The sequence below is a fragment of the uncultured Methanobrevibacter sp. genome (genome assembly GCF_902769175.1).
Classification (GTDB): Archaea; Methanobacteriota; Methanobacteria; order Methanobacteriales; family Methanobacteriaceae; genus Methanobrevibacter.
On sequence record NZ_CACXNW010000005.1, the window covers coordinates 1 to 57,671 of the forward strand.

At 31.3% G+C, this 57,671-nt stretch carries 50 protein-coding genes, 2 tRNA genes and 1 pseudogene (1 of these 53 running past the window's edge); 43 read left to right on the forward strand and 10 right to left on the reverse strand.

Annotated elements, in window-relative coordinates; translation table 11 throughout:
• The 6 genes from QZV12_RS02375 to QZV12_RS02400 all read left to right on the forward strand — a co-directional run.
• Nucleotides 1-334, forward strand: a 334-nt coding sequence (locus QZV12_RS02375; protein ID WP_295616626.1) for a TCP-1/cpn60 chaperonin family protein, incomplete at its 5' end; no start/stop codon positions are given.
• A 616-nt stretch (nucleotides 335-950) separates the two neighbouring features.
• Complete coding sequence (locus tag QZV12_RS02380) at nucleotides 951-1,997, forward strand: hypothetical protein (RefSeq protein WP_295616629.1); 1,047 nt, start codon at nucleotides 951-953, stop codon at nucleotides 1,995-1,997.
• A 771-nt stretch (nucleotides 1,998-2,768) separates the two neighbouring features.
• Nucleotides 2,769-3,368, forward strand: a complete 600-nt coding sequence (locus QZV12_RS02385) for a hypothetical protein (RefSeq protein ID WP_295616632.1) — start codon at nucleotides 2,769-2,771, stop codon at nucleotides 3,366-3,368.
• Nucleotides 3,369-3,466: 98 nt separating this feature from the next.
• Nucleotides 3,467-5,989: a right-handed parallel beta-helix repeat-containing protein gene (locus QZV12_RS02390; RefSeq protein ID WP_295616635.1), complete on the forward strand. Its 2,523-nt coding sequence runs from the start codon at nucleotides 3,467-3,469 to the stop codon at nucleotides 5,987-5,989.
• Between the two features lie 230 nt (nucleotides 5,990-6,219).
• The gene (locus QZV12_RS02395) at nucleotides 6,220-8,799 is read left to right on the forward strand and encodes a hypothetical protein (RefSeq protein WP_295616638.1); all 2,580 of its coding nucleotides are present in this window, start codon (nucleotides 6,220-6,222) and stop codon (nucleotides 8,797-8,799) included.
• A gap of 20 nt (nucleotides 8,800-8,819) precedes the next feature.
• Nucleotides 8,820-9,212 carry a hypothetical protein gene (locus QZV12_RS02400; protein ID WP_295616641.1) on the forward strand — a complete coding sequence of 131 codons (393 nt, stop codon included), beginning with the start codon at nucleotides 8,820-8,822 and terminating at the stop codon, nucleotides 9,210-9,212.
• Nucleotides 9,213-9,249: 37 nt separating this feature from the next.
• Here the strand turns inward: QZV12_RS02400 and QZV12_RS02405 are convergent, their stop codons facing one another.
• Nucleotides 9,250-9,414: a hypothetical protein gene (locus QZV12_RS02405; RefSeq protein ID WP_295616644.1), complete on the reverse strand. Its 165-nt coding sequence runs from the start codon at nucleotides 9,412-9,414 to the stop codon at nucleotides 9,250-9,252.
• Nucleotides 9,415-9,441: 27 nt separating this feature from the next.
• Here QZV12_RS02405 and QZV12_RS02410 point away from each other — a divergent pair, with 27 nt between their 5' ends.
• The 17 genes from QZV12_RS02410 (at nucleotide 9,442) to QZV12_RS02490 (ending at nucleotide 26,199) form a co-directional block, all read left to right on the forward strand.
• Entirely contained in the window at nucleotides 9,442-11,136 is a 1,695-nt protein-coding gene (locus QZV12_RS02410) for a hypothetical protein (protein WP_295616648.1), read from the forward strand.
• Nucleotides 11,137-11,165: 29 nt separating this feature from the next.
• Nucleotides 11,166-13,970, forward strand: a complete 2,805-nt coding sequence (locus QZV12_RS02415; RefSeq protein WP_295616651.1) for a hypothetical protein — start codon at nucleotides 11,166-11,168, stop codon at nucleotides 13,968-13,970.
• Nucleotides 13,970-14,662 (forward strand): hypothetical protein, encoded by a 693-nt coding sequence (locus tag QZV12_RS02420; protein WP_295616654.1) that lies wholly within the window; start codon nucleotides 13,970-13,972, stop codon nucleotides 14,660-14,662. The genes QZV12_RS02415 and QZV12_RS02420 overlap by 1 nt, the downstream gene beginning before the upstream one ends.
• Before the next feature lie 20 nt (nucleotides 14,663-14,682).
• Nucleotides 14,683-16,632 (forward strand): hypothetical protein, encoded by a 1,950-nt coding sequence (locus QZV12_RS02425; protein ID WP_295616656.1) that lies wholly within the window; start codon nucleotides 14,683-14,685, stop codon nucleotides 16,630-16,632.
• A 284-nt stretch (nucleotides 16,633-16,916) separates the two neighbouring features.
• On the forward strand, nucleotides 16,917-17,171 hold the full coding sequence (locus tag QZV12_RS02430) for a hypothetical protein (protein ID WP_295616659.1): 255 nt from the start codon (nucleotides 16,917-16,919) through the stop codon (nucleotides 17,169-17,171).
• Entirely contained in the window at nucleotides 17,143-17,754 is a 612-nt protein-coding gene (locus QZV12_RS02435; RefSeq protein WP_295616662.1) for a hypothetical protein, read from the forward strand. Before QZV12_RS02430 ends, QZV12_RS02435 begins: the two co-directional genes overlap by 29 nt.
• Nucleotides 17,755-18,285: 531 nt before the next feature.
• On the forward strand, nucleotides 18,286-18,549 hold the full coding sequence (locus tag QZV12_RS02440; RefSeq protein WP_295616665.1) for a hypothetical protein: 264 nt from the start codon (nucleotides 18,286-18,288) through the stop codon (nucleotides 18,547-18,549).
• 126 nt (nucleotides 18,550-18,675) lie between these two features.
• A complete protein-coding gene (locus QZV12_RS02445) occupies nucleotides 18,676-19,353 on the forward strand; it encodes a class I SAM-dependent methyltransferase (RefSeq protein WP_295616667.1) in 678 nt (225 codons plus the stop codon).
• Nucleotides 19,354-19,667: 314 nt separating this feature from the next.
• Entirely contained in the window at nucleotides 19,668-20,600 is a 933-nt protein-coding gene (locus QZV12_RS02450; RefSeq protein ID WP_295616670.1) for a hypothetical protein, read from the forward strand.
• The gene (locus QZV12_RS02455; protein WP_295616673.1) at nucleotides 20,563-21,477 is read left to right on the forward strand and encodes a hypothetical protein; all 915 of its coding nucleotides are present in this window, start codon (nucleotides 20,563-20,565) and stop codon (nucleotides 21,475-21,477) included. Before QZV12_RS02450 ends, QZV12_RS02455 begins: the two co-directional genes overlap by 38 nt.
• A 253-nt stretch (nucleotides 21,478-21,730) precedes the next feature.
• Nucleotides 21,731-22,042 (forward strand): hypothetical protein, encoded by a 312-nt coding sequence (locus QZV12_RS02460; RefSeq protein ID WP_295616676.1) that lies wholly within the window; start codon nucleotides 21,731-21,733, stop codon nucleotides 22,040-22,042.
• 576 nt (nucleotides 22,043-22,618) lie between these two features.
• Nucleotides 22,619-22,888, forward strand: coding sequence for a SpoIIIAC/SpoIIIAD family protein (locus QZV12_RS02465; protein ID WP_295616679.1), 270 nt, complete (start codon nucleotides 22,619-22,621; stop codon nucleotides 22,886-22,888).
• 4 nt (nucleotides 22,889-22,892) lie between these two features.
• Entirely contained in the window at nucleotides 22,893-23,168 is a 276-nt protein-coding gene (locus tag QZV12_RS02470; RefSeq protein WP_295616682.1) for a hypothetical protein, read from the forward strand.
• A gap of 105 nt (nucleotides 23,169-23,273) precedes the next feature.
• Nucleotides 23,274-23,347: transfer RNA gene (locus QZV12_RS02475), tRNA-Gly, on the forward strand.
• Nucleotides 23,348-23,359: 12 nt separating this feature from the next.
• Nucleotides 23,360-23,433, forward strand: a tRNA-Gly gene (locus QZV12_RS02480).
• A 513-nt stretch (nucleotides 23,434-23,946) separates the two neighbouring features.
• Nucleotides 23,947-24,987 carry a hydroxymethylglutaryl-CoA synthase gene (locus tag QZV12_RS02485; RefSeq protein WP_295616685.1) on the forward strand — a complete coding sequence of 347 codons (1,041 nt, stop codon included), beginning with the start codon at nucleotides 23,947-23,949 and terminating at the stop codon, nucleotides 24,985-24,987.
• A gap of 78 nt (nucleotides 24,988-25,065) precedes the next feature.
• Nucleotides 25,066-26,199: a thiolase domain-containing protein gene (locus QZV12_RS02490; RefSeq protein ID WP_295616688.1), complete on the forward strand. Its 1,134-nt coding sequence runs from the start codon at nucleotides 25,066-25,068 to the stop codon at nucleotides 26,197-26,199.
• 257 nt (nucleotides 26,200-26,456) lie between these two features.
• On the opposite strand, the gene cobQ is transcribed toward QZV12_RS02490, so the two are convergent.
• Nucleotides 26,457-28,076 carry a cobyric acid synthase CobQ gene (gene cobQ / locus QZV12_RS02495; protein WP_295616691.1) on the reverse strand — a complete coding sequence of 540 codons (1,620 nt, stop codon included), beginning with the start codon at nucleotides 28,074-28,076 and terminating at the stop codon, nucleotides 26,457-26,459.
• Between the two features lie 618 nt (nucleotides 28,077-28,694).
• Here cobQ and lonB point away from each other — a divergent pair.
• From lonB to QZV12_RS02535, 8 genes are all read left to right on the forward strand, one after another.
• On the forward strand, nucleotides 28,695-30,581 hold the full coding sequence (lonB, locus tag QZV12_RS02500) for an ATP-dependent protease LonB (protein ID WP_295616853.1): 1,887 nt from the start codon (nucleotides 28,695-28,697) through the stop codon (nucleotides 30,579-30,581).
• 382 nt (nucleotides 30,582-30,963) lie between these two features.
• The gene (locus QZV12_RS02505; protein WP_295616695.1) at nucleotides 30,964-31,446 is read left to right on the forward strand and encodes a hypothetical protein; all 483 of its coding nucleotides are present in this window, start codon (nucleotides 30,964-30,966) and stop codon (nucleotides 31,444-31,446) included.
• A gap of 460 nt (nucleotides 31,447-31,906) precedes the next feature.
• The gene (locus QZV12_RS02510; protein ID WP_295616698.1) at nucleotides 31,907-33,007 is read left to right on the forward strand and encodes a hypothetical protein; all 1,101 of its coding nucleotides are present in this window, start codon (nucleotides 31,907-31,909) and stop codon (nucleotides 33,005-33,007) included.
• Nucleotides 33,008-33,361: 354 nt separating this feature from the next.
• On the forward strand, nucleotides 33,362-34,282 hold the full coding sequence (locus QZV12_RS02515; protein WP_295616701.1) for a ribose-phosphate diphosphokinase: 921 nt from the start codon (nucleotides 33,362-33,364) through the stop codon (nucleotides 34,280-34,282).
• A gap of 286 nt (nucleotides 34,283-34,568) precedes the next feature.
• Nucleotides 34,569-34,952, forward strand: a complete 384-nt coding sequence (hypA, locus tag QZV12_RS02520) for a hydrogenase maturation nickel metallochaperone HypA (RefSeq protein ID WP_295616705.1) — start codon at nucleotides 34,569-34,571, stop codon at nucleotides 34,950-34,952.
• Between the two features lie 149 nt (nucleotides 34,953-35,101).
• Nucleotides 35,102-35,776, forward strand: a complete 675-nt coding sequence (gene hypB / locus QZV12_RS02525) for a hydrogenase nickel incorporation protein HypB (protein ID WP_295616708.1) — start codon at nucleotides 35,102-35,104, stop codon at nucleotides 35,774-35,776.
• A gap of 350 nt (nucleotides 35,777-36,126) precedes the next feature.
• A complete protein-coding gene (locus tag QZV12_RS02530; protein WP_295616711.1) occupies nucleotides 36,127-37,158 on the forward strand; it encodes a DUF354 domain-containing protein in 1,032 nt (343 codons plus the stop codon).
• A gap of 450 nt (nucleotides 37,159-37,608) precedes the next feature.
• Complete coding sequence (locus tag QZV12_RS02535) at nucleotides 37,609-38,346, forward strand: SDR family NAD(P)-dependent oxidoreductase (RefSeq protein WP_295616715.1); 738 nt, start codon at nucleotides 37,609-37,611, stop codon at nucleotides 38,344-38,346.
• Nucleotides 38,347-38,428: 82 nt separating this feature from the next.
• Here the strand turns inward: QZV12_RS02535 and QZV12_RS02540 are convergent, their stop codons facing one another.
• The 4 genes from QZV12_RS02540 to QZV12_RS02555 are packed head-to-tail and all read right to left on the reverse strand — an operon-like array spanning nucleotide 38,429 to nucleotide 42,930.
• Nucleotides 38,429-39,004 (reverse strand): MarR family winged helix-turn-helix transcriptional regulator, encoded by a 576-nt coding sequence (locus tag QZV12_RS02540; protein WP_295616717.1) that lies wholly within the window; start codon nucleotides 39,002-39,004, stop codon nucleotides 38,429-38,431.
• Entirely contained in the window at nucleotides 38,997-40,787 is a 1,791-nt protein-coding gene (locus QZV12_RS02545; protein ID WP_295616719.1) for an ABC transporter ATP-binding protein, read from the reverse strand. The genes QZV12_RS02540 and QZV12_RS02545 overlap by 8 nt, the downstream gene beginning before the upstream one ends.
• Nucleotides 40,788-42,590 (reverse strand): ABC transporter ATP-binding protein, encoded by a 1,803-nt coding sequence (locus QZV12_RS02550; protein WP_295616722.1) that lies wholly within the window; start codon nucleotides 42,588-42,590, stop codon nucleotides 40,788-40,790.
• A 40-nt stretch (nucleotides 42,591-42,630) separates the two neighbouring features.
• Nucleotides 42,631-42,930 (reverse strand): hypothetical protein, encoded by a 300-nt coding sequence (locus QZV12_RS02555; protein WP_295616725.1) that lies wholly within the window; start codon nucleotides 42,928-42,930, stop codon nucleotides 42,631-42,633.
• 150 nt (nucleotides 42,931-43,080) lie between these two features.
• Between QZV12_RS02555 and QZV12_RS02560 the strand changes: the two genes are divergently transcribed.
• From QZV12_RS02560 to QZV12_RS02575, 4 genes are all read left to right on the forward strand, one after another.
• The gene (locus QZV12_RS02560) at nucleotides 43,081-43,353 is read left to right on the forward strand and encodes a hypothetical protein (RefSeq protein ID WP_295616728.1); all 273 of its coding nucleotides are present in this window, start codon (nucleotides 43,081-43,083) and stop codon (nucleotides 43,351-43,353) included.
• An 80-nt stretch (nucleotides 43,354-43,433) separates the two neighbouring features.
• Nucleotides 43,434-43,571 (forward strand): hypothetical protein, encoded by a 138-nt coding sequence (locus tag QZV12_RS02565; protein ID WP_295616730.1) that lies wholly within the window; start codon nucleotides 43,434-43,436, stop codon nucleotides 43,569-43,571.
• A gap of 192 nt (nucleotides 43,572-43,763) precedes the next feature.
• A complete protein-coding gene (locus tag QZV12_RS02570) occupies nucleotides 43,764-43,898 on the forward strand; it encodes a hypothetical protein (protein ID WP_295616733.1) in 135 nt (44 codons plus the stop codon).
• A 19-nt stretch (nucleotides 43,899-43,917) separates the two neighbouring features.
• Entirely contained in the window at nucleotides 43,918-44,055 is a 138-nt protein-coding gene (locus QZV12_RS02575; protein WP_295616736.1) for a hypothetical protein, read from the forward strand.
• A gap of 73 nt (nucleotides 44,056-44,128) precedes the next feature.
• Here the strand turns inward: QZV12_RS02575 and QZV12_RS02580 are convergent, their stop codons facing one another.
• Nucleotides 44,129-44,695, reverse strand: a complete 567-nt coding sequence (locus QZV12_RS02580) for a metallophosphoesterase (protein WP_295616739.1) — start codon at nucleotides 44,693-44,695, stop codon at nucleotides 44,129-44,131.
• Between the two features lie 211 nt (nucleotides 44,696-44,906).
• Between QZV12_RS02580 and QZV12_RS02585 the strand changes: the two genes are divergently transcribed.
• From QZV12_RS02585 to QZV12_RS02600, 4 genes are all read left to right on the forward strand, one after another.
• Complete coding sequence (locus QZV12_RS02585; protein WP_295616742.1) at nucleotides 44,907-45,365, forward strand: DUF1890 domain-containing protein; 459 nt, start codon at nucleotides 44,907-44,909, stop codon at nucleotides 45,363-45,365.
• Nucleotides 45,366-45,398: 33 nt separating this feature from the next.
• Nucleotides 45,399-45,710: a DUF1894 domain-containing protein gene (locus tag QZV12_RS02590; RefSeq protein ID WP_295616745.1), complete on the forward strand. Its 312-nt coding sequence runs from the start codon at nucleotides 45,399-45,401 to the stop codon at nucleotides 45,708-45,710.
• Nucleotides 45,711-45,841: 131 nt separating this feature from the next.
• Nucleotides 45,842-46,798: a methionine synthase gene (locus tag QZV12_RS02595; RefSeq protein WP_295616748.1), complete on the forward strand. Its 957-nt coding sequence runs from the start codon at nucleotides 45,842-45,844 to the stop codon at nucleotides 46,796-46,798.
• Nucleotides 46,799-47,030: 232 nt separating this feature from the next.
• A complete protein-coding gene (locus tag QZV12_RS02600; RefSeq protein ID WP_295616751.1) occupies nucleotides 47,031-48,368 on the forward strand; it encodes an NCS2 family permease in 1,338 nt (445 codons plus the stop codon).
• Between the two features lie 542 nt (nucleotides 48,369-48,910).
• Here QZV12_RS02600 and QZV12_RS02605 read toward each other — a convergent pair.
• Nucleotides 48,911-50,458: a hypothetical protein gene (locus QZV12_RS02605; RefSeq protein WP_295616754.1), complete on the reverse strand. Its 1,548-nt coding sequence runs from the start codon at nucleotides 50,456-50,458 to the stop codon at nucleotides 48,911-48,913.
• Between the two features lie 384 nt (nucleotides 50,459-50,842).
• Here QZV12_RS02605 and QZV12_RS02610 point away from each other — a divergent pair.
• From QZV12_RS02610 to QZV12_RS02625, 4 genes and pseudogenes are all read left to right on the forward strand, one after another.
• Nucleotides 50,843-51,964 (forward strand): annotated as a pseudogene (locus QZV12_RS02610) (IS5/IS1182 family transposase).
• A 131-nt stretch (nucleotides 51,965-52,095) separates the two neighbouring features.
• Complete coding sequence (locus QZV12_RS02615) at nucleotides 52,096-53,973, forward strand: YhgE/Pip domain-containing protein (RefSeq protein ID WP_295616757.1); 1,878 nt, start codon at nucleotides 52,096-52,098, stop codon at nucleotides 53,971-53,973.
• 358 nt (nucleotides 53,974-54,331) lie between these two features.
• Nucleotides 54,332-54,463: a hypothetical protein gene (locus QZV12_RS02620; protein ID WP_295616761.1), complete on the forward strand. Its 132-nt coding sequence runs from the start codon at nucleotides 54,332-54,334 to the stop codon at nucleotides 54,461-54,463.
• Nucleotides 54,464-54,555: 92 nt separating this feature from the next.
• Nucleotides 54,556-54,840 carry a hypothetical protein gene (locus tag QZV12_RS02625; RefSeq protein ID WP_295616764.1) on the forward strand — a complete coding sequence of 95 codons (285 nt, stop codon included), beginning with the start codon at nucleotides 54,556-54,558 and terminating at the stop codon, nucleotides 54,838-54,840.
• Nucleotides 54,841-54,933: 93 nt separating this feature from the next.
• Here the strand turns inward: QZV12_RS02625 and QZV12_RS02630 are convergent, their stop codons facing one another.
• Together QZV12_RS02630 and mcrA are read right to left on the reverse strand one after the other, a co-directional pair.
• Nucleotides 54,934-56,256 carry an ATP-binding protein gene (locus QZV12_RS02630; protein WP_295616767.1) on the reverse strand — a complete coding sequence of 441 codons (1,323 nt, stop codon included), beginning with the start codon at nucleotides 56,254-56,256 and terminating at the stop codon, nucleotides 54,934-54,936.
• 267 nt (nucleotides 56,257-56,523) lie between these two features.
• Nucleotides 56,524-57,671, reverse strand: partial view of a coenzyme-B sulfoethylthiotransferase subunit alpha gene (gene mcrA, locus QZV12_RS02635; RefSeq protein ID WP_295616856.1) — the 3' portion only. The gene runs 511 nt beyond the window's last position; the window shows 1,148 of its 1,659 coding nt (coding positions 512-1,659); its start codon lies beyond the right edge, outside the window; its stop codon occupies nucleotides 56,524-56,526.

Below are 57,671 nucleotides of genomic sequence, written 5' to 3' on the forward strand. Positions count from 1 at the left end.
ATTAGCAGTAACTGCATTTGCAGAATCCTTAGAAATTGTTCCTAAAACCTTAGCTGAAAACGCTGGTTTAGACAGCATTGACTCTTTAGTAGACTTAAGAGCTGCTCACGAAAAATCTGCTTACATGGGATTAAACGTATTCACTGGTGATGTTACTGACATGAAAGAAGAAGGTGTAGTTGAACCTAAACGTGTCAAAAAACAAGCTATCCAATCTGCTTCTGAAGCTGCTGAAATGATTTTAAGAATCGATGACGTAATTGCTTCCAGCGGAACCGGTGGCGGCGACATGCCTATGGACCCAGGTATGGGCGGCATGCCTCCAATGATGTAAGCAAGCTTTTGACATTCAATCAAAGCTTGACCAAAATATTTTTCATTTTGGTTTTATTTATTTATTAAAGCAGACCTTTTTAGGTTTGTTTTACTTTTTCTTTTCTTTTTTTTTTAACATTTTTTCTATATTGATTTTTTATTTTTATTTTTATCATAATTTGTTTATTTATATCATTTAGGGATTTTTTGAGTTTGAAAAAAAGTTTAGTCTTAAAATCAGGATATTAATTTTTACTTTTAAAGAAATCGAAAAAATTAAATTAAGCCTATAAAAATTACAGTCTCTTTTTTTTCAAAAATTTGTTTATTTTATTATTTTTTAGGATTTTTTTTATTTTTTATCAAAATTTTTTTATTTTTATTATTTAATAAGATTTTTACTTTTTTTTCAAAAATCTGTTTATTCATATAATTTTTTAGGATTATTTTTAACAAAATCTGTTTATTTGTTCTTTTATTTGTTATAATACGAATGAGTTTTATAAAGATTTATATATTTAGTCCTGCCTAAATATCATTAGGATATGATAAATTTTTCATATCACTAATGTATGAGTGAGACATATGAAAAGAAATCAATTGTTTTTTTCTATAATGGCTATTTTTTTTTAGTCATGATATGTTTAAGCTCTGTTTCTGCTGTAGATGATAGTCAATTTGATTCTACAGTTCAAGCAGCTGATGAAAGTTCACAATTAGATAATGTTGTGATTGATGAAATTAATGACGCAAGTGATGATTTCGGTTTAGCTGATTCTACCGTTGATTCATTGGATGTCAAAGAAAATGTAAATCTTTTAAGTTCTGCAAATCCTAATTCTGAATATGAAAAAAGAACTGTTCAAGTTGTTTTAGATAACGACTATGGTGTGGAAGATTCCTATGTGAAAATCACTCCTTCCGTTTATGACTATAGAGGTAATCCCATTAAAGGTGGAATCCTAAAACTTTACAGAGATTATCATAAGCAAAACTTAATTGCTAGTGTTGATATTTCTAAAGGTTCCTCTTTTTTATACTATGTTCCTAAATATGATGAGGATCGTTCTTCAAGAAGTTTTCCTATTTTCTACACATTTGACTATATAGATGAACAAAATAAAATTAATTACTCTACTTGTGCTGATGTACGTTTCCATTCCATGAAAACAAATAGTCTTACAATAAATGCAAGGGATACCAACAATAATTACGCAAGTGATGGAGTTCTTGAAATTAATCAAGGAGATTCCATATATGTTTCAATTGAAAACTTAGCATATAAGAGGAACATTGCCAATATAAAGTTTTATGTGGCAGGAATAGACGAGCCTGTAAATATTGTGACTGATAACCTTATTTATAATAAGATAACATTTGATAAGGATAGGTTCCCTCCAGGAGAATATATTCTCTATGGTGTCTATGATGGAGATGTAGATGCATGGGATGGAGTGTATATTGCACCTGCAACCAGTAATAAAATCATTATAAAAATAAATGCTAAAGATTCTAAATCAGATGATGGAAAGACTGTCAAATCTTCAGTTAATGACACCCATGTGATAAACAGCACATTTGTAAACAATACTGATCCAGTCGAAGATAAAAATGTTACTCGTCCAGTTATGGATAACATAACTAATAATAGTACTTCTTTAGACAATAATGATAGTTCCTGAAGATCATCTTAACAGATTTGTTTTTATAATTCTTTTAATCTAAAAATCAAATTGTGATAGATGTTTTTTATATTCTATTTAATTTTTTTCTTATTTTTTTCTTTTTTTTTTATTCCTTTCCTAATTTATGGTTTAGTGAAAATAATTCTAGCTAATTTTTGTTTATTCGTTTTTATTGTTTGGTGAATTAATTTTTACTTAATTTTGTTTATTTGTTTTTGTTATTTGGTGATTTAATTCTAGCTTAATTTTGTTTATTTGTTTTTGTTATTTGGTGATTTAATTCTAGCTTAATTTTGTTTATTTGTTTTTGTTGTTTGGTGATTTAATTCTAACTAATTTTTGTTTATTCATTTTTATAGTTTAGAAAATAATCGAACTTAAAAGTTACATTCAATTTCCATATCCATTTAGATTGCTAAAAAAGAATTTTTAATTGGCTTTATTTTTTAAAGTTAATTTGTTTAATTATCAGATTGAATGAATATAAAACTTAACTTCCTTTATAATCAAATAGAAACCCTTATATAATTAATATAAAAAATAATATATTATATTTATTGAATTTGGGGATTGGTATGATTAAAAAAAAGATGGGGTATCGTCCTCGTCCTTGTAATTCTGTTTATATTAACTATTAATTCAGCATTTGCCTATGATATAAATGGGGAATATGATACTCTTAGCAAAGATTTAAATGAGGAATTAAAAATTCCTAATGAGGGAAACAATCAGGAATGGGCTGTTCCTGTTGAGGATAATGATGAAGACTTGAATGCTCTTGATGAAGTTAGTCAGTTATCACAAGATACTAAAACATTTACTAATCTAAATCAGGACATTAATAACAACCAATTTGATGAGATTAATTTAACTAGCGATTACTATTTTAATTCTACTTCTGATAAAAATTTTAAGCAAGGCATTAACATTACACGAAATCTGACCATTAACGGAAACGGTCACACACTGGATGGTAAAAATGCTTCAAGAATATTTGCCATTGCAAATAAAAACTTAAATGTAATCTTTAAGGATCTTATTTTTATTAATGCTAAAAATAGCAATGGTGGAGCAATTTCAGGTAATTCTTTTGCTTTTAACTGTACTTTCATTAACAATACTGCAACCGGGTATGGCGGTGCCATGTATGGAGGTTCAGCTATTAACTGTAGTTTTGAAGGCAATACTGCAAAGGAAGGAGCTGCAATTTACGTTAATGCTAAATATGTCACTATTGCAAATTCCACCTTTAAAAATAATATTGCAAGCGAATATGGTGGAGCTGTGTCAGTTGAATCATCTAACACCACTATAGCAAACTGTACTTTCAATGGGAATCGTGCAAAAAACGGTGGTGCACTAATGTAGCTTACTCTACAAACACTACTATTTCAGATTCTAACTTCACTGACAATAATGCAACACAAAGCGGAGGAGCCATTTATCTTGATTTTGCACTTGGAACCTTGATTGACAATTGCTATTTTGAAAATAACATAGCATTGATCAATGGTGGAGCATTTGCTTGGGTTTACACCACTGGAAATATTACTTACATTCGATTTAAAAGCAATATTGCAGGTGAAAACGGTGGAGCAGTATATATTGACATATCCAATACCTCTTCTATGATTAATGAACAAAAACTTTCAGATTGCTATTTCATAGATAATCATGCAAAGAACGGTGGAGGAATATATAACAATAATTTTTACCGATTTTCTGAAGCACCTCTTTATTTCCGTAACAATTCAGCAGAGGAAAACGGTGGTGCAATATACTGTAAGGATTTCTGTGATTTGTCAAGTATAATGTTCATAAGCAATTCTGCAGGAGGAAATAGTGGTGCGGTATTCTGTAATGATAACTGTTTCTTCAGAAAGGATGAATTTATCAATAATACTGCTGAGGGAATTGGTAGTGCCATATTCAGTAATGATTACTGTACTTTTTATACAAGTAATTTCACTGGCAATTCTGCTTACGATGCAGGTGCCATCAGATGTAATGACTTCAATGATTTTTATAATTTAAGGTTCTACAATAACACTGTCTTAAACTATGGTGGTGCTGTTGTTTGTCATAGTTACTGTAATTTTTCCAATACCGATTTCAGGGACAATCATGCTTTTAGCGGATCTGCTATTTATATAAATGGAAATTTCATTATCATTGAAGATTCCACCTTATTGTCAAATAAGGCAGACCCTAAATTTGAAGTAAGTGATGAACATTTAACATTGACTATTGAATTGTCAGGTCAAAACACTTTTTTAAATGCTATTTACTCATGGTTTGACCCGGAATTCGATAATGTTGTCTATTGGAACGGCAGTGTTGTAAATACAAATGTTGCATATCCAGTTTCTCGAAGCTGTCCTGGACAAAATGTCACAATTGAAATATATGATTCAAATGGCAATCTGGTTGATAGATTAAATAAACAGACTAATAGGGAAGGAAAGATTATTTGGGACTATACATATCTGGATGTTGGTGAATACACATGTAAGATTTACCATGAAGATGATGAGTACTTAACCCCTTTCAATCTAAGCCAAAATCTAAAAGTTGGAGAGTTTGGCAAGTTAGAGAGCAAACTCTATTATGCACATGACAATGGCATAGTTAACCTTACACAAAATTACACTTATTCCATTGGAATCGATACAATTGAAAGTATTGGCATTATATATTCTAATTTGGAAATCAATGGTAATGGATATACAATCAATGCATTAAACCAATCATTCCCAATATATGTTACTTACTTGGATGATTTCACTGTTTCAGACTGCAATTTTGTAGGTAACCTATCATTCAGCAGTGTGGGTATGACTCATTTCAATTTCATCAATTGTAATTTCACCAATTCATTTGGTTCCATTAAATCTGTAGATACCAGTACTGTTCATCTGATTGATTGCAATTTTGAAAATTCCAATCCTGAAGATTATGGACTTAATGGGGCATGTGAGTTTATGCAATGTGGAAATGTAATTATAGAATACTGTAATTTCACAAACCTCCATAATCATTATGGGGCAATTTATTTAGAGGATGATAATAAAAATTTAATTTCCAACTGTATTTTCACTAATAATACTGCTGCATTTGGTGCAGCAGTGAATGCAGGCTATCTTAATGAGCTTGTTATAGACAATTGTAGTTTTTTCAATAATTCTGTTAACAATTCCGGAGGAGCAATTTTTAGCAGTGCAGCTAATTTAATTGTAAACAATTCCCTATTCATGTATAATTCCGCTATTCGTGGAGCGGCAATCAGATCTGATGGATCAAAAAATATTTTTAGTAATTCAGTATTTTTAAATAATAAAGCAACATATTATCAGTTTACTGTTGATGTGAATGATAATCTCCAGGCTGTAATTGTTTTTGCAGGGGAAAACGATTATATCAATGCAATCCAATCAAGGTCTAATGCAGTATTTGAAAATGTTACCTATTGGAATGGAACAATCACAAATACTGATATAAAACCTCCTAAATATATTTCCACTCCTGGACAGAATATCACCATTAAAATATATGATAGACAGGATAATCTGATTGAAACAGTTATTGAAAAGACAAATGAAAGCAATCGTTTAGCATGCAGTCTCTTGAATTCACCTTCTGGAGCATATAGATTTGTCTTCTCTCATGAAGATGATGATTATTATACAAATTCCACTCTTTTCGAGTTTAATCTTACAAGGATTGGACCTTATGAAACAGTTGGAGACTTTACTATATTGCAATTGTTAATAGATAATGCAAATGACAATGATGTTATCAACTTGACTAGAAATTACACATATTCCCCAGAATTCGATACCATTGATTTTGTCCTAATCAATAAGAATAATTTGACAATAAATGGAAATGGCCATACAATCAATGGATTGAACCAATCAAGAATATTTGAAATAGATGCCGAGAATGTAACTTTAGACAGTCTTAATTTTATTAATGGAACTTCTAAGTAAACTCTTATTTATATTTGGGAGGATTCCTTAAATTGCCTAATAAATAATTGTAATTTTATAGATAACAATCCTGACTCTAATTTTGAGGATATATTTGTACGATCTCAGAATTTCGAAATAAGGAATTCCAATTTCATAAATACCATAGGTATTGCCATAAGCAGGAGGTACAATATCATCATTATTCACCACAACCTTATTTCATAAATACCATAGGTATTGCCATAAGATTGACTTACGATGTAGAGAATGTAACAATTGACAATTGCAGTTTTGTAAACAATACCTTTGGCCTCCGTTCAAGTGGAAATAAAAATAGTCTAATCAACAAATCCAGTTTTATAAATAACGCTGCAATCGAGCTTTCAAGTGATTCAATTATTATTGAAGGTTCAAACTTCACAAACAATTATGGCTATTACTCTGGAGGAGCAATTGATTTAAAGGCAAATGTTTCAAACATTTCAAATTCTATCTTTATAGCTAATGTAGCCAGTTATGATGGAGGAGCCATAGTCCTACGTGCTGATGAATTTAACATGTTTAATTGTAGATTTGAGGATAATGTTGCTAATGGTACTAGTGGATATGGAGGAGCAATGCGTGTAACAGCCAATAAAACCAATATAAGCTCTTGCGATTTCTTCAATAACTCTGTAAAATCAAGTGGAGGGGCTCTTTATTTGGATATTATGGAAAGCGCCATTATTGAAAATTCCACTTTCAGATTTAACTCTGCAGATGAGGGATCTGCTATATATTGGGCTGGCGTAGAAAATCTTATGAAAAATTCAACATTATTGGATAATCAAGCCAGTTCTAAATCATTATCCTTAGATGGTGATATTGATGATATCATAGCCATCAGATTCACAGGAGGAAACAATTATATCAATGCTATTTATGCCCCTGGCGGTTGTGAAATGAAAGATGTCGTTTATTGGAATGGTGAAATTATAAGTAGCGACATTGAAAAACCTGCCAGAAATCAGTATCCTGGCATAAATATCACTTTGGAAATCTATGATGATCAGGATAATCTTGTCGAAAACATCACATTAGTAACTGATGAAGAGAGTAAGGTTTATTATAACATAAATTATTTGCCTATTGGAAGCTATTATTTTAATGCTTACCATTTAAATGATACTTATTATAATTATATTGGCGATTTATCTGGAACTTTTGTTGTTAACCGTTCTTATAGTTCTGTAAATATCAATATTGAAAATGGGGCTGAATTCTATTATTCAGATTGCAATATCTCATTTTATATCATTAATAGAACCACTGTAAGGGTTGTCATAACAAATAATGATGGAAGTGAAGTTTACCTCAATCAAACAACTGATGATGATTATGTTATTGTGGATTTGGATCCAAATGAAGGGTATTATAATATAACCGTTTATAATGAACCTTCTTCAGAGTATTATGGAAGTCAGGATTCCAAATTATTCAAAATATTAAAGGCAAACTCCTCAATTGTCATTAATCAAATTCCAGATATAACATATGATAATGTCTTTAACATTTCCTTTGATGGAGAATACTTGACAACAGCTAAAGTAACAATAGTTGATGCCAACAACAACACAGTATTCAATGAAATTACATCAGAAAAATCCATTGCTGTTCCAGTCTTGCCTGTAGGCACATATAACGTTACAGTAATCAATATGGAAGATAAGTATCACAGAGAAAGCAGAAATTCAACAGTTTTCAATATTATTAAAGCTTCCAATTATGTGAATCTTACTGTTGAGGATGTTGTTTATGGTGAAGAAGCGGTTATTGTTGTTTCTGCTGATATTGATGGCGCTTATCTTGTTTGTGTAAATGGAACTGAAGTGACTGTTGATGTAGTTGATGGCAGAGGCAATGCCAGCTTGTCTTTAAATGCAGGCAGCTATTATGCAAATGCATCATTTGATCATCCTAATTACGATTCAATAATAAGAAATGTTACTTTTAATGTTGCCAAGGCTATTAATTATGCGAATGTAACTGCTGAGGATGTTGTTTATGGTGAAGATACAGTGATTGTTGTTTCTGCTGATGTAGATGGTCTTTATGCTCTTGATATTAATGGAACTGTTCTTGGCGTTAAAGTTGTGGATGGTGTAGGCAATATTAGCCTGTCATTTGTTGTTGGAAGCTATTATGCTAATCTGACATTCAATAATCCTAATTATGATTCAGTTGTAAGGAACGCTGTATTTAATGTTGGAAAGGCTGTAAACAATATTGTTGGCAGTGTTGAGGATGTTGTTTATGGTGAGATGTCAGTGATTGTTGTTTCTGCTGATGCTGAACTTGTTTATATTGTTGATGTCAACGGAACATATGTTAATGTTGACGTAATGAATGGTCAAGGCAGTACTCGTGTGTCTTTAGATGCTGGCAGCTATTATGCTAATGTGACATTTGATAATCCTAATTATGATATATCTATTACTAATGCTACTTTTAATGTTAATAAGGCTGTAAATAACGTGAATGTAACTGTTGAGGATGTTGTATACGGCAATGACGCTATGATTGTCATCTCTGCTGATGCTGACGGCACTTATGTTCTTGATGTAAACGGTACAAATATGACTGTAGATGTAGTTAATGGCAAAGGCAATGCCAGCTTATCCTTAGATGCAGGCAGCTATTATGCTAATGTGACATTTGATAATCCTAATTATGATTCACATATAACCAATGCCACATTTAATGTTAATAAGGTTATAAATAATGTGAATGTAACTGTTGAAGATGTTGTTTATGGTGAAGATTCAGTTATCCTTGTTCTGCTGATGTAGACGGCACTTATGTTCTTGATGTGAATGGCACAATCAGGAATGTAGATGTAGCAAATGGCCATGGTAATTTCAGCCTGTCATTAAATGCAGGAAGCTATTATGCTAATGCTACATTCGATAATACAAATTATGATTCACATATGACAAATGCAGTCTTCAAGGTTAATAAGGCTATAAATAATGTGAATATAACTGTTGAGGATGTTGTTTATGGTGAGATGTCAGTGATTGTTGTTTCTGCTGATCTTGACCGTATTTACATTGTTGATGTAAACGGAACTGATGTTTATGTTGAGGTAAGAAACGGCAAGGGTAATTCTAGCATATCTTTACCTGTAGGTCGCTATTATGCTAATATAACATTCAATCATCCTAATAACAATTATCCAAAAGAGGTGATGAATAAAAGATAAGTATGCTAATATAACATTCAATCATCCTAATTATGATTCATATATAACAAATGCTACATTCAAGGTCAATGAAGCTCAAAATGATGTAGTTGTCACTGTTGAGGATGTTGTTTATGGTTTGATTGCGGCGTCTGTTGCTGGTTCTGGTATTGGTTTGGCTGCGGGTGTTACTTATGGTATGCTTGAGGGTAAGGATTATCATGATTATGGTAATTTGTGGAGTAATGTTTTGTCTTTTACTGTGGTAGGTTTCACTATGGGTCAGGCTGGTTTTGGTGTTGGCAGTTTGGAAGTTGCTAGGATTAATCATGAGCTTAATGGTATGCCTGCTGTTGGTCCTGGTTCTGAAGGTGCTGCTGGTGGTGCTGGTTCTCAGGGTTCTGGTGGTTTGGATCCTCAGGCTCCTCAAAATCCTCAAGGTGGCGCGGGTTCTGGTTCTCAGGGTTCTGGTGGTGTTATTGGCGGTTCTGATAGCAATCCGATGAATGTTTTGTATCATAATTCTGATTTTCAGAGTGCTATGGATCCTGTTATTGAGGAAAATATGATGGGGCTTAGTTCTCTTAAGAAGTTTTTCCCTCAGCTTTTCACTTATTACAGTAATACTTATAGTGCTTTGATTTCCAATCCTAAGGTTACTGTTTTGGATATTATGAGTTTTTATGCTGCTCTTTATCAGGCTGTTAATGTTCAGCTTATTCGTTTGTATCAGGGTAATGGTTTGGCTGGTGGTCAGTCTGGTTCTCAGGTTGTTAGTCCTGTTAGTATTGTTAATAGGGTGTCTGGTGCTGATGGTGGCAGTTCTGTTATTGTTGATGGTGAGCATTTTTCCAATCCTTTTGTTGGTTTGAATAATGGTGATTTTGGTGCTTTGGTGGATAATTTTATTCAGCAGACTAATGGTTTCTTGTTGAGTGTTATTCGGGCGGATGGTAATTTGTCTTATTTGTTGGATAGGCTTAGTGTTCAGTCTCATATTTTTGGGGATACTAATAGGTCTCATGCTGTTAGGGCTTTGACTTTGCTTCATAATGTTAATGTTTTGTATGATCGGGTTATGAGTTTTGGTTCTTTTATTATGTCTTCTGAGCTTCATGCTAATTTGCGTCTTTTGAGGGAGAGTATTGGTTTTCTTGGTACTTTTAATGGTGTTAATCGTTTGTTTAATCCTGGTAGTGTGAGATATCTTGATGGTTGGGAGCGTATTTATAATATTACTTTGGATATGTTTAATGAGCGTTTGAGGTTGGTTGGTCTTGATCATGATTCTGGTGCTGGTTCTGTTGATGTTCTTAATAGTGGTATTCTTTCTTTATTTGATAGTTTGAATGGTCGTTTGGTTGCCAACAGTCCTCAGTATGCTGAGTTTGTTTCTTTGAGGAATTTTTATAATGAGAATCAAAATGGTCCTAATCGTAATAATTTGGATTTCTTATGGCATGTCTTTAATTTGCTTAAGGAGATGAATAACACTGAGGTTTTTATTGATATGGATGATTATAATGGTATGGTGTCCTTTGATTATGCTAATATAGTTAGGCAGAATGTTTATAATGGTCTTTTTGTTAATAGGGGTTTTATTAATCGGAACAAAGTGGAAAGGGTTGTATTAGAGGAATTTGTCCGTCAAATGTCTTTGTTAAGGTCTGTTAATTCTACTTTATATGATGAAATTTCAGCTCGATTTTTCGGTAAAGAGTGGTTTGATAAACTAAGTGTTCTGAATGCTACTGCATATGTTGAAATCATGGGGTATTATGATAGCCAACCAACAATCTTTGATGCATGGCAAGCAGGAATCCGTCGGCTTATTGCTCTTGGCCTTATTGAGGAATTTGATTTTATTTCCGTTTCAAGTACAATGTATAGGGAAATTTATAATAGTTTGTCATCCTATAGGGATACTAACATAAGGACAACGTAAGTGATTAGACGACCACTATTACGGCTAGTTTGTCATCCTATAGGGATACTAACATAAGTGAACGGAATATGACCTTTTATCAGATTAGATACTCATTAGGAAGTGAAGCGGAAATTTATGAATTATATGAGGGCCTTAGTCATTATGATAAGTTAATTGTTAACAGATTTTTATATAGTCAATGCCTTGAAATGAATAAAACATTTAATGGCCTATTTTATATGCACGGAAATGTGGATTTGACTGAAGATCTAACTAAATTAAGGAATGTGGCTGATGTCTCTGACGGCTATTTCCGTGAATTATTTAAGGTATATCAGATATTAGCATCTTCAAAAGGTGTCAATAATCTTTTCAATAGGAATATCTCTCTTTTAAATGCAGCTCAAATTGCAGATATTATCCTAAATGATTTTCCTAATTTTTATTTGGTAAATTCATATTTCAATTCTATAACTAAGCCTGATTTAGATGCTAATAGAATGTTTACTGATTTGGTTTTTGCAGTTCATTGGGGACAAACTAACAAGGTTGATAATTTAACTAGAATGTATAATTTAACTGCTTATTATAGAGAGCAATATCATATATTCTATACCATGGAATATAGTTTATATAAACTATTGCCTATAGATTTGGATTTATATCTCAATTTAACATTTTTTGCTTTAAATCGTATGAAGTGGGGTAATGATATAGGTCGTGTGATGCTGGAGGTATATGGAGGGCTGAGTGATTCTGATGACAGATATCCTTATACTAAGAAGATTAACACTATTACCGATTTTTATCTTAGAATATTTTATACTGAAGATCTTGAAATTTATAAGGCAAAGAGTCATGTCCATATTCCTAACCTTATATATACCTATGCCTTCAACCAGTATTTAAAACTGAATATCTCTCAATTGAATATTAATATACTTGATTTGGTGCTTGTTGAATTCACTAATCATTTTATTATAAATCAAGTCTTCGATGATGTTTACTCAAATATCGCATATGACATGCCTGATAAAAATTGGGTTATAGGTATGGAAATGGATATTGCTTCCAATATACAAATGGATTTCGATGATATTGATGTTAGCCTATTTTCTAATAGGTTAAACTTATTTAGGGATGTATCTCCAATAAGTTATGGGCTTTTAATGAGTTATTTTAGGGAAAACTTTAATTATCCTTTCATATCACTGACTAAATGGACATTTAATAAGAAACTTAATGAGTTTTGCATTAAGGATAAAAAAGGTAATGTTGTGACCTATTATGATTTCTGTAATCTTATGTTAAATCAAATGAAGCATATTATGGACAGTTTAGGTGTTGTTGAAGGAAATAACATCAGATTTAGAAGTTCTAATCTCACTATTGGCCGATTAATGGATAATAAAAATCCATATAATAATATTTTTAACAAAAGAGGATTTTTTGAAAGTTGGGCAAATGATTATACACAAGATATGAGTATTAAATTGATGGTTGATGAAATAGAACATGATATGATTTATTTAGAGATTATTAATAAAACTTTATATGATGCGATTTTGAGGAAATTTTTCCCTGGATTTAATTCTATCACTGAATGGGTTAATAATGCTGATGGACTCCCTATTGAAATTTTTGAGTTATATTCTAAAATTTATGGTAAGTTAAATGCTTATAGGGATTCTTCAATAGTTTCTTCTAATGAAATCAATGTACTGATTAATCAATTGGATAATAATATTTTAGAATTTTTGCCTCAAGATTATGAAAATTCAGTGCGCAGTCGTTTATTAAACTTTATCTACTTCTGGGAATTGTATCATGATTCTATCATTGAAGAGTATGATGCTGTAATGGATATTAATGCCCTTGGCAGGATGTCTCTTGATTTGTTGGATAAGCCTCTTGCAGATATTTATAAGAGGTATCTTGAGATAACAAATCTTGCTACATATCATGTTTTCGATGATGATGTTAATTTTGCTTCTTTGAGTATTAATGAAATGAGGTATGTATTGATTAATAATCTTTATAGGGCTTATCATGCTCCGAATAGGTTTGGTGCTGTCTTTGAGCTTATTAAAGCTGAAGGTATTGAGTTTGATAGTTTTATTGGATATGAGAATTATATAAATTCTATTCGTAGTAATATTGAGTTGATTAGTTTGTATAATCTTCTTCACAATCAGTTTGTTCCTTCAAATAATAATCCTACTACTGGTGGGTCTACTCCAGAAGGTGATACTCCTGATGGTGAGAATGATGAGGATGATGCTCATAGTGATTCTAGCTCTGGTGGTTCCGCTCCAGGTTATGTTCCTGAGGGTGATACTCCAGGTGGTTATACTTTCACTTACCAATATCTTTTGGATGCTAGGAATTTATACCATGACCTACTTAAAGAATATAATAATGATTTTCAAATGGTTTGGCAAATTCTATCTCAAAGATATACTCCTGTTACTCTTTATATTCGGAAAAATCTTATGGAGGACAATTATTATTACTTTGTACGTTATTTTGAGAATGTTGCGCAGATTGTTGATGATTATTTAGCTAATATGATGCTTAATACTCCTAATCCTAATCCTGAGTCTAATCCTAATACTGGTGCTAATGTTAATCCTAATCCTAATCCGGGTCATGGTTCTGGTGATGGTGTTGGTTTCACTTCTCAAGAAGTGTTGCAGTTTAGGGATAGTTTTTTAGGTGCGGTTTCTTTCCATCATAGTGTTGAGCGTGCTTGGAATAATATAAGTCAAAGAAATCCTCGTCTTGCTCATCATGTTTTGAATAATCTTATGGGCGGCAATTTGACTAATTTTATAGATAATCATATGATTTAATGACTGATAGTGAGGATGAAGCTAGGGATCTTATTTCTGAATATTTGATGAATATGAGTTGTTATATTCTTAATATTGATCATCCGTCTGGTTCTAATCCTAATCCTGGTCAGGGTTCTAGTGAGATTCCTTTTACTGTAGATGAATTGGAAACTGTTAGGAATATTCTTAGGGTGCATTCTTCTGATGGTGAGGATTTGGAATATGTTTGGAATTCATATATTGAAGATTTCCATCCTAAGCTTTCTGAATATATTGTAGGGAATCTTATGGGTGGAAATTTGCATCAGTTTGTAGAGGATCATATGTATGATGATCTTATGGAACTTGTTGATCAATTTTTGGAGGATATGATTAAAGAGATTCAAAAGTCTAATCCTAATCCTAATCTTAATCCTGGTTCTAATAATAATATTCCTAATGTTGATTCGGATATTAGTTTGACAGCTGATCAGTTTGGTGAGATTAAGAAGATTTTGGAAGATGATAGTATTTATCCTAAGAAGGTTCATCATGTTGTTTCTGATGATTTCTTGAAGTTGTATGGTTCTTGGGATTTGATTGAAGAAAAATATCCTGATGTTGCGAGAATTGTTAAGATTTCTTTGTTTAGGGGTTATGGTGATTTGTTTTATTATCTTATTTCAATGCTGGTCCTTCCGGTGGCTTTAGGAATGTTCGTGAAGCTATAATTTTATTTATCCGTAATAATTTGTGTCGTGGGGAAGTTGCTTATGAGGCTAGTCCGGAGAAGATTAATGGCATGCATATTTCCTTGTGCACTATTGATGAGATTTATACTTATGTTAAGAATGAGGTTCTTGTCTCTGGTCTTGGTGCTGATAGGATTAAAAAGCTTTTGAATGATGCTGACACTATCTTTGTGGCATATGTTCAGTATGTGAATCTGATGGTTGAAAGAGGAGTTCCTGTAAATGATTATAAAGGATTAAATCAATTTAGGAATGGTCTTTTGGATATTTTGAAGGAAGTTAGGGCTGCTGATCCTGATTTTGATAGTATTAAGGGTATTTTGGAGGATAATACTTTGCTTCCAGATTCTAATGAAATCAACACTTATCCTTTAGAGTTTCAGTCATTTTTGGCTTCTTGGAACAAACTTGAACGTGAGTTTCCGCATATTGCCAAGATTGTTTTGGAAAAGCAGTTTAAGGATAGCATAGATAATTTAGTTGCTTATCATAGGTTGAATGGTGATGCTTCAACTCGTCAGGATCTTATTGCTTATATTAAGGGTCTTTTGCCAAGTTTGCGTGTTAATGCAGGTCAGAATCCTGTTCCTCAGAATCCACTTCCTCTGAATCCTGTTCCTCAGAATCCTGAAGCTGGTGAGAGTCTTGCGCCTAGTCGTTTTGTCATCAGTCAGGAGAATGTTGCTGGTGCTGATATTAAGAAGATTAAGGAGTTTATGAAGAAGGCTGTTGATACTGCTAATAAATATGTTGATATTATTATGAAAAGGGATAGTGATGCTGATTTGGCTATGTCTTTAAGTTCTCAGATTTATGCTTTGTATGACAAGTATCTTCTTCGTGTTGAAGGTTATAATCATCAGTGGCAGTATATTAGGTTTATTCAGGATTTGAATGCTTTGTTTGATAGTATTGATCCTAATGATTATACTGATTCCAATATTAAGCTAAGGAATTATATGGATGATTTGACTAAGGCTATAAATGCTGCGGATAAGTGTATTGCTGAGGTTAATAAGACTAATAAGCTTTTGGCTCAGAAGATGTATGACAAGGCTCATAAGATATATGATACTTATATGTTAAATGCTAAGGATCATGTTTATGGACGTCGCTATTATGATGGTTTTATGTATGAGTTGAATAAGGTGTTCATTGATCATGTTGAGTTTAACAATAAGGGTTCTGAGAAGATTGATAATAAGGATATTGGCAAGTTGTCTGATGAGCAGCTTCTTGCGGAGATTGGTAAAATTGTGGCACCTCCTTTGAGTTTTCCTAAAAAGATTATGGATCGTTATAATGAGTTGAAGAATGAAAAGAATCCTGTTAGGGAGGAACTGGTTGAGTTGTATAATGATGCTATATCTGTCAGGTCTTCTGTATTTATAAGTTATGTCAAGTTTAAATTTGTTCGGGGTAAGTATGTTTTCTTTGATGAGAATGTTCTTTCCAAGGCTTCTAATTTGACTGCTTTGAAGAATATGATTAATAGGGATTTGAGGCGGATGAGGAATGCTTTGCCTAATCTTTACAATAGTTTAAGTGAGTCATTTGATCTTGGGTCTTTGAATAGGATAGGTTCTATGGGTGAGTGCAATAACTTCGTTAAGGGCTTAAGGGGTTTTTGTGATGATTACTTGAAGTTCCATCGTTTGGATGATGCTTGGTATAGTAAGTTGAGTAAGGAGTTTGGCAGGAGTCATTTGTCTAATGCCTTAAATAGTTATTATGAGATTAAGGGTGTTGAGTTAGGCTTTACTAGAGATCTTTCTTTGAAGGATTCTAAGTCTATTAAGGATTATATCAGGAAAGAGATGAATTGGCTGAAGGATAATAATAAGAATATTTATTATTATTATTATTATTATTATTATTATTATTATTATTATTATTATTATTATTATTATTATTATTATTATTATTATTATTATTATTATTATTATTAGAGTTTGAGAAGGGTTTGCTTGAGAGTGAGTTGGATTCTTCTTATTGTAGTCTTTATATTTTTATTCAAGAGCGTATTAAGCCTAGCAGGGATATTCTTAATGAGTTTTCTAAGTATTTGTATGAAATTCATAAGGAGTTTGCTTGGGTTGAAAATTTTAAGAAAATGGTTTCCTTTAAGTTCACTGGCAAGAATGGTGATTCTATCTTGCTTTTGGTGAGTGCTCTTATGAATATTAATAGTTATTCGGTTAAATTGGATTTGACTGCGACTTTGGTGGATCTTTTGAGTCCTTATCCGAGGGGTAACATTCCGGATAATGTTATGAGGGAGATTAATGCTAAGGTTAGGGTTCCTCTTCTTAACTATTTGTCTATTAACTATAATATTAATGATAACGAGTTCAGGTTTTTGATTTCCATTATGAATATGAATCTTAATTCTAATATGAGGAGTTGGTTACTGGAGGATTATGTTAAGATTATTAATGCTCATTATGGTCGTATTAATAGTGTTAATCGTTATAATTATTATATGTGATTCCTGTGAGTATCAGAGGATTCGTTTTGAGGTTTTAAGGTATCAAGCTTTGTCTTATGTTTCTGTGACATGGTTTAAGGAAGAGCTTGATATTTTGAATAATTTGGAGTCTCTTAGGGCTTATGGGGCATTGAATGATTTTCTTAAGCTTAAGCTTAAATCTGATTCTCGTAAGGTTAATATTGCAAGTACTGCTTTAGAGAGTGGTGTGAAGAATTCTATGGAGTATCGTCTTTTGTTAAATCCTGGTGGTGCTGATGTTGCTGACTTGCATCATATTAATATTTATTATTCTGTTTTCAATAGTCCGAATCATCTTCCGGATAGTTTGGATGATTTGGCTAAATTGATTCGGAAGGATTTGGATTTGATTCAAGTTAATGATCTTGTTTTGTTTGAATTGATTTGTAATAAGTTCTTTAAGGGTAATCGTCAGGTTTCTGTTTATTTGAATAAGCTTGGTGGTACTGATCAGGTTAAGTTTAATAGGTTGCTTGAGAGGTATAATGCGATTTATGCCTTTTTAGGTGATTGGAGAAGCAATTCCATGGTAAGTTCTATTGAGGGTCTTCTTCATCCGTGATTTTTTTTTGTTTTCTGAAGGAATTTTTAATTTCCTTTCTTTTTTTATTTTTTTGAGTTTGAAAAAAAGTTTAGGCTTAAAATCATAAAATTAATTTTTAATTATAAAGATATTTAATAGAATTAAAATAATCCTATAAAATTTTATAGTCTCATTTTTTTAGAAAATTATTTTAATCTTTTATTTTAAATTATTTTGGTCTTATTTTAATTTAAATATTTTTTATCTGTTTTAGTTTTTTCTACTTTTGTGGATTTTTTTATTTTTTAGACTATTTTTTCTCATTTATGCTAATTTAATTCATTTTTTTCATCTTATTGAAAATTTTTGGTTTATTATATTAAACTATTCTTAACAATAATGCTTATTTTTTAATATATTAAACTATATATTATTTATTTGTAATTTTACCGATATTGTTTACTATTTTTGAATATTACTTTTCAATTGCTCTTTGTTTACTATTATATGCTTTAAAAAACAACTTTTATTCAAGAACTTTTTTAAAAAACATGTAAGGGGTTTGGTAAAATGTCATTAGAAAAAAAGAATGAGAATAGATATGTAAAAAACAGTATTGATTATGGCTCTTATGAATGTGGTGAAGAAATGGATATCTTAAGCAATTCTGATTGTCTTGATCTATTAGATGATTGCATTGAAGAAGATGAAATTCAAAACACTCCCTTAAGTGAAGATGTTGATGAATTGGCAATGTTAAGCTTTTTTAGTGAATTTACTTTAATGGATATAGGGATAGGTGAGTTTATTAGGGAAATTTATTTTGAGGATTAATATTCTTTAATTTCCTTTTATTTATTTTATCCTTTCTTGACCTAATGCTAAAATTTATAAATCCTGTAATTAATATTATTATTGATAAGAAAAAATCGATTTGGATTAAATTTTAGGAGTCATAAAATGTCTGTTAATAAGAAAGGACTCAGGAGTCAAAAAGAGAAAGATTTACTCATTAATGCTCGTAAACCCATTGGGGAATTAGGAATGCAATTGTTGGAAAGAATGAATACAAATCATAAAAGCGTTTCCCTATGGGGAATAAGTCATTTGAAAATTGAAAAGAATGATGTCATTTTGGATATTGGCTGTGGTGGAGGAGCAAATGTAGAAAGATTCAATAAGATGACTGACAATAAGGTTTTTGGTTTGGATTATTCAGAACTTGCTGTTGAAAAATCCACTAAGTTAAATCAAGCTGCCATTGATGAAGGCCGCTGTGAAATCATTCAAGAGTCTGTATCTGAATTGCCTTTTGAAGACAATGTCTTTGATATTGTAACTGGCTTTGAAACAGTTTATTTCTGGCCAGATTTTGTTAATGATGCTAAAGAAGTTAGAAGAGTATTAAAAGATGATGGCATAATGCTCATTTGCAATGAAGCAGTTCCTAAAGAAAATGATGAGCGTCAAAAAGAGCTTATCGACTTATTGCAAATGGAATTGTATTCTGAAGATCAATTTGAACAGTACTTGCGTGAAGCAGGATTTTCAGATGTTATTTGCTTTTCAAAAGAGGGTCCCGATAGCTTGGATAAAGAATTGGTTACCGGTTGGCTTTATGTTATTGCAAGAAAATAAAACCTCCATTTTTTAATGTTTTCATTTATTTTTTTTTAATTTTATTTTTTTTATAGATATTAAATGTTAATTATCTTTTTTTGATTTGATTAATTTTCAATTCTTCTTTTTCGATTTAAATGTAAGTAAGCACTTACATTCAAATATATTTATATATTGGGCTCTTTAAAATTTTAAGATAAGTAAATAACTTTTTATTTAAATTTTTAGATATTTACTGTTTTTTTTTAAACAATCTTTTTTTAGGAAATGAAATGGCATTTGGAAAAAGATTAATTTTACTATAATTTTTTTTAACATTGTGAGGAAATTTAATGAGGGATAAATATATTAAGCGAAGTTTTACTCTTCTTTTAGTTTTATTTATTATGATGATTCCATTTTCATTTGCATCAGAAATCAATGATGCAGATACAATTTTAATGGATGAAAGTCTTCAATCTAATGATCTTTCCACCTTATCGGATGATTATATGGCTGTAGGTGGGAATGTAGAGGAAAATGATTCTCCTTCAAATGATGGGGATGTGAAAATAAGTGATTATGGTTGCTGGGATGATCTAAGTAATGATATTCAAAATCTAAAGCCTGGTGATATTTATAATATTGAGCATGACTATAAAAAGCCGGACAATGCTTCTCTTTGTGGAATAAACATTAATGTTGATAATGTGACAATTAATGGTAATGGTCATATCCTTGAAGGAAATTACAAAAATATTGTTCGAAAAGATGAATGTATTAACCGTTTGGGAAATATCTTTACAGTCAGTAGCAATAATGTCAAAATCATTAATCTGACATTTGCAAATGGAGGATATGACTTGACAGATAATGAGTTTATGGATGTTACATTACCTTCAATTTTAACACAAATTTTTGGTTCTATGAATTTAAGTAGCTTTCATTATAATACTGAAATTTGTGATATTGATCTGATTTCCTTCAGTCCCCTTTGTTGGATGGGAAATGATGGTATTTGTTCTGCTTGTCGGTTTTTAAACAATAAAGCAATAATCGGAAGTTCCATCTCTTGGTATGGAAATAATGGTGTTATTGACAATAGTTTGTTTTTGAACAATTCTGCAAGTCGTCTTGGCGGTGCTATCTATTTGGATGGGGTTAATTGCACTATAATGAATTCCTATTTTGTCAATTCCACTTCCAAGTGGGCAAATGACACTATTTACTTAGGTCTTGATTATGAGGATGGTGTTTTCAAGGAAATTCATACTGCAAATAATTAACTCTAATTTCTGTATAGATGGTCGCTTTTCATGTTTTGATCCATTTTGCCCAATGTTTGACTTTAATGCTGTAGGTTCTAGAATTGATTTTGCCAAATCTATTTTTGATGTTTTGACTTTTGGTGATGTGAATTCCGATAATGACATTAGCTATTATGGTCAAATCTTAAACGGCACTGATTTCGTTATGACATTTCTCAAGAATTTGGATGATGGAATTTTAATAATGCAAGAACTCTATTTTGCCAATCTAACCTATGATATTCAGTCTTCCCTAATTGTAGATAATGTTTTCAATGCATGGATTGCAAAAAATTTCACAGTAAATCTCATTTATCTAAAGTATGTCAATGTTTCAAATATTGTTGATTATGATAATGCCATTAATTTGAATGGAAATAAGGTATTTGGAAAATACTTGAAGCTTTATAAGGAGTATTTAGAGTCCTTTGGAGAGAGTAAAGTCACTTGCGTTAAGGGATTAGGGGTTAATTTTTTAGGCCAACATGCCTTTAAGTCCCATTCCACATGGAAACCTAATGATATGGCTTTTGACACTATTCATATCAATGGTAACAATTCAAGCATTATTGGTGACGCTGGTGATAGGGATGAGTATTCATGGGCTTATTTAGAAGATAATTGTATCTTGGCTGCTGATAACTTAAACATCACTAAGTTTAATCATGCCATTTACAATGATGGTGGGTCTTGCATATTGAATAATGTGATTTTCTATCATAACCGCATGGATTACAGAATTGAACGTGATTGGGGTGCAGCTATTCTCAATGCAGGTATATGCATGTGCACAAATTGTACTTTCATGGAAAATTATTGCAGCAATGGGGGGCAATTTTCTCTCAAGGCTTTTTAAGTTTAGATAGCTACACTTTTAAAAACAATACATCCTATCGAAATGGGGAAAATGTCTTATGTATTAAGAAGACAGAGAGAGCTGAAGAATTAGCGAAACAAAACATTTAAAGAAAATGTCTTATGTATTAAGAAGACAGATGTCTATCTTGAGGGCATTAAGCTTAAGTCTTCTGCAGATGTTGTCACCATTAAAGATGTTACATCCACTTGGGATAAGGTTCTCAAATATGGTTATATGGCATTAAGCGAATATGATTGAAAGCAATAAGGAAATGGATCTTGAGGTTCTCAAATATGGTTATATGGCATTAAGCGCTATTGTTGGTGTTGTTGTTGGTGTTACCACTCTCAATCCTGTTGCAGGTGTTGCTGCAGGTGGTGGAACTGCTGCTGTTCTTGGCCCTTTAACAGGCACATATCTTTACACCAGACACTATGATGTGCATTACAATGCATTAAAGGGAACTTTGATTTTAACTGCAGAAGGTATCACTTTAGGTGTTATAGGAGGTCTTGTCGGAACGTTAAAAGGATTAAAACAATACTTATACAAAATTCTTTAGGTGTTATAGGAGGTCTTGTCGGAGCCTATGGAGGCCAACTTATTAAAAGTATGGGTGGAAGACAAAGGATAGTCATTCCTATTTATGAAGATCCTGAAGGCGGGCTACTTGATATAAGTGGTATATTAAGGTCGGTTATTTAGGGTATTAGTTTTATGGCTGAAAAAATTATTTTGTTTTTCTTAAATAAAATTAATTTTTTCACCGTAATCTCTTTTAAAATTTTTTTTATTTTTTTAAGGGCAATAAATATTCTATTTAATTTGAGTTTGTAAAAAAGTTTAGGCTTAAAATAATAATATTGATTTTTACTTTTAAAAAATCTGATAAAATTTAAATAAGCCTATAAAATTTTACAGCCACTTTAATTTAAAGTAAATTTTAAATTTTTTTAAGGGCAATAAATTTTCTATTTAATTTAAAGTAAATTTTAAATATTATTAAAAAGATATAAAAATTGTTAATGATTAATTTTATAGGTTTTTATTAACTATTATTTTTTTTGAGGAAAATTCTAAATAATAGCTAATAAAAATAGTTAAGAATTATTATCGTTAAGAGAGGAACGGTGATTAAATGTTTTTAGGATTATCAATCGGTTTGATTTCCTTAATAGTTTTTGGAAATATAGAGAATTTAATTTTAGCTTCTCAAGGAGTGGTTAAAGCAGCAAATCCTCTGAAATTAGTTATTGCTAGTTTATTTTGTGTAGCTTGTTGGTTGATTATAGGTACTGTATGCACTCAACAATTGGAAGCTTACGCTATGTATATTGAATTCATTGGTGGATTAGCAATCTTCATTTTAGGTCTTCAATCCATGTATGAAGCAGTTAAAGTTAGGTGAAAACATGTCTTTTGTTCAAGAATATAGACCATTTTTAGGATTATTAATTTTTGGAAACATTGAGAACTTGGTCTTAGCTTCTCAAGGTGTGATTGAAGGGGCAGATCCTTATATAGTTGCTTTTGCAAGTATACTTTTAGTAATCATTTGGCAATCAATTGGTGTTTTCGGTACTAAAGCAGCTATGAAATACTCTAGACATATTGAGTTTATTGGAGGATTCGCTATATTTGTATTGGGTATTCAATCAATGCTTCCTCTCATCAATACTTTAATATAATCTTTAATTTTCACTTATGATAATAATGATTATCATTTGAAATGTTAAGCATAATATAGAAAGATTTATATATTATGTTTGACACACATAATTATGTTGTATATTGCGGTGTTAGTCCAGCCTGGTTAAGACTCTAGCCTGCCACGTTAGAGACCCGGGTTCAAATCCCGGACGCCGCACTTTTTTTTTATGCAGCTGTGGTATAGTCTGGTTATTACTTGGGCCTTCCAAGCCTACAACCCGGGTTCGAATCCCGGCAGCTGCATGCCCAAACTTTTACAATTCTTCGAATTGCAAAAGTTTGATCAAAAATTTTTTCTATTTTTTTTAAGTTATTATTTTTATCAGGTTTTTCTATTTTTTAGTAGTTGTTTTTCTATTTTAGTGGTGCTTTTTTCTATTTTTTATGTATATTTTTTAATAGTTATTTTCTATTTTTATTTTACTATCATTTTTTTAATCAATTCATTCACTTTTTTGGTTTTTTTCAATATTAACCAAATTCAGTAATCTATTTTGAGTTGATTTCCCTCTGTTTATGCCTATTTATTAAATAAGTTTATATGTATTAAAAATTAATATTATATTAATATAAACTTATAATTGAATATAATAAGTCTTATTTGCTTATTTCAAGTTTATATTCATTATAAAAATTAAAAAAACAAAATAGTTGAAATATATTAAAATTTTAAAATTAAATTTATTTATTTAATTATGTTTAATAGCAATTATAGCTATTTTAATTAAAACTATATTATTAAATGGTTGTGATTTAATGGCAGGAATTGTTGGATATGGAGCAAATGTGCCTTCATATAGAATAAAAGTAGAAGAAATCGCAAAAGTATGGGGAGATAACCCTGAATCAATCTCAAATGGATTGATTGTTAATGAAAAATCAGTGCCTTCTTCTGATGAAGATACTGCAACCATTGCAGTTAGCGCTGCAAGATATGCATTGGCAAGAGCACAAATTGATCCTCAAGATATTGGAGCAGTTTATGTTGGTTCCGAATCTCACCCTTATGCAGTTAAGCCAACTGCTACTATTGTTGCTGAAGCTATTGGCGCTACTCCAGATATGACTGCAGCAGATTTGGAATTTGCTTGTAAGGCAGGTACTGCAGGAATTCAAGCTACTATGGGTTTAGTCGACTCTGGTATGATAAAATATGGTTTGGCAATTGGTGCTGACACCTCTCAAGGAGCTCCTGGGGATGCTTTGGAATATACTGCATCTGCTGGTGGAGCAGCTTATATAATTGGTAATAAAAACACCATTGCAGACTTTGGCACTACTTACAGTTTCACTACTGACACTCCAGACTTTTACAGAAGGGAAGGTCAACCTTATCCAAGTCATGGAGGAAGATTTACTGGTGATCCAGCTTACTTTAAACATGTATTCGGTGCAGCTAAAGGATTACTCGAAAAAACCGATACTACAGTAGAAGATTATGATTATGCTATTTTCCATCAACCTAACGGTAAATTTTACTTAAGGGCAGCTACTAAATTAGGATTCAAACCTGAACAATACAAGGATGGTCTTTTAACTCCTAATGTAGGTAATACATACTCTGGTGCTGTTCCTTTAGCACTTTCCAATGTATTGGATAAAGCTCAACCTGGAGATAAGATATTCATAGTATCCTATGGTTCAGGTGCAGGTAGTGATGGATTTACTTTAACTGTAAATGACAGAATTGAAGAAGTTAGAAATTTAGCTCCTACAACTGAAGAGATCTTATCCAAAAAGATTTATGTTGACTATGCAGTTTATGCTAAATTTAAAGGAAAACTTAGAATGGCTTAGATAGGCTATCTAAAGTAATATGAGAGTTTAAAAGTTGAGGTAAATAATTATAGTTATTTTTATGATAAAGGTGAAAAAATGAGAGATGTTGCAATTATTGGAGCTTCCCAAACAAAATTTGGTGAGTTATGGGATATTTCATTTAGAGAATTAATTTCACAAGCTGGTCTTGGAGCTATGGAAGATGCAAACCTTAGCGGTGCAGACTTGGAAGCTATGTTTGTAGGAAACATGTCTGCAGGTCTTTTCGTAGGTCAAGAACATATCGCAGCACTTATTTCTGACAGTATGGGTATGAACCCAATTCCATGTACAAGAGTTGAAGCTGCTTGTGCATCAGGAGGACTCGCACTTAGACAAGGTATTATGGCTGTTGCTTCAGGTTATCACGATATTGTGGTATCTGCAGGTGTGGAGAAAATGACTGATGTTGTAGATGCAACACCAGCTATTGCTACCGCTTCAGATCAAGAGTGGGAAGCTCAGCAAGGAGCTACTTTCCCATCATTATATGCTATGATTGCTCAAAGGCATATGTATGAATATGGAACTACAAGAGAGCAATTAGCTATGATGTCTGTAGTTAACCATAAAAACGCTTCAAACAACCCTAATGCTCAATTCCCATTTGAAATCAGTGTAGACAAAGTATTGGCATCCTCTCCTGTTGCAGACCCATTAACATTGTTAGACTGTTCACCAGTTTCCGACGGTGCAGCAGCTATTGTTATTTGTGCAGCAGAAAGAGCTAAGGAATTCACTGACACTCCTATTTATGTAAGAGCATCTGCACAATCTTCTGGAACCATTGCATTGCATAGCAGAAAAGACATTACTACCTTAGATGCAACCATTGCAGCTTCCAGAAAGGCATATGATATGGCAGGAGTCACTGTTAAGGATATTGATGCAACTGAAGTTCACGATTGTTTCTCAATCAACGGATTGCTTGCTATCGAAGACTTAGGATTTGCTAAGAAAGGTGAAGGTGGAAAAGTTCTTGAGGAAGGACAGACCAATATTGATGGAGATTGTCCAATCAACCCATCTGGTGGTTTAAAAGCAAGAGGTCACCCTCTTGGAGCTACTGGTATTGCTCAAGCTGCTGAAATCGTATGGCAATTAAGAGGAGAAGCAGGCAAACGTCAAGTGGATGGTGCTGAAATCGGTATGACCCATAATGTGCTGTTCATATCTTCGGCAGAGACTTAAACTAAGTTCTGGCAAAGATTTTAACTAAATATAAAATTTCGGCAGAGACTTAAACTAAGTTCTGATGAAGATTTTAACTAAAAATAAAATGATTTTAGCCTAAATTTAAGACTAAAATCTTTCTTTACTTTTTTTATATTTTTTTAGATTATTTTTCTTATTTTTATTTTATTTTGTGCTGTTTTTAGTGACTTTTTTTTATTCTTTAAATATTAATTTATCAATATTTTTTTGGTGCTGTTTTTAGTGACTTTTTTTTATTCTTCAAATATCAATTTATCAATATAATCCATATCCAAAGTGTCCTCTACAATATTTGCTAATTTTTCAAGAGAGTTTTCAACGCTTGTTTCATAAGGATCCTCATCTGTTTTTATTTTCAATCCCTTGTTTTTCCTTATATGATTTAAAAGTTCCCTTCTTAAATTGTAATTATTGAATATTCCATGGAAATAGGTACCAAATACATTATTCTGGTAAGCTCCATCATATTTTCCTTCATTATTGTTTCCCATTCCTTCCTTAATTTTAAACAATGGCTTAGCACTTAAAAGATTTGTTGTACCTTCATGCAATTCATATCCAGTAACTTCTTCGCCATTGATTTTAGAGAATATTTCCTGGATTTCAGATTCCTTTATTCCTTTTTCCAATTCAAATGTGGCAATGCTTTGCTTTACAATTTTTTCTTCTCTAATGAATTCGCTTTCAATGTCTAAAATGCCTAATCCTTCAATTTCATCAAGTTGAGATTCCTTATGGTTTTTATCAATAATCTTATTTCCTAAGATTTGGTATCCTCCGCAGATTCCAATAATTGGGATTCCCTTATTTCTATGCAGTCTTCTTATTCGATTTGCTACTCCTGTCTCTTCCAATTCTCTCATATCCTCTGTGGAATTTCTGGTTCCAGGTAAAATAAGCGCATCAATGTCTTTGAACTTTTCCTTATCGTCATATAGCTCAATCATTCTAATTTCAACATCTTCCTCTGCATCAAAAGGATCGATATCTGTGAAATTAGCTATTTTTGGAAGTTTCAGAACTCCAATTATTATATGCTTTTCATCTTCTGCAAATTCCTTCTTCCAATTATGTTCCTTTAAGGATGCAGAGTCTTCCTCAGGCAATTGGAGGTTTTCTGCATATGGAACTATTCCAAGCACTGGAACTTTTATGATTTCTTCAAGCCTTTCAATTCCAGAGCATAGCAATTCCTGCTTTCCTCTGAACTTGTTTATTATAACTCCCTTAAATCTTGATCTGTCCGCATCATCAAGGAGCAGGAAGGTTCCAGCTATTGATGCAAAGACTCCTCCCTTGTCAATGTCTCCAACAAGAAGCACATTTGCATCAGCTATTTCTGCAGCTCCCATATTTGCCAAATCACCTTCTCTTAAGTTAATTTCAGCAGGGGAACCGGCTCCTTCCATGATTATTATGTCATATTCTTTCCTTAAGTTGTTTAATGAATCTATTACAGCTTCCCTTGCAATAATCTTATAGTCTTCATCATCCATCAAATTATTGTCTATATCCTTTTGGGTTGCTTTGGTCTTATCGTATTTTCTAAAGAAATCCTTATTTCCAACTGCTTCCCCTTGTATGATTACCTGTGAACATGACTCTCCCTTTGGCTTTAGGAGTATAGGGTTCATGTCTACTGTAGGGTCTATATTTGCAGCTTTAGCCTGCAGTACCTGTGCAATAGCTATTTCCTTATTTTCTTTTGTGGTATAGGAATTTAAGGACATATTCTGTGATTTGAATGGAGCGACCTTATATCCTTTTTTTGTATATATTCTACAAAGGGCTGCAACAATTAGACTTTTTCCAGCATTGGAAGCAGTTCCTTGAATCATTAAACATTTTGTCATAATCTTACCTGTTTTAAGTTTTAGATAATTTGCTAGATTATATAATATTCATTTGTCATTTATAAATATAAATATTATTTGAACTAATTACACTTAATATTTATTTTAATATTCTTATAATTTTTCACTTATTTTAGTAAATTAAAGTTACTAAAATACAAACCTTTTTATATGACTAAAATCATAAAGTTATTAAGCATGTAGTTTAATATATATATTTAATATAATATATTAAATTAAAATTGTTGAAAGTTGAGAAGAAATTTTGTTGATTTAAAGTTAAACTAAAATTATAAAAAAACTAGAAATTATATGTGGGATGAAATCAAATTAAAAATTTGGAATAAAGATTTAAAATAAAAATATCTTTTAGAATTAAAATGTTAATAAAAATTTAGGAGGTTTTTCATGGAAGAGGAAAAAATATTGTCTACAGATGTTGAAGCATTAGAATCTAAAGAAGAAATCGTAGATTCACCTGTAGAAGATAATATAATTGATGAAAGTGATGCAGTGGAAGAAGTTATGGATGAAACTGTCGATGCCCAAGAGCAAGCGAAAGACGCTTTAGAAGTTGAATTTGTTGAAGATGATGAAGGCAATCGCAGAATTAAGCCTATGGTTGACTATGAATCAATTTCAAATACTGCAGATATAGAAGTGCCTCCTTTGCTTATTGATCAAGTAATTGGTCACGAAGAATCTGTAGAAACCATTAAAAAAGCAGCAAAACAAAGAAGGAATGTTCTTCTTATTGGAGATCCTGGTGTAGGTAAATCCATGATTGCTAAAGGTATGGCAGAGCTATTGCCTCCTGAAGTATTGGAAGATGTATTGGTTTATCCTAATCCAGAAGACAGCAATTATCCAATGATTAGAACTGTCCCTGCAGGACAAGGGAAGAAAATAGTTAAGGCAAACAAGGCAAATGCTAAAAGCGGTGATGAGAAGAAGCTTATGATTGCCATGTTTGTAACTGCAGCCATTTTCGTTCTTGGTGTCTTGTACCAAAGAATTTTTGAAGCTATCATTGCTGCACTTCTCGTTATATTTATTTCAATGCAAATCAAGCCTAAAATCTCCAATTCTGCTCCAAAATTATTGGTCAATAATGGAGATAAAAGATTTGCACCATTTATGGATGCAACTGGAGCACATGCTGGTGCATTATTAGGTGATGTAAGACACGACCCTTACCAATCTGGTGGTCTCGGTACTCCTGCACACGAACGTGTTGAAAGTGGTATGATCCATAAGGCTCACAAAGGAGTTTTATACATTGACGAAATTGGTACAATGAGTATGAAAACCCAACAAGAGCTTTTATCTGCAATGCAAGAGAAAAAATACGCTATCACTGGTCAAAGTGAAAATAGCAGTGGTGCGATGGTTCGTTCTCAAGCGGTTCCATGTGATTTCGTTCTTGTAGCTTCCGGTAACATTCAAGTTCTTGAAGGCATGCACATTGCAATGCGTTCCAGAATCAGAGGATACGGTTACGAAGTCTTTATGAAAAACTATATGGAAGACACTGAAGAAAACAGAAAGAAACTTGTTCAATTTGTTGCACAGGAAGTTAAGAATGATGGAAGAATTCCACACTTTGCAACTGATGCATTGGATGAAATCATTTTGGAAGCTAAACGTAGGGCAGGCAGGAAAAATGCATTAACCCTTAGACTCAGAGAGTTAGGTGGTTTAGTACGTTCTTCCGGTGATGTAGCTATTGAAGAAGGTGCAGATTTAGTAACTGCTGAGCATGTTGTAACTGCTAAAAGATTTGCAAGAACCTTAGAACAGCAAATTGTTGACAGGTCAATTATCCAAAGAAAGGAATACAGTGTATTCCATTCTACCGGTGGAAAGATTGGTATGGTAAATGGTTTAGCTGTTATGGGTGACAGAAGCGGTATAGTTATGCCAATCGCTGCTGAAATGGCTCCTGCTAACAGTAAAAATGAAGGAAAAATCATTGTTACAGGTAAGCTTGGAGAAATTGCATTGGATTCTGTACAGAATGTAAGTGCAATCATTAAGAAATACACTCAAGTGGATATTTCCAATCACGATATTCACGTTCAATTCCTCCAAAGCTATGATGGAGTTGAAGGGGACAGTGCAAGTGTTTCCATTACTGCAGCTGTAATCTCTGCTGTTGAAGGAATTCCTATAGATCAATCTGTAGCATTAACAGGTTCCTTAAGCGTTCGTGGAGATGTAATGCCTATTGGTGGAGCTACTGCTAAAATCGAAGCGGCAGCTGAAGCAGGAATTAAGAAAGTGCTCTTGCCAAAATCCAATATGGATGATGTCATGCTTGAGAAAAAGTATGAAGACATGATTGAAATTGTTCCTATTGAAACAATTGAAGACGTATTGGAAAACATCTTAATCAATGGAAGCAAAAAGGAAAGATTAATTAAGAAAATGAGAGAAATCAGCGGTGCAGTTACCAGTAAAGTATCTACTGATTCTGTAGGCTTATCTCAACCAAGTCATAATTAAATTATTCTTTAATTAATTATTTTTTCTTTTTTCTATTTTTTCTATTTTTTATATTTTTATTAGTTATAGTATTATATCATTTTTTCATTTTTTCATTTTTTCTATTTTTTTTTAGTTTTATTTAGGTTTAGTATTATATCATTTTTTCATTTTTTTTAGTTTTATTTAGTATAGGATTATATCATTTTTTCATTTTTTTTAGTTTTATTTAGTATAGGATTATATCATTTTTTCATTTTTTTATCTTATTTTTCCATGGTTTCAACTCTTTTTATGCTAATATTTGCAAAAAGTTTATATATCTAAATAGAACTATAATAATTATAGTAAAAATCGAAAATCATTTTAATCTAATATGATTAATAATTTAGGTGGTGATTAAATGGCAAGTACATTAACTAAAGCTATAGGTATTGTCGCTGTGGTTGTAGTTATATTTTTGGCTATAACTGCATTCTCTAACGTATTGATCTTAGCTCAAGATGATACTGAAGGAGGAATTCCGGGAGTAGATATGGCTGCTTTATGGAGTTTAAATGGTGGATTTACTTGGATTTATCCAGGAAGTTCTCATGACCCTCAAGGACGTACTCTTCATAATATTTATATGTTAGATGAACCTTTCCAAGAAGCTAAGGAGATTATGGAATATACTTATGGTATCACTCCACATATTCTAGTGATTATTAATGATCAAGTTGCGGCACATATTTTTGGTGAAAATATTCTTGACACTATTCGTCAGCATGACTGGGTTGAAGGAAACTCCAGAGGAGATGCTGTTGCTATGAGTATTACTCATGTAAATCCGTTGCCGATTATTCCAGATATCCTTATGGGAAATATTAAGATAATGTTTATTTAAATAAAGTTTCATAGGTTTTAATCAGTTGAAGTTCGATTATAATCTTTCAATTATGGGCTGTGAATCCCATAATCTTTTTATTTTTTTATTTTTAAAATTATCTCTATCTTTAATTTTTAACTTATTTTAACTTATTTTAACTTATTTTAACTTATTTTAACTTATTTTTAACTTATTTTAACTTATTTTTAACTTTTCTTTAAATTATTATTAACTTAATTTTTAACTTATTTTTTAATTTATTTCCAGTTAAATTTCTATTTTCAGTTTTTCTATTTTTCTAATAATATTAATTATAATCCTTCCTTATTTTGCTAATATTTAAATACTTTGTAAAATAAAAACATTAATGTTAAATAAAATATAAAATAAGATTAAATAAATTAAAGTGATTTAATAGGAAATCTTTCTTATTTTATACTAATTATAAATTTTATAAAATTATTTATTGTGTGATTTCATGTTATTAATAGCTCAAAATCATTTTCAACTTATAATCGAAGTAGGTTTGATTTTACTTGCTACCATGATATTTGTATTGAATCTTGTTCCACTATCATTAAGTGTAGTTACTTTCTTGTCCTTATTCCTATCAGGACTTTTCACATTTGTGTTTGGAGCGGATTTAGGACTTTTATTATTGTCATTTGGTCAGCACGAATTTACTCACCCATTCGGTCCAATTGCTCTTTTAGCTATTATAACTGCATTAGCTTCGCTGAAGGTGATGGAAGAGTCGGGGGTTAATGTAGGACGGCTGAAAAGAGTTGTTTACTTGCTTCTTGCAGGTATTACCATCTTTGGGGGAGCAATGCACAGATCTTTCTTATTGTTATGGTTTATAGGATTATTTATTGGATATACCATTATTTCAAAATCCTTCAGACAACAATCCTTTCTTTCAATGAAAAGAATCGGTATGTTCTTTGTAGCAGGATTGATTGCTTTCGGATTATTGGAGATTATTTCAAAAATTTCCGGTATGGAAATTTTCTCTCCAGTGCTCAGGATTTCAAGGCTTGCACAAAACTCCTTATCAAGTTTGAAGTTAGTACTTGAAAACACTTACTTGATTGGGCATGACCCTGCATCCTCTTATTGGTCCAATAGTTCAAGATTTGCAGATGGATATATCAGTTTGCCAATGCAATTTATCTTAATGTTTGGTTTACCATTCCCTCTCTTCTTTGGTCTATTGGTAACAAGGAAGGATACAATCGATTATATGCTTCCAGGTATTTTCGGTTACGCTTATGACTTTGGATATATTACTTTCATAGTATTGCTTCTAATAGTTTTAGGAACTATTGTAGTTGGATTAAAAATCCTTGCTGATTATAGGCGTAAAAGAGAAAGCAAGAATAGAAAATACTTAGGTAAAGAAGTTCTTTTAATCGGAACTCTTACTGGTTTCATTTCTCAAGCTATCATTGGTTTGTTCCTCTTTAACAGGACAGTAAACGGTATGGCTTTATTAACATTCATGTTCCTTGGATCTTTAATCTTGGCTCATACAGTTTCCATACGAAGAGACAGCAGTGATGCTATAAGCAGAGGTTAATCTCAAACTTTTAGAAAAAGTTGGATTGAAAATATTTCTATGGTTGTCTTCAACCATATTTACTTTTTTTTTAAATTTTTACATTTTTTTAACTTATTTTAATTTATTTTATCTTGTTCTATCTTACTAGTTTATTTTAATTTATTTTAATTTATTCTATCTTATCTAACTCATTTTAACTTATTTTTAATTATTTTTCCTCATTTTGTTCATATATTCTTTTTTTATCATTTCCTATTCCAACTTTTTTAAAATAGTAATATTTAATTATAAATATCAATATAAATAGTACTATATTTTATTAAATTAGTTAATGAAAATTTATTAATAAAAACAATATTATTGGTGATTATATTGATTATCGGCGGTTCAGCATCACAAAAATTGGCAGCAAAGGTTGCAAAGGAATTAGGAGAAACTTTATGCCCTTTAGAGACTAAGAAATTCCCTGATGGGGAAAGATACATTAGAGTTAAAGGGGAAGTTGAAAAGAATGTGACAGTTATACAATCAACTGGTTTCCCTCAAGATGAAAACTTAATAGAATTGTTATTCTTGCTTAGAACTCTTAAGGACTTAGGTGCAGAGCATATTAAAGTGGTTGTTCCATATTTAGGTTATGGCAGACAAGAATTAAGATTTAAAGATGGAGAAGCCATTTCAGCACAATTGGTAGCTAATTTAATCGAAGAATCTGGTGCTGATGAATTCATTTCAATCAACTTGCATGAAGATAGCGTTAGAGATTTCTTCAATATTCCAACAGCAAACCTTTCTGCTATGCCTCCAATTGCTGAATACATTGCAGATAAAGTTGAAAATCCTATTGTCATCGCTCCTGATAAAGGCGCTTTAGGATTTGCTGAGGAAATAGCTGAAATCCTTGGCTGCAATTGCACATATATGAGCAAAGTCAGATTAGGTCCAGATAAGGTAGAAACCAGAATCGTAGATGTTCAATGTGATTTTGATGCAGAGGATCTTAATAAAGTCAAAAATGATACTAAGGTCAATATTGATTCAGTTGAAGGAAAGGAAGCCATCATCATTGATGACATCATAGCTACTGGCGGAACAATAGTAAATGCAATCGGCATTTTAAAGGAACATGGAGCAAAATCTGTTGATGTATGCTGTGTTCACCCAGTTTTAGTAAATGATGCTGTATTAAAGATCATGGCTGCTGGAGCTCGTGACTTATCAAGTACAGATACTTTAACATCTGATGTAAGCTGCATTTCTGTAGCAAAGCTTATTGCAGATGCAATTAGATAGATTAATTTTTATAAAAGTAAATCATTGAATATGAGTTAAATTATTAAGACTCATTAGATTGATAAGATAAATAAATTTTTCTAAAATTTTTTATTTTTTATTTTTTCTTATCTTTTTTTGCTTATTTTTTAAAAAAAGTATTACTTGCTATTCATTGTAATAATAATTGTTTTTATTAACAACAATAGTTTTATATTATATTAATAAATAAAGTATATATGATAAATATAATAAAAACTTCTTTATTTTTATTATCTTTTTATTTTATCGAATTTGGAGATTTAGAATGCACGAATTATCTATGGCACAAGGGATTTTAAATGCAGTTTTAGATACTGCAGAAGCTAATGATGCAATTAGGGTAACAGATATGATTATTGAAATTGGAAAATTGGCTATGCTAAATCCTGAACAATTGAAATTTATGCTTGGTGTCTTATGCAAGGACACAATAGCTGAAGATGTTAATATTGTTATTGAAGATATTGATGTTGAAATCAAATGTCACAACTGTGACTTTGAAGGTATCGCTAATGTTGATGACAGTGATCATTATGCACCTATGATTTTATGTCCAAAATGTGAAAGTCATAGGGTTGAAGTTCTTAACGGAAGGGATGTTACTGTAAAAAACATTAGTATTGAAAGGGAAGATGATGATGAAAATTAGCTAAAATTTTAGTTTATGAAAATCTATCCTTTTAATTAGTTGTACTTTTGTTAATTTTGATATTTATCTTAATAACTATTAAAAATATTAATTGAATTTTTAAAATTATTGAACTTATCATAGAAAAATATGTTTTGAAGGTGAATTATATGCATAAAGTTGCTGATGTAGAAGTAGCAAAGAACATTATGGATGCCAATGCTAAACTGGCACATAAGAATTTACATTTATTGGAAGACCATAACATCTTTTGTGTAGACTTTGTAGGAGCTATTGGATCAGGTAAGACTTCCCTTATTGAAGACATTATTGACAATGTTGATGAAAAGGTAGGTGTAATAGCTGGAGATGTAATTAGTAAATTTGATGCAGGAAGAATTGAAGCTCACAATGTTCCTGTAGTTGGATTGAACACAGGCAAGGAATGCCACTTGGATGCACACTTGGTCGGTCATGGATTAGGTGACTTGCCTCTTGATGAGATTGATTACTTGTTCATTGAAAATGTAGGAAACCTAATCTGTCCTGTTGACTTTGAGTTAGGTTCCCATATGAGAATCGTTGTAGTGAGTGTTACTGAAGGTGACGACACTGTAGAAAAACACCCACTCATCTTCCAAAACTCTGGCCTTGTCATAATCAATAAGATTGACTTGGCTGAAGCTGTTGGAGCTAGTGTGGATAAGATGGTGGAAGATGCAAAAAGATTAAATCCTGATGTAAAAATCATTACTTCAAGCTTAAAAGAAGGAAAAGGTTTAGATGAAGTTATTGCAGCTATTGAAGCTTGTAAAGCTCATGAAGCTGAACATCATCATCATTAATTCAAACTTTTAGAAAAAGTTGGATTGAAATATTTTCATGGTTGTTTTCAACCATCTTTTTTTATTTTTTCATTATTTTAATTCAAAGTTTTAGAAAAAGTTTGATTGAAATGTTTTCATTGGTTGTTTTCAACCATATTTTTTACTATTTTTTACTATTTTTTATTATTTTTTTTTTTTAATTATTTCTCATTGTTTATATTCTTATTTTTTATTCTAATTTTCACTAAGTTTTTTCTTTATCTGTTTTTCTTATTTATTTTTATCTAAATTATATTAAACTTTATTAAGTATTATTTTAATAATTATTATTAAGTTAATTAAAATATTAATTTTTAAGAGGTGATTTCATGAAAATATGGATTGATATATCAAATGCTCCTCACATAAGGTTTTTTAAAGATGTCATTAAGTATTTTGAAAGTGAAGGAGAAGATGTTTTAGTTACAGCTCGTAAATTTGGGGATATTCATAAGTTAATGGATATGTATGATATAGATTTTGTCTCTGTTGGTAAGCATGGAGTCACATTAGAGGAAAAACTTAAGGAAAGTGCAGAAAGGGTAGTTAATTTAGCAGATTTGATTTCTGGTGAAAACTTTGATGTAGCATTGTCAAAGCATTCCATTGAACTTCCAAGAGTTGCATTTGGTCTTGGAATTCCAAGTCTTTTTGTTTTGGACAATGAACATGCTATGGCTGCAAATAAATTGACCCTTCCATTATGCAGCAAGATCATTGTTCCAAATATTATTGACATGTGGAAATTGATGGCCTATGGAGCAAATCCTAATGACATAATCAGATACAATGGAACATCTGAACTTATGCACTTTAATAATTTCAAATTTAATGAAAGCATTTTTGATGATTTAGGACTTGATTTGCCATTGCAGAAAACCATACTCATGAGGCCTGAACCTTCACTTGCATCCTATTTGAATACAGACTGCAGAAAATCCGTATTGTCTCCAGTTGTAGATGTTTTAAAGGAATATGCAAATATTCTCATATTGCCTCGTTTTAAGGAACAGGCTGAGATTTTTGAAGGAATTAAAAATGTGACAATTCTTAAGCCTCCTGTAGACACTTCAAGCATTATCAAGGCATGTGACCTTGTGATTGGTGCAGGTGGAACTATGAATAGGGAAGCTGCAATCCTTCAGACTCCTGTCATTTCATGCTATCCTGGTGATACATTATCTGTAGACCAGTTTTATGTTAACAATGGCTTGATGTATAGAACAACCGATTTAGAGGACATTACAAAACAGGCACTTAAGTTTATTGTAAGTCCACATAAGCCAATTGACTTTAAAACAGATAACTTGTTTGAATTGATTGTAAATAAGACTTATGAATTAGGCAATTCCAAAAAATAAGTTTTATTTATTTTATTTCCCTTTTTTTATTATTTAAAAAATAAGTTTAATTTGTTTATTCTTTTTTTTATCTATTTTAAAATTTAGTTTTATTTGTTTTATTCTTTTTTTTATCTATTTTAAAAATTTAGTTTTATTTGTTTTATTCGTTTTTTTATCTATTTTAAAAATTTAGTTTTATTTGTTTTATTCGTTTTTTTATCTATTTTAAAGATTAATTTTATTTATTTTATTCATTTTTCTATTTTTTTAGTTTTTTTTATAAATCTTCTCTCTTTGACATATGATTTTTAGTTTATTTCGCTATTTTTGTTATTTTTTTAATAGTTTGAGTATTACTTTGAAAGATTTAGAAAAATTTAAGTATGCCTAAATTATACTATAGATTGTAAAGTTTTAATAATTAACTTAATTGATTAAAATTTTATTTAAATTATCGAGGTGAAAAAAATGGCAAATGCAATTATTACTGGTGGATCCAGAGGAATTGGTAAAGCAATGGCTTTAAAATTAGGTGAATTAGGTTACAATGTGGCTATTAACTATCGCAGTGACTCATCTAAACAATTAACCGAAGACTTAGTTGAAGAAATCAAATCTGAATATGGTGTAAAAGCTATTGCTGTACAAGCAGATGTAAGTAAATTCGAAGACTGTAAAAAATTAGTAGAAGCTGCTGTAGAAGCATTTGGTGAAGAAATTGATGCTCTCGTAAACAACGCAGGTATTACAAACAACTGTAACTTCATTGACTTACAACCTGAACAATACGAAGCTGTAATCAACACAAACCTTGTAAGTATGATGCACATGTGTCACTTAGCATTACCATATATGGTTGACCACGATTCAGCTATTGTATGCACTGCATCTGTAGGTGGATTAACCGGTGTAATCAACCAAGCTGACTACTGTGCTGCTAAAACTGGTGTAATCGGTTTATGCCGTGCATTAGCATTGGAATTTGCACCTAGAAAAGTACGTGTAAATGCAATTGCTCCTGGTATGATCATGACTGACATGTTACGTGGTGTAAACCAAGATGAATTAAATGCTCTTGCAGCAACCATCCCACTCGGCCACATTGGTGAAGTGGAAGAAATCGCTGGTGCACTTGAATACATCTTGACTGCAGGCTACTTAACTGGACAAGTTATTTCACCTAACGGTGGATTTGTACTTCAATAGATAAAAAGAAATTATAATTAAGAGCATTCTCTTAATTATTCCTTTTTTCTTTTTTTTTTTAGCTGTTTTTCATTACAATTAATCAATTGATTAATTTTGACCATGCTTCATAGTGTTTTTCATCTTTAAAGTATTTTTCATACATTTCTTTTCTGTTTTTAACTATCCTCTCATATCTTTCAGGATTTTCCTCTTTGAATTTTTTGTGAATGGATTTTATTAAAATATTCAAATATTCATTTAAATTTTCCTTCTCTTCTTCACTTAAGGAGTCAAAGATATCAATGTCATCATAGTTTTTCAGTTCCAGATTTCTTCCTTTCTCCGTTAATTCAATTAGCAAAATTCTTTTATCCTCTGCAGATGGAACTTTCCTAACAAATCCCTGCTGTTCCAATTTATTCAAGGTTTTATTAAGGGAGCTGGCACTGATATTCAGTATTTCAGATAGGGCTTTAGTGGATATCTTGTCTTTCATTTTTAAGATTGCAATCAATCTGCCTTGTCCCTTTGTAACACTCTTCATTGCAGGATTTTTCTTTTTATTCATTTTATCCATAATCTCATTGATCATATGGAATTTATGGAATAGCAATTGATTGTCAATTCCATTGCTTCCATGAGTTTCATAAATGCCATATTCTTTTTTCTCAGTCATATGAAACTCTCCCTTTTTGAGTGTTTAGGGTATTGTAGTAATATCCTTTTTGTTCCATTAGCTCTTCATGTGTTCCTTGCTCTATGATGTGGCCGTCATCAATTACAATAATCTTGTCAGCATCTCTGACAGTTGATAATCTGTGAGCTATAATGAAGCTGGTTCTATCTTCCATCAATTGGTCCATGGATTTCTGAATTAGCTTTTCAGTTCTTGTATCAACTGAAGATGTTGCCTCATCCAAAACCAGAATCTGCTTGTTTGAAAGAATTGTTCTTGCAATGGTTAAAAGCTGCTTTTGACCATGGGAAATGTTGTCCACATCTTCATTCAGCTCTTTTTGATATCCTTCTGGAATTTGTCTAATGAAATGGTCTGCATTTGCCTCTTTTGAAGCGTTCAATACCTCTTCATCACTTGCATCCAATTTTCCATAACGGATGTTATTGCATATTGTATCATTAAAGAGCCAAGTGTCTTGAAGCACCATTCCCACAAGAGACCTTAAGCTATGCTTGTCGTAATTGGTGATGTTGACACCATCAATCTTGATTGCACCGCTGTTAAGGTCATAGAATCTCATAAGCAATTTTACAATGGTTGTTTTTCCTGCTCCAGTCTCTCCTACAATAGCTATTTTCTCTCCTTTTTTAACGGTAAATGATAAATCCTTAATTACCATTTCATCTTCATTGTAACCAAAATTGACGTTTTCAAAAATTATTCCTTCATTTATTTCATTTATCTGTTCTTTTGAAGGGTTTTCCTCAACATCCACTTCTAAAAATCTAAAGATACGTTCGCTTGCTGCCATTGCAGTTTGCACCATATTCATTATTCTTGTTATTTGTTCAATAGGGGTTGTGAAGTTTTTAGCATATTGGATGAATGCCAATATGTCTCCAACAGCTATTGCATTTTGAAGCACAAAGACTGCTCCAAGAACTGATATGATTACATATTGGAAATTTGAAATGAAGCGTATTAAAGGTGTGGATATGCTTGAAAAGAACTTGGATTTCCATTCCTGTTCATACCAATTTTCATTATCCTCTTTAAAGATTTCCATAGATTCCTCTTCTTGGTTAAATGAACGTATTATCTCATGGCCTGTAAATGATTCTTCAATTTGTCCATTTAAACGGCCTCTGTATTCCAATTGTTTCAAATAGTAATCTTGTGAAAATTTGGTTACTTTAGCGATAATTAAAAATGCAACTGGAATCAATATCACTGTTGTAATGGTTAGCCACAAATTGATGCTTAGCATCATGATGGTAACTCCAATTATTGTCACAACACCTGTTAATAATTGGTTGAATGTTTGAACCAGACCTGTTTGAAGAGAGTCTACATCGTTTGTAATTCTTGATAGTATGTCTCCTCTTGTATTGCTGTCCAAACCTCCCATTGACAAGTGGGTGACCTTTTCAATCAAGTCCTTTCTTAGATTGTAGCTTATATCTGTTGTTATCTGCAGTAGGGAATAGCTTTGAAGATATGAGAAAATTGCACTTATGACATATAGGATGACACAGAGTATAAGGAGATTGATAATATATTCTAAATTCATATTTCCAGAGTTTATACCTTCAAATATTGCAGTTGTTGCAAGTCCAATCAAGAGAGGGCTTATCACTGAAAATACAGTTGTTAAGATTCCACAAATGACTGTCAAACTTAGCTTTAGCTTATAGTCTGCCAATAATCCAAATATGTTTCTAATGGATTGCCTTGTATCTGCAGGTTTTTCAGGAGGTAATCGTCTTGGTTTTCTTGCCATTTATTTCCCTCCTGTTGGGTTTTTTAGAGAATGTGTATCTATGATGAAATTGGATTCCTCCTCTTCATACAACAAATCTCTGGAACGTTCTATTTGGGAAGATACGATTTCTCTGTAAATGTCACAGTTTTCTCTCAAGTAGTCATGACGGCCTTTGTCGACTATCTCTCCCTCGTCAATTACAATTATTTCATCTGCATCCATAATTGTTGAAATTCTTTGGGAGATAATGAGTATTGATGCATTTTCCTTCAAGTCTCTTATATTCTCTTTCACTTTTGCTTCAGTGTTCATGTCCAGTGCTAAAAAGACATCATCAAATAGATAAAAGTCACGTTTGCCGATTATTGATCTTGCTAGCTGAAGACGTTGCTTTTGCCCACCTGAGAAATTCACTGCTCCTTGGCTAACTTCATCATCTAAGCTTTCTATAAAGTCAACTTCTGCCATTTTTAATGCTTTTTCAATTTCATCGTCACTTGCATCAGCTTTTCCGATTTGCATATTGGACCTTATTGTACCTTGGAAAAGAATGGCTTTTTGAGGAGTGTAGGAAATTCTCTCCCTTAATGTGCTTAACTTATAATCCTTTATGTTTTTGCCATTAAGCAGTATTTCCCCACCTGTCACATCTTGAAGACGTGGGATTAGGTTTAAGATTGTTGATTTTCCGCTTCCAGTACCTCCAATTATGGCGGTGGTCTTTCCCTTTTCCAATTTAAAATTAATATTCTTTATGATTTCATTTTCACTTCCAGGATACTTGTAGGATACATTTTTAAATTCAATAGTGGGATTGTCATCTATTTTATCAATTGGTCCATCGCGGATTGTTATTTCAGTATTTACAACTTCTGCCACTCTTCTTCCAGATACTAAAACTCTTGGAATCATAATTAAAAATCCGCCAAGCATTAGAAAAGACATTACAATCTGTGTAGCATATTGGATAAATGCAATGATTGTTCCAGTTAATATTTCTCCATTAATTGCATCATATGCTCCAAAGTATAGGATAAGGACTATCATTAAGTTTAATATCAAGTTCATTACAGGTAACATGATTAAGAGAATTTTAAAAACACGCAGGTTTACATCTTTAAATTTTGCATTGGCTTCTTCAAATCTTTCCTCTTCATAATCCTGCCTTACGAATGCTTTAATAACAGGCATTCCCATTAGTATCTCCCTTGATATTTGGTTGATCTTATCTGTTAATTTTTGCATTACATCGAAGTATGGAGTCATCTTTATGAATATTATAAAAAGAGGTATGAATGTTGCAGCAAATGTCACTGCAATGATCCATAAAAGATTGGTTCCAAGTTTCATTGATTTGATTATGCTTCCTATACCTAATATAGGTGCAAATAGGATTGTAGTAAAAAACAATCCTAAAAATATCTGTATTTGGTATACATCGTTTGTATTACGGGTTATAAGTGATGCTCTTGATATTTTATTCAATTCAAAATTTGAGAATTTTAAGATCTTCTCATAACTTATTTTTCTTAAATCCCTTCCGTATGCTGCTGATACTTTACTGGAGAAATAGGAAAGGGCTATTGTGGATAACATTCCTATTAAAACCATTGCCATCATCATAGCGCCAACATTTATTATGTAATCAAAATCGGTGTTTTTTATTCCAATATCTACAATGTTTGCAGTGTATGTTGGCAGTGTTAGGTTACAGTAAACATCTACAAGCAGGAATAGGAAAATAAGAAAAAGTGGAATTATGCTCTTTTTGAGTGGACTAATTAATTTCCTTATGGTTTTTAGTGTTTTACTTAGATTCATGACTTTTCCACTTTAATTTTTTTTCAAATGTACCTATTTTTTAATTTTCTAAAGGCAAACTTTTATGAAAAGTTTGATCAAAATGTATCATTTTTTTATTTCCTAAAGGCAAACTTTTATGAAAAGTTTGATCAAAATGTATCATTTTTTTATTTCCTAAAGGCAAACTTTTATGAAAAGTTTGATCAAAATATATCATTTTTTTATTTCCTAAAGGCAAACTTTTATGAAAAGTTTGATTAAAATATATTATTTTTTTATTTCCTAAAGGTACCTTTAAATTTTTTCTATAGGTACCTTTAGATTTTATTATATATAAATCTTTATTAATTGTTTTCATTATTTTTCAAATGCTCTTTCTTTTCTTTTAATAGCAAGTTGAAACTAATAGTTTAGTGTTCATATGGTTACTCTTTTTTAATTTACAATATTAAATTTGAATCATTAGATTTGGTTTATTTGATTAATAAATTGATGATTGGTGTTTAATATGGATTTTAAAAGAGAAAAATATATCAAAGTTATACTATACATCATTTCACGCTGTACACATAAGGAAAATCTCGGAAAAACAGTTATTTCCGTTCTGCTTTATTTTATAGACTTCAATTATTATGAATTGTATGGGGAATCCTTAACAAATGAGCTTTATTCAAAATCAAGAATAGGTGTTGTTCCCAAGCATTTCAATGAGACGATGAATCATTTGATAAGGTCACATAATCTTTATTATAGCAGGAAGTCTACTACTATTATTGGATAAAAAGGTATTACATTAGACAGATTCCCTTATTCAACTTCACTAAAGAGGAAAAGGAAATAATTGATTCGGTCATATATGAATTGAGTGATTTCAGTGCCACTGATTTATTGATTTATCAAAGGGGAGACATGCCCTATAAATTGGTGAATCTAGAGGATGAACTTGATTATAATCATGTATTTTATAGAGATGAAATCTATTCCGTTAGAAAGTATTGATTATAATCATGTATTTTATAGGGATGGGATTTATTCTGTTAGAATGTATTGACTATAATTTTTAGAATAAGCAATTAATATTTTAATGGTTTAATTATAGTGATTTAGATTAATATAGAAAACTTTAAATGTAACTATAATCATTATAATTATTAAATAAAATATTTAATTTAATTTAATAGGGGGAATTTTATGTATGGTTTATGTCCCTCTTGTGGAAGCGAATTAGATGACGAAGGAAATTGTTGGGTTTGCGGCTATATGGCTCATTTTGGCAGTCCCGATGATTATGACTATGATGATTTCAATGACGAATACTTGCCTTGAAGGAGTTTAGGTGATAATTATGCTTATTTGTCCTATTTGCGGTTATCCATTAGATAGTGATGGTCGCTGTTGGAACTGTGGCTATTGGGTAGAAACCAATCCATTGGATCCTTTTGCACCTGGTTTTGTATATAGTTCTGATAATGGTGATGATTAATCCAAGATTCACGAACTTCTATTCATGGAACCTTGGATAAAATATTTTTATTTTATTTTTTCAATTATTATTCTTATTTTTCTATTTTTATGAATTCCACATTAACCTTATCTAATTTGTTTTCATACTCTCCATCTTCATCTATAATCAATATTGCAATTGATGCATCACTTTTTATTGGCCTATTGGAACTTCCTGGGTTGATTAGAATGGTATTTTCTATTTTTTCAAAATGTGGCTTGTGAGTGTGTCCTGTTATTAGAATGTCTGCATTGTTTTCCTGTGCAAATGAATAATATTTCTTGGCTTTTCCTTCAGGAAGCTCAACATGGGTCAAGAGTATTTTCAATTCATCTATCTTTGAGCTGGGAAGCTTATCTCCATGAACCATAACTATTTTTAAGTCAGCTACTTCCAATGTCTCTGTTGCATTTAAATCAAGTGTTTCCTTATTTCTATCGTTATTTCCTTCAACAGCTATTGTAGGAGCTATTGAATTTAAAGAGTTTAATACCTCTTTTGTAGTGATGTCTCCTGCATGAAGTATTAAATCAACATTTTGAAATGAGTCTAATGCTTTTTGAGGCAATTGACCTTTTTTTTCAGTTATATGAGTATCTGATATTAATCCTATTTTCATTGTTTTACCTTTGATTAAATTATATAATATTATTTTGCTTTTATTGAATAATAAATTATTTTATTTTTGATTTATTTGTAATTATTTAAGAAATGTTTATTTAATTTAAGATTAAATTTAGATTAATTTTATTTATGACTATTAACATAAATATAAAGTGATAGTTATATAATAATAGATAGTTCTATTTAAAAATTACAGATGTGATAAAATGAAAGCATTAGTTTTACTTGGATGTCCTGAGGCTCCTTCACAAACTCCTATAGGATTGTATACCTCATATAAGTTAGGTCAAATGGGCTATGATGTTACTGTATCAAGCAATCCTGCAGCAGGAAAGATATTGGATATTTCAGATCCTGAAGGTGTTTATGTTAAAAAGAGGGTAGATATTGAAAAGTGTTTGGATGAACTTGAAGAAGGGGATTATGATTTATTGGTAGGCTGTGTTCACAAGGATGCGGCAGCTACATTCTTTATAACCTATTATCATATTTTAAAATGTAAGGCATTAGCTATTGTATTTTCAAGAGAAGCGGAAGAAGTGGCTGAATTTGCTGATATGGTTGAATCCTCTACTGATGCAGATATCATTGCTGTAAGAGCTTTCCATAATCCAAATCCAATTAAGGTTAGATTTGATAAATATTTAAAAACTTTAGAAGAATAATTATTATGTTTATTTTTTAATGATGGTGATTAGATGTCTTTCTGTTTAGAAACTTATTTGCAACAAAATGATGATTATGAAATACTTGTACAACGTTCTGGAGTTAAACAATGTTACAAGCTTATTGAAGAAAACTCCAAAGAGCTTATTCATGTAAATCCTGGTGATAAGGTATTGGGAGCAAGATTGATTGGACTTCCACCTATACCTGTAGGAATCAACGAAGATGAAGGTGCCATATTGATTACTTATACCAAACCTTGCCATGGAACTGCAGCTATTAAGATTCCAATTAGTCTTGAAGAGATTCAAAGCGTTAGGGAAATGGATATTGGTGAAGAATAAGTCTAAAATTAAAATATAAGTTTATAGAATAATTTTAAAATTAAAAATATGAAGTTTAGCATAATTCTAAATTTGAAAACATGAATTTTAGCATAGTTCTAAAATTGAAAACATAAATTTTTGGTGATTTTTTGATTACAACTGTTGTAGGTAGTTTTGGGATTGATTTAAAGGAACCAAACACCTTTGGAGAAAAATTGAAATCTGCTATTGGCATGTATGACCCATATAAGATAGCTATTGAAGAAGCAGTCAAATTGCAATTGGACTGTGGAATAGACATTATTGGAGACGGTCAGCCAAGAGGAGATATGGTCGGTTCCTTTGTAAAGCATATTCCAGGATTCTCATATGAAATGAACTCTTCAGTCATAGTATCTAAGATAAGGGCTCCTCAAGTGGATATAATGATTAAGGACTTGAAATATGCTCAAAAGGTTCTTGAAAATGAAATCAAGGCTAGAAACATGTCTAAAGAGGAAGCAAGTCGCAAAGGCGTAAAGTTAATGCTTACAGGCCCTTCCACTATCGTTCACTCTTCAAGGGTTGAATCATTTTATAAGGAGAGAAATCCTGCAATAATTGATTGTGCTCATGCATTGAGACGTGAAGTGGAATCTGCTGAAAAAGCTGGAGCCAAATATGTTCAAATCGATGATCCATTCTTATCTACGGGTATGGTTGACTTGAAAGTAGCTAAGGAATCCATTGGCATACTGACAGATGGAATTGAAATGCCTATGGCTATGCATGTATGTGGAAATCTTGATGGGTGCTTTAAGGAGATTGCCAATTTTCCAATTGATATTTTAGACTGTGAATTTGCAGGAAACAATGTAAACATTGGCATTTTAGAAGAAAATGCTGATTTGCTTAAAGGCAAAAAGGTAGGATTCGGTTGCATTGATTCTGCAGTTAATGCTGTTGATGACAAAGAAGAGGTTAAAGCCTTAGTTGAAAGAGGAATTGCAGCAGTAGGCAAGGAAAATATGCTTCTTGATCCAGATTGCGGATTAAGAAAAGTGGATATTCCAATTGCTATGGAAAAGTTAAAAATAATCTCTGATTTAGCTAAAGAGTTTAATTAAGTAATTAAACTTTTTTTATTCTTTTTTTCTCTATTTTTTTGTTTTTTTCTTTATTTTTCAATTATCATCTTTCTTTTCTCTTTTTTTGTTTCAGCAAATCTTTGATTCCATGATTAAGAAAGGCTTAATTAAAAATCCATCTATTGATTAGACTAATTTTTACCAATTAACTTTTAAGTGTTAATGTTTAAATAAAAACAAGAATAAAACTAATATATATCTTGGAGGTTTTATGTTAAATAGATTTTTTAAGCTAGATGAGAAGGGAACTAATGTTAAAAGAGAAATTATCGCTGGGATAACCACATTTCTTGCTATGGCTTATATTTTAGGAGTGAATCCTACAATCTTATCAGCAGAGGGAATGCCTGTAAATGCTGTATTCTTTGCAACTGCACTTTCATCAGGTATTGCATGTATTGTAATGGGTTTGGTTTCCAATTATCCTATTGGGCTTTCAGCAGGTATGGGATTGAATGCATTGTTCACATATACTGTCGTTATGGAAATGGGATTATCTTGGCAAGCTGCTCTTGCTGCAGTATTTTTATCAAGCGTAATATTTTTAATAATAACTATAGCAGGATTCAGGGAAGTGATTTTAAATGCAATCAATGAAGATTTGAAACAGGCTATAGGGTGTGGTATAGGATTCTTTTTGGCATTTTTAGGTTTAGCAAATGCAGGTATTGTTGTATCCAACCTATTAACAATTGTTTCATTAGGGAATTTGACATCACCACATGTAGTGCTTGCAATATTTGGAATAGTTTTCACATTAGTCCTTTATTTGCAAAGAATTCCTGCTGCAGTATTTTTTGGATTAGTAAGTACTGCAATTTTAGGAGTTATCTTCACTTCAATGGGTTTTACTGATCCAAATGTGGCAATGCCATCTATTCCTTCACAATGGGTGTCATTTAATATGAATTTCAGCCTATTTGGAGGATTCCTACATGGATTTGGAGAATTGCTTAATAACATTCCATCTTTGCTAATGATTTTATTCTCCATGTTGTTTGTAACGTTCTTTGATACAACAGGTACATTGATTCCTCTTGCAAAGGAGTGTGGATATGTAAGGGAAGATGGAACAACAGAAGGAATTAACAAAGCATTCTTAAGTGATGCAATTGGCGGAATTATTGGAGCTATCTTTGGATCAAGTACTGTAACTGCCTTTGTTGAAAGTGCAACAGGTATTGGGCTTGGAGGAAGAACAGGTCTTACTGCAATTACCATTGGAGTTTTATTCATTCTTTCAATATTCATTGCCCCTTCAATTCTTTCATTATTCACTGCTTCTGTCACCACTGCTGCATTGGTAATGGTTGGTATATTGATGTTCAATCAAATTAAGAACATTAAATGGTATTCAAATAGGATTGTAGCTTCTGTATTCGTAACAATCCTTATGATGATATTATCCTATTCAATTTCCTTAGGTATTGCATTTGGTTACATCACATATCATATAGGAACAATTGCAAGAGGGAAAATGCGTGAATTATCTCCAGTTGAATGGTTATTATTTATTGTATTTGGAATCTATTTAGTATTTAGATTATAGGATTTTTTCTTTTAATCTAAATTTATTCTTATTTGATTTCGTTGTTTTTTTTATTTTTAATCTATTTTTATCTTTATTGGGATTTTTTTTTATTTTTAATCTATTTTTATCTTTATTGGGATTTTTTTATTTTTAATCTTATTTTATCTTTATTGGGATTTTTTTTATTTTTAATCTTATGTTATTTTTATTTGATTTATTTGGTTTTTTTTCATTTTGATCTAAATAAAATCAATTATAAATTGAGTCATAAAAAGAGAGTATAAAATAGGATATAATATTGGGAATAAAAGAGTTAAAAAAAATATGGGATAAAATTAGGGATAAAAAGAGTTATAAATTATGCTATAATAAGTATGTAAAAGGGTATAATATTAGGAATTAAAGAGTATAAAATTATAGTATAAAATAGCTATGAAAAAGGTAAAATTTAGTATAAATAGGATAAAATAAGTAAGTATATTGCTCTTTTTAAAAAAGTAAAAAAAGAATTATGAAGAAAGTACTTCATAATCAATTAAAAATTTAAATAAAATCATTGCTTATTTTCTGACTTTAACTGTTCTTTTTGCAATTAGTTTACCATATTTAGCTTGGTATCTGATTGCCTTACCAACTTTAAGCTTTTTCAAGACAGTGCTTCTAATGATAATTCTTGCAATTCCCTTGCTATTGGTTTTTGCAGTATATCTTTTACCATTAAATGTGAAAATAATCTTTTTGCCTTTGATTAAACTTTTTCCTTTGGTAAGTTTTGCACTGATTATAAGTCTTTTAGCAGATTTTTTAACAGTCACTTTTGATAATGTCAATTTCAAATAGTTGAATACGCAATTTATTCTGCTTGTACCTACACTGTCTCTTCCAGGAGATCCCTTATTGTTGGTGAATGTGCAGTTAATTGCTTTTGCGCAATGTTTGTCTGCAGATGATGATTTAAATGCATAGATTGCACCACCTTTAGCTGCAGTGCAGTTTGTAAATTTGGAAGTTTTAATCACGCATTTGTATTTTTTGACTTCAGAGATCCATTCCTTTCCTTCATATTGTCCACTTTGTTCGTGGCATTTGAAGTAAACGGCTCCTCCATATTTTGAAACCTTATTGTTTGTGAATTTAGAGTCTGTAATGTAGAGGTCTTTGTTTCCAAATACTGCTCCACCTTTTTCACCAGCTTTATTATTGGTGAATGTGCTTGATTTAATGTATATATGTGAAAATGCATAAATCGCACCGCCACCACGTCCTTTTGCTACATTATTTGTAAAAACACAGCTATTTACATTGTCTTTTGTAAATTTAATGGTAACATTAACTAAAATAGGAAGTATGATTTCCATATCTCCAATAGCTATTGATTCATTATATATGTTTCTATAAAAATCAATTGAATTTTCAAAGGATAAGGTGAAAAGAGCTCCTGCGTCTCCTCCTGCAGTATTCTTATTGAATTTGGAATTCTTGCAGTTTATGTATCCTACAGAGCTAATAGCTCCACCAGCATATTTTGCATAATTGTTTGTAAATTCACATTTGTTAACTGTTAAATTTGCATAGTTGAATATTGCTCCACCATACAAATCGCTATAGCCGTTAGTAAACTTAATATTGTTTAATGTTACTTGATGATTCAGTATCAAGCCAAACCTAATTAAAAAAATTCTTGATTTTGACAATCCATTTAATGTATGTCCATTTCCGTTGATTGTCAAATTTTTATCTATTATGATTCCTCTATTGCTAAATCCTTCATCATAAGTATAATCTTTATTCAAAATGATTGTAGATCCCCATTCGGCTTCATCAATCTTCTTTTGCAAAGCTGTAAAGCTTCCATCATCGATATCATTGCTATCTTCTGATGAGATTATTTCATTTTCATCTGTCTGCTCTTTCAATTGAACATTATCTTCAGCAGTTGATATGTCTTCACTGAGAATCTGTAGAGCATTATCGCTTTCGCCAGTTAAGATGGCATTGGACCCATCATTAGTCTGGATGGCGTCTTCAATATCACTTGCTGCAACAGTCGCAATGTTAAGCAAAAAGATTATTAAACTAATGACAAGAATGCTTTTCTTGAATTTCATTATTTAAACAACCTTCATTATTTTTCAAATTTTTTAATTAGACTAATGACCTATTTTCTTCAAAATATTCATTTATTAGTTTAAAATTTTAATTAATAAGTTTTTAGTATAGTATATTTTTTGTTTAGATGTTTATAAATTTTATTAAAATATTTTTTAAAATTATTTATTAAAATTTTAGGGGCCTGAAAATTTTTTAGAAAAAATCCTCTAAAAATTCATATTTTTGTATTCTAACCCATAATTTTTCTTTTGATTCTAAAAATACAAAAGCATTCTTAGTTATATGAAAAAATAGGGCCCTATTATCAATAAAATTTAAATACTATTTCATTATAAATATAATTATTGGTAATAAAAATGAGTCACAGATTTATAATTTAGATAATTCCAGACCCTAATTATATTTTGCTGAATGAAATATTTAAAATTATGGATTCTAGAAAAAAACTTATTGAAATGTTAGCATTCCATGGTTTTAAAGAATTAAATAAAACAATTATATTTGCTTTTAAATAATTTTTATCAGCATTGTTCTTTGGATTAGGATATTAAATTCATATTAAATTGAACTTAATTCCAAAAAAAAAGAACTCTGCAGATACTTTAATATTTTCAGAAGTTTTAAGTGCAGATTCAAGTCTACAAAATTTTTTCAGAAAAAATGGAAAGAAGAAACGCTCTTAAAATCGATTAAAAGAGAATATATTAAATTCAAAGAAAATTCTTCAAAAGAAAAGAAGATGGGAAAAAAGACATTATTATTGTTGAATGTCACACCATGTGGACGTGTATATATTAATTTCCACAGAAAATAAAAAAAAGACTAAAAAAACATCTGGAAAAAACTAAATATCAAAAATGGAGTTATTCATCTTCCAAAAGGATAATATATTGAATTTAAAACTACTATTGTACTAGATTACAATTCAATGCCCCCTGTTGCAATTTTAATCCATTCTAGAGCTCACCCCCCATGATGCAAGACTTTTTTTGATGAAATTTTTTAGAAAACATTCAAAAAAAAGATGAATAATAAGAAAATGAGACCTTATTAATACTTTGATAAAAGTATATTAATAACTATAAAAACTACCAATTAGGAACCAGCAAATACAAAATTGTCCCTTTTCATTTTCCCCAAAGAAAAATTCAGCAGAACAAGACTTATATGACATTTTTAACCTATATCCATTAAACCGTATTCAATAAAAAAACAAAGAAAAATAATATAAAGAAAAATTCCTTATAACAATAAAAATTAAAATAAGAATTTATTGAAAATTGTTAGATTCATTGGAAATTTAAACCAGCACGGTGGAAAAAATCGAGGATTTTTTTTCAAAATACTCAAACAAGGATTAAATATTAAAGCAAATCACACAAATATAACAACAAAAATCAGTAGCAAAAACTGTATTTTCTGAATGTAATTTTAGGAGCACTAACCATATCACAAGGATTTTCACTCAAAAAACAGCCATAAAACAATTATCTGAGAACTAAAAATTTCAAGTCCCTAAAAATTTATAAGATATAAGATTAGAAATAATAATGTATATCAAAATTTTTATCAATTTCAAATTTTTATTTGGAATTATAAGAATGAGGATTTATAGGAAAATGGTGTATTTAAGATGTTGAAACATCCTAGAAATATTATTGAGATAATGAGGAGCGATTTCAAAGCGGCGTTTTCAAATCCTATTGTAACTATCATTTTAATAGGATTAATCCTCTTGCCTTCCCTTTATGCTCTTATCAATATAGCAGCATGTTGGGACCCTTATGGAAATACAGGCAATGTGGAATTTGCTATTGCAAATATGGATAATGGAACCACTTTCAATGGCAAGGACATAAACGTTGGAAAAGAGCTTGTCGATTCTCTTAAGGATAATGATAAATTTAAATGGACTTTCGTATCGGAAAAGGAATTGCGAGATGGCGTTTATAGAGGTGACTATTATGCCGGTATCGTAATACCCAAAAACCTGAGTGAAAATGTTGTTTCGATTACAACTGATAATCCTCAACAGGCAAAGCTTGAATATGTTGTAAATATGAAAGCAAATCCTGTTGGTGCTAAGCTAACTGATTCTGGTTCTAATGCGGTTTATTTGGCATTGAATGCTAAAATCGTTGAAATAATTGACCTTGCAGCCTATGGCAAGCTTGGTGAATTGCAGCAAGGTCTTGCTGCCGGTGCCAGCAAGTTGGCTAGTGGAGGTCATCAGCTACAGGCCGGTGCAAGTCAGGTATCTGCAGGTGCTGGCAAGGTAGCCGCTGGAGAAGGTCAAGTTAAGGCAGGTGCTGGCAAGGTAAAATCCGGTGCTAGCCAAGTTGAAGACGGTGCCAGCCAAGTACAGGAAGGTGCTGCTGCAGTCAATAAAGGTAAGGATGCTGTGAAGGAAGGTTCTTCTGCTCTTAAAGATGGAGCCAGCAAAGTTGAACAAGGTTCTGAAGAGCTTGAATCTGCAGTTGACCCATCTTTGATACCTGATGGTCCAGTAAAAGACTATGTTAGTGGAGTAGGTGAACTTTCAAATGGTACCAGTCAAGTTGCTGGTGGTGCCAGCAAGTTAGCTGACGGTTCTGTTGAGCTTGCAGAAGGGTCTTCTAAAGTTGCTGATGGTTCAAGCAAGGTTGCTGGTGGTGCTAGCCAGTTGGCTAATGGTTCTGTTGCCCTTGCAGATGGTTCTGTTCAGCTTGCAGAAGGTTCATTAAGCCTTGCAGCTGGTTCAGAAATGCTTTCAAATGCTGCTGCACAAGGATTATTCTCAGCAGCAAGTTCATTAGGTGCATCTGCTGATTCTTTAGCAGCATTAACTGGTATAAATGAAACTATTCTTGGTGACTATTTCTATTCTCCTGTTAAATTGGAGAGGGAAGAGGTATTCCCAGTTCCTGATTATGGATCTCAAGTATCTCCATTCTATTTGGTATTGTCCATGTGGGTTGGAGGATTAATTACTTGTGCATTATTAAAGCCTGGAGTCAGTTATGGAACCAAATACACTCCTCTTGAGATGTATGCTGGTAAATTGGCTTTATTTAACTTCATGAGTATTATGCAGGCTACAGTTACAATAATTGGAGCACATGTATTGGGAATATACATTGCAAATGAATTCCTGTTTATATTGTCGTCCTATATCATATCGGGTGTATTCATGACAATGATATATTCATTTGTATCAGCATTGGGAGATGTTGGAAAGGCAGTTGCCATAGTTCTTTTAGTATTCCAGATTTCTGGTACTGGAGGAATTTATCCTGTAGAGATTATGGCTCCTATCTTTGATATGGCAAATCCTTATTTGCCGATGACCTATGCAATCACTTTATTGCGTGAAGCCCAGTTAGGCTGTATCTGGTCAAATTATATTCCTGCATTGATTACTTTAATAGCTATGGCAGTTGTAACTGTCATTATACTTGTGGTCATAAAGGAAAAAGCAGATAAGGCAACACATTACTTTGAAGGACGTTTAGAAGAAAGTGGATTGTTTTAAATTCAATCCTTTTTTTCTTGAATTTGAATTATTTTAAATTTAATCTTTTTCTTTCTTGAATTTGGATTGTTTTGAATTCAATCCTTTTTAATTCTTTTTTTCTTGAATTTGGATGTTTTAAATTTAATCCTTTTTAACTTTTTTTTTATTTTTTCTTTTTTTAGCAAATCTTTTTGATTAGCTTTTTTTTTAAAATTTTTATAATGGCTAATTTTTATTATGATTCTTACTTGAATAATGTTAAATATTTAAATATAATTATACAAATATACATATGATAAATATATGTTTTTACTTAAATTATTTAAGTAATGTTACACAACATAGAATTAATAATAATCGATAATTGGGTGATAATTTGAAAATTAATAAGTATTTATTATTATTGATGACTATTGGAATACTTATTCTTGCTGTTTCAAGTGTCAATGCAGTAGATAAGACAGTGAATATTGGAGGTAACACCTTTTACATTCCTGCAGAAGCTTAAAATCTTCAAACTGATGCCAATACCTGTAATTTTACTATAGACAATATTTCAGCGGCAATATTAAAAATTGGAGCCAATGATTTAAAACCTATATGAATGCTGATCAATCAAGAAGATATGAGGTAGTGGAAGTTACAATTGATGGATACAATTTATATCGTTATGAAGATTGTAATCTTTGGGAAAAAGGATTTTTTACCTTAATTCCAAAAAATAAGGATAATTATATTATGAGATTATATGTGCAGGACGACCATACATCATCTGTGGATGCCACTCGTAGTGATAGGATGAAATTTATTGGAATTTTCAAAGGATTTTTAGTAAAGAATGCTCCTCCAAGGAATCTTGCTGCTTCAAATAGTGTAGTTGTTTAATCCTTTTTATTTTTTTTAAGTTTTTCAAATATTTTATTTTTCAATTTTAAATTTTTAAAGTTATTTATCCATTTTTTTTCTTAGTGGTATTGATTAACAATCTTCTAATAAGAAATCAATGATATTAACTAATTTTATCCCTTTCAATTCTTTTTTCAGATTTTTTTCTAAGGTTATGATGATTTTTTCATAATTGTCCTTAATCAATTCTAAGGATTCGCATTTTTCATTAAGTGCATCTTTATCATTTACGCATTTGCAGATTTGATAATATTTTCTTGTTTCATTGGTTTTAACAACAAAACTTATTTCCTTATTATTGTATTTTCCAATTCGTATTTCACAATCCCTATGCAATAACTCTAAAAATACAATATTCTCCAAAATATTATTTGCAATGTCTTCATTGAATCCCATTATTGCATTATTGATTCCAATATCTCCAATGTAATATTTAGGCAATGTTTTCAATTCCTTATCTTTTGCAATGTCATATCTGGAGACGGAATAAAAAAGATATGAATCCTCTAATATTTTCAAATAATCAAGCACTGTAGTTGGTGTAGTTTTTTTACAGTCCTTTTTAAGATATTTGCATAAGTTTTTTGATGATGTAACATTTCCTAGATTGAGTAATGTGTATTTTATGATTCTCTCAAGCAATAAAACATTTTTTATGGAATTTCTTTTAATCATGTCCTGTAGGAAAATTGTGTTGTAAACTCCAAAGACCAAATTCTTTAAAATATTCTTTTTATTGTTGTATTCAAACAATAAAGGTAGTGACCCATATTTTACATACTCTTTAAACTCTTTAGAGTAATCCTTATTTTTATCTATCTCAAATTCAGTTTTTTTGTTCAGTATTTGGATCAAAATTTCGTCTCTTTCCTCTTTTGATGCCTTATCCAGATGAACTTTATTAAAGTCATGTTTCAATTCCAAAAATTCTCTAAATGATAAAGGCAATACATTAATCTCATTGTACTCAAAATGATTATATTCTAATTTAAAGAAGTTTTTCAATCTCTTAAAATTGATTCCAATAAAATATAAATCGATGGTTATGTTCTTATTTTCATTAATTTTTGACAACAATTCAGGCAATATATATTTCCAGTTGAATAAGTCTTGAATTTCATCAAAGAAAATATAATTGTTTTTATCGATCTTAATTTTTCTATTGATTAAATTTGGCAATTTAGAATCTTCTAAGTTGTTTTTTAATTTTAATAAGTCACAATCTGTATTGCATTCTATGTAAATGATATTATTGTTTTTGTCAGTTTCCAATTCCTTCACAAATTCTTTCACAATAACTGTTTTTCCAGATTGTCTCATTCCCCTAATTAACTTAATTTTGTTATTGTCCTTGTATTTCATTAAGTCATTTAAATAAACTTCCCTATGTATCATAGTATCCCATTTTAATAAGTTTTTTTTAAATTTTAGGTTTTATCTGTTATTGTGAATTTTTTTGAATTTTTTTTGAGTTTTATTTTGTTGATTCGTTTTTTCATGTTCTGTTTTTTATAAAATCTTATTTTTGCGATTTGCCTTTTAAATTCACTAATAAAAAAGAATTATATAAAATATTAAAAAATATTCAATAATTCTTTCTTTATTAGCAGTATTTTATAACCAAAGAATTCCTCAGTTTTTTTATATGATTTGGTATTTTGATTATTTTCCTGATGCCGGTAAAATAATGCTTCTTTCCCCATCTGCTTCGAATTCTCTTAATGCACCTTTAGCAATACATTTTCTTGGATGTTCAAAGTCGAAGGATAAGTTATTATCTGCAAATGCAATCTTGATTAATGGATTAACACAGAATGCATCTCCTCTTGCAGCATGAGGTGCTTGTGCAATTCCCGCATATTCCGGCTGGTGTCCTACATTCATAGCATAGTTAGGATAGTTCGGACCTCTCAATTCATGAATCAATCCTTCATCACTTCTAATTGACAATGAATTAGCTGCACCACATTGGTCCTGCAAGTCATAACCATAGAATCCTAATCTGCTGTGAGCTTCTTTATGTTCAATCATACTGAGATACCAACCATTCACTCCTGCATTTGAGTTTCCAGTTGCAAATGCTACAGAACATCCTGCAGCTGCGGAAATAACAGATGCTCTTTGTGAACCACCAAAGTGGTCTTCAAGCAATGTTGGAATTTCGTATTGTTCTAAACCATAAAGGGTAACTTCAGTAGCAATATCCTTTACATTGTCAAAGTTAGCTTCTGCTTGGCACATTCCATAATTTTCTTCTACATAATCTTTTCCATAGTAAATGAAGTCATCCAATATGTCATCAGTATATGTTGCACTTGCATATTGTGTAAATCCTACACCACCAGACATGTATGAACCTAACCACACTTGGTCGTATAAAGTAGCAGCTCCACCGATTACCTCTAAGGTAATTTCAGCAGGATCCTTACTGATTCTTGATGTTTGAATCATGTCAGCAAATATTCCGAATGGTACTCCTCCTGGTTCGTTAGCTCCTCTTGCACGTCTTGCTGGTAATATTGCAGCCATACCGATTACATCAGCGTGTTTTGCTGCATATGAAAAGTCTGCAATAGCAGCTTCCCCTGCACATAAACTATATGCAGTAATGAAACTCATACCAATTTGCATAGCAGACCATCTTGATACAGTACCTCCATCACAAGCTCTGACTACTAATGTAGGAACCCTACTGACTTGGTATGTTTTATTGCCTATATATTCCTTAAGCATTTCTGCCTGTTCTTCAGGGAACTCCTTATTGATATCAATCAATACTCTTTTGTCGAGTTCATCGGCCAATTCATCAT

Bases quoted from the DNA above. Each gene is read 5' to 3' on its own strand.
- QZV12_RS02555 (WP_295616725.1), bottom strand. From the start codon at position 42,930: ATGAAAACAATTAATAAAGATTTATATATAATAAAATCTAAAGGTACC.
- lonB (WP_295616853.1), top strand. From the start codon at position 28,695: ATGGTTGACTATGAATCAATTTCAAATACTGCAGATATAGAAGTGCCT.
- QZV12_RS02625 (WP_295616764.1), top strand. From the start codon at position 54,556: ATGAATGCTGATCAATCAAGAAGATATGAGGTAGTGGAAGTTACAATT.
- QZV12_RS02440 (WP_295616665.1), top strand. From the start codon at position 18,286: ATGTCATTAGAAAAAAAGAATGAGAATAGATATGTAAAAAACAGTATT.
- QZV12_RS02490 (WP_295616688.1), top strand. From the start codon at position 25,066: ATGAGAGATGTTGCAATTATTGGAGCTTCCCAAACAAAATTTGGTGAG.
- QZV12_RS02450 (WP_295616670.1), top strand. From the start codon at position 19,668: ATGAGGGATAAATATATTAAGCGAAGTTTTACTCTTCTTTTAGTTTTA.
- QZV12_RS02420 (WP_295616654.1), top strand. From the start codon at position 13,970: ATGACTGATAGTGAGGATGAAGCTAGGGATCTTATTTCTGAATATTTG.
- QZV12_RS02590 (WP_295616745.1), top strand. From the start codon at position 45,399: ATGTCTTTCTGTTTAGAAACTTATTTGCAACAAAATGATGATTATGAA.
- hypA (WP_295616705.1), top strand. From the start codon at position 34,569: ATGCACGAATTATCTATGGCACAAGGGATTTTAAATGCAGTTTTAGAT.
- QZV12_RS02600 (WP_295616751.1), top strand. From the start codon at position 47,031: ATGTTAAATAGATTTTTTAAGCTAGATGAGAAGGGAACTAATGTTAAA.
- QZV12_RS02465 (WP_295616679.1), top strand. From the start codon at position 22,619: ATGTTTTTAGGATTATCAATCGGTTTGATTTCCTTAATAGTTTTTGGA.
- QZV12_RS02580 (WP_295616739.1), bottom strand. From the start codon at position 44,695: ATGAAAATAGGATTAATATCAGATACTCATATAACTGAAAAAAAAGGT.
- QZV12_RS02575 (WP_295616736.1), top strand. From the start codon at position 43,918: ATGCTTATTTGTCCTATTTGCGGTTATCCATTAGATAGTGATGGTCGC.
- hypB (WP_295616708.1), top strand. From the start codon at position 35,102: ATGCATAAAGTTGCTGATGTAGAAGTAGCAAAGAACATTATGGATGCC.
- QZV12_RS02405 (WP_295616644.1), bottom strand. From the start codon at position 9,414: ATGATAATCCTTACCCTCAAGCATACCATAAGTAACACCCGCAGCCAA.
- QZV12_RS02380 (WP_295616629.1), top strand. From the start codon at position 951: ATGATATGTTTAAGCTCTGTTTCTGCTGTAGATGATAGTCAATTTGAT.
- QZV12_RS02460 (WP_295616676.1), top strand. From the start codon at position 21,731: ATGATTGAAAGCAATAAGGAAATGGATCTTGAGGTTCTCAAATATGGT.
- QZV12_RS02545 (WP_295616719.1), bottom strand. From the start codon at position 40,787: ATGGCAAGAAAACCAAGACGATTACCTCCTGAAAAACCTGCAGATACA.
- QZV12_RS02485 (WP_295616685.1), top strand. From the start codon at position 23,947: ATGGCAGGAATTGTTGGATATGGAGCAAATGTGCCTTCATATAGAATA.
- QZV12_RS02550 (WP_295616722.1), bottom strand. From the start codon at position 42,590: ATGAATCTAAGTAAAACACTAAAAACCATAAGGAAATTAATTAGTCCA.
- cobQ (WP_295616691.1), bottom strand. From the start codon at position 28,076: ATGACAAAATGTTTAATGATTCAAGGAACTGCTTCCAATGCTGGAAAA.
- QZV12_RS02530 (WP_295616711.1), top strand. From the start codon at position 36,127: ATGAAAATATGGATTGATATATCAAATGCTCCTCACATAAGGTTTTTT.
- QZV12_RS02470 (WP_295616682.1), top strand. From the start codon at position 22,893: ATGTCTTTTGTTCAAGAATATAGACCATTTTTAGGATTATTAATTTTT.
- QZV12_RS02560 (WP_295616728.1), top strand. From the start codon at position 43,081: ATGGATTTTAAAAGAGAAAAATATATCAAAGTTATACTATACATCATT.
- QZV12_RS02455 (WP_295616673.1), top strand. From the start codon at position 20,563: ATGGTGTTTTCAAGGAAATTCATACTGCAAATAATTAACTCTAATTTC.
- QZV12_RS02505 (WP_295616695.1), top strand. From the start codon at position 30,964: ATGGCAAGTACATTAACTAAAGCTATAGGTATTGTCGCTGTGGTTGTA.
- QZV12_RS02605 (WP_295616754.1), bottom strand. From the start codon at position 50,458: ATGAAATTCAAGAAAAGCATTCTTGTCATTAGTTTAATAATCTTTTTG.
- QZV12_RS02585 (WP_295616742.1), top strand. From the start codon at position 44,907: ATGAAAGCATTAGTTTTACTTGGATGTCCTGAGGCTCCTTCACAAACT.
- QZV12_RS02570 (WP_295616733.1), top strand. From the start codon at position 43,764: ATGTATGGTTTATGTCCCTCTTGTGGAAGCGAATTAGATGACGAAGGA.
- QZV12_RS02540 (WP_295616717.1), bottom strand. From the start codon at position 39,004: ATGACTGAGAAAAAAGAATATGGCATTTATGAAACTCATGGAAGCAAT.
- QZV12_RS02510 (WP_295616698.1), top strand. From the start codon at position 31,907: ATGTTATTAATAGCTCAAAATCATTTTCAACTTATAATCGAAGTAGGT.
- QZV12_RS02630 (WP_295616767.1), bottom strand. From the start codon at position 56,256: ATGATACATAGGGAAGTTTATTTAAATGACTTAATGAAATACAAGGAC.
- QZV12_RS02445 (WP_295616667.1), top strand. From the start codon at position 18,676: ATGTCTGTTAATAAGAAAGGACTCAGGAGTCAAAAAGAGAAAGATTTA.
- QZV12_RS02615 (WP_295616757.1), top strand. From the start codon at position 52,096: ATGTTGAAACATCCTAGAAATATTATTGAGATAATGAGGAGCGATTTC.
- QZV12_RS02535 (WP_295616715.1), top strand. From the start codon at position 37,609: ATGGCAAATGCAATTATTACTGGTGGATCCAGAGGAATTGGTAAAGCA.